Genomic DNA, 55,516 nt, shown 5'->3' with positions numbered 1-55,516 from the left:
TGGATTTATTATCCCACAACAGATTGGCCGTCGGACGTCCACGCCGTTGGCCGCTTTCGTCAACGACATCGTCATGCAGCAATGTCGCGGTGTGAATAAACTCAACCGTCGCGGCCATATGGATGTGATAGGGCCCGTCGTAGCCACAGATTCGCGCCGCCGCGAGAGTTAGCATCGGGCGCAAACGTTTGCCGCCCGCTTCGACCAAATGCGCCGTCACTTCCGGGATGCGAGGCGCGTGTTCGGAGGCCATGCGACGGCGAATCAGGGCGTTTACAGCATCAAGTTCACCCGCGAGCGCATCGCTCAGGCGTTCATGCGGTTTGACCGCAATTTCATCTAATCCCATCACGCTCACGTCATCCCTCTCGACAAATAACCCCTTTAGGGCTTAAGTCCTTGGCTATGAAAGAGCTTTTAAAAACAAACGATCCAACCGTCATCGCGTTCGCGCAAGCCCTTCTTCAAGGAGAGGGTATAGACTGCTTTGAAATGGACGTAAATATTAGCGTGCTCGAAGGTTCCATAGGCATTTTGCCGCGCCGATTGATGGTTCGCGACCGAGATCACTTTATGGCACAGGCGATTTTGCGCGATAATGACGTTCCCCTAGGAAAATGAATGAGTTTTCCGCAAACGACCGATGACTCTTTCTTGGGGGGGCGCGTCACGCTTCGACAACCTGCACAGGGCTACCGCGCGGGGCCGGACGCGGTGTTGCTTGCGGCTGCGATTCCTGCGATCTCGGGCGAGTCGGTGTTGGAGCTTGGCTGCGGTGTTGGCGCGGTGTCGCTCTGCCTAAATGCGCGGGTCTCAGGATTGGATTTGGTGGGAGTCGAAATTCAGCCAGACTATGCCGACTTGGCTCGTGAAAATGCTCAGGGTGCGCTTGAAGTTGTTACGGCTGACCTCTCCGAAATGCCACTATCAATCAGGGATCGTCAGTTTCACCACGTCGTGGCAAACCCGCCGTATTACCTTGAGAAAAGGCGTAAAAAATCCGAAGATGTGGGGCGAGAAACGGCTTTCACGGAGGACACACCGCTTTCCCTTTGGGTGGAAGTCGCGGCGAAAAGATTACGTCCCAGAGGGGTCTTTTCCTTGATCCAAGATATCGAGCGATTGCCCGAAATTATGGCCGCCGCCTTGCCCGTTTTGGGTAGTCTGGAAGTCTTGCCGATCTCTGCGCGCGAAGGTCGTCGGCCAAGACGGTTTTTGCTGCGGGCCCGCAAGGGAGGGCGTGCGGAATTTATTTTACATCCTGCGCTCGTTCTTCATATGGGGGACGCGCACTCGGTGGATCAAGATAGCTACTTGCCGGAAGTTAAATCCGTGTTGCGAGATGGCGTCGCCCTTAATTTTCCAAGCCGTTAAGTGTTTGTTAATGTTTGTGCTCTTTTCTCACAGTAGGCAAGGGTCGGCCAACGGTTGTTTAAGATGCGTGACAAAGAGTCGATCCTGTGTTTTTCTGAAGACCTAGCTAATCTTATTTAGGAGGACGACTATGAACATGAGTTCGCATTTGAATGAGCTCCGTAGAAAACATCAAACTCTTTCCACTAAAGTCGAGACGGCGCAGAAGAGCCCCTCAGCAGATGAGCTTACCATTGCAAATATGAAGAAACAGAAATTGTTGCTAAAAGAGCAGATTAACCGATTGTCCGAAGCTTAGGACGCTTCGTCAGACTCGCGAGCACTGGCGCGTGACGCCAGTGCAGCACCCGCAATGATGAGGCAGGCAGAGAGTGCCAGAGACCAACTGGCCGTTGTTACGCCAACAAATACAAGAATTGCGGTTGAAAACACGGGTGCAGCATATGAGGTGACGCCCAACAATTGGATGTCGCCTTTTTTCATGCCGAAATCCCACGTGTAAAACGCGATTCCGACAGGACCAACGCCTAGCGCAACGATGGATGCCCAAGCTATGGGATCCTGAGGCCAATAGGTCGTTTCAAACACAAGGTGGGCCAGAAGCGAGAGCAAAGACGTAAAGACGCAGAAAATTGCGACCGTCTCAGTCGGGGCCGTGCCTAAGCGTCGAGAAATAACTGAATAGCTTGCCCAAGTGACCGCACACATGAGTGCGAGGGCGTAACCTAGAATGAACTCCGACTTCAACGCCCCTCCATTCCCCATAAGGATGGCTGCCCCAACAAACCCTAGAATCGCACCGATAATGTGGGTGGGCTTAAGGCGTTCCTCTGGAAGGAAGCCACTGAAAAGGACAATGAGAAGGGGCCAGAGATACGCGATCAATCCCGCCTCAGCAGGGGGAGCCAGTCGCAGGGCTGAAAAATACAGAAAATGGTACCCAAATAATCCAAGAGTTCCGAACGCGTAGATTTTCCAATTTACGTGGAGCAGGGCGGAAAAACCGATACCTCGGGCTACCCAAACGAGCCCGATGACACCAGAAATAGCGAAACACATCGCGTTGAGTTGCAGGGGAGGTATTGGCGAGCTGCCAACTGTCAAAACGGCCAAAAAAGACCAGAGTAAAATTGCCGAAGCTCCCACGGCTGTTGCTTTTCGCCTCTTCACTTGAAGCGATCGGCGTCGTCACGGTGGGTTTTGAAAACTTCCATCGTTGCCTCTACCTTTAAAATCCAAGCTTCAATTTTAGTTAAATGCGGTTCTTCTTGGCGGCTAATCGGACGGATATTTCGGTAGAGATTGGGAATGAGGATAGCAAGAAAAAAGGGGCCGGTTTGCGCCGGCCCCAAGCAATAATCTTACGATTGTTTAAACGAAATACTGGCCGCCATTTGCCGTAATCGTTGATCCGGTCACAAAACCCGCATCATCAGATGCGAGGAAAACGACGCAACGCGCGATTTCACTTGCTTCACCCAAACGTCCCACAGGGATTTGCGCGATAATGCTTTCGCGGACTTTCTCGGGAACGGCCATAACCATTTCCGTTCCGATGTAACCGGGGCAAATCGCGTTTACGGTAATGCCTTTGAAGGCGCCTTCTTGAGCAAGAGCTTTGGTGAAGCCGAGATCACCTGCTTTTGCCGCCGAATAATTGGCTTGGCCCATTTGGCCTTTTTGACCGTTGATTGAGCTAATATTGATTACCCGGCCAAATTTCCGGTCTCGCATTCCGTTCCAAATTGGATGGGTCATGTTGAAAACACCAGAGAGATTTGTGTCGATGACTTCTTGCCACTGATCGCGGGTCATTTTGTGGAACATACCGTCGCGCGTGATCCCCGCGTTGTTGACCAACACCTCAACAGGGCCAAGGTCGGCTTCGACTTTTGCTATTCCCGCAACACATGCGTCATAGTCGGCGACAGACCATTTATAAGTAGCGATTCCAGTTTCGGCCGTGAACTTCGCGGCGGCTTCTTCATTGCCCGCAAAGTTTGCTGCGACCGTATAGCCTTCAGCTTTGAGGGCTGTAGCAATGGCTGCGCCGATCCCACGTGTTCCGCCCGTAACGAGTGCTACTCTTGACATGCTGTTCTCCTCCAGAAGTATTAATAGATAAAAATATCATACGTGCGCGCAATTTTGTTGCGCGCACGATTTGAAATTAGTCGCGTTCAACACAAAGTGCAACGCCCATTCCACCGCCAATACAAAGCGTCACCAGACCCTTTTTCGCGTCGCGGCGCTTCATTTCGAACAGAAGAGTGTTTAACACGCGCGCGCCAGAAGCACCGATTGGGTGGCCAATGGCGATCGCACCGCCGTTTACATTCACGATCTCAGGATCCCAGCCCATCTCTTTGTTAACGGCACAGGCTTGTGCAGCGAAAGCTTCATTGGCCTCAATCAAGTCCAAATCGCTTGCTTTCCAGCCAGCTTTCTCGAGGGCCTTCTTGCTGGCGTAAACGGGTCCAACGCCCATAACTGAGGGGTCGAGGCCAGCGGTTGCATAGCTTGCAATGCGGCCTAAAGGTTCGATACCCCGTTTTTCTGCATTCGCGGCGCTCATAAGAAGCGCTCCGGCGGCACCGTCGTTGAGGCCAGAAGCGTTGGCTGCGGTGACTGTGCCTTCACGATCAAATGCGGGGCGCAATTTTTGCATCGCTTCCATTGTTACGCCATGACGAATGTATTCATCCGCGTCGACCACGGTATCACCGCGCCGTGATTTTACGATAAAGGGCATAATTTCGTCGACAAACTTGCCAGCCTTCTGTGCGGCTTCAGCTTTGTTTTGGCTGCCTACGGCAAAGAGGTCCTGCATTTCGCGGGTGATGTCCCACTGTTTTGCAACGTTTTCTGCGGTTGTACCCATGTGGTAATTATTAAATGCATCCCACAGGCCGTCGCGGATCATCGAGTCAATGAACTGCATGTCGCCCATTTTGTGTCCCTGACGTAGGTTTGCGACATGCGGAGACATGGACATATTTTCTTGACCACCAGCGGTGACGATCTCGGCGTCGCCCAGCAAAATATGCTGTGTTCCCAAGGCAACGGCACGCAGGCCAGATCCGCAAACTTGGTTAATTCCCCAAGCGGCCGCTTCTTTTGGAAGGCCCGCGTTGATATGCGCTTGGCGAGCTGGGTTTTGCCCTTGGCCAGCCGTTAAAACTTGCCCAAGGATGGTTTCTGAAACTTCGGCTTTGTCAATTCCGGCGCGCTCAACAAGACATTCGAGCACAGCGGCGCCGAGGTCGTGGGCGGGGGTGTTGGCAAACGAACCATTAAAGCTGCCCACAGCGGTTCGCGCTGCAGATGCGATGACAACATGAGTCATTAGGCTTTTCCTCTCCCGAGACTGAAAAAGGTCCGTGACGCTTCGGGACAGCGGCACATCCCGTCAATTGCGTAAAGTTCAACGTTGAATCTACGTGAAGTACAATTGACAGGGTGTTCCCGCCTTACGCAAGGAAAACCGTGATATTATCCAGCTTTCTCTGCGAGTTCTTTTTGCCATGGGGGACGAATTGTTGGCGCACCAAAGTAATACCCCTGAAGGCAATCGATGCCAATGGATTGAAGGAAAGCAACATCCTCCTTGTTTTCAACACTTTCAGCGACGGTAAACATTTCAAATTGTGAAGCGATAGAGCAGAGCGCTTTGGTCAGGACTTGGTTGTCGGGATCTGTGGCTATTCCACGAATGAATTGTCCGTCAATTTTGATAATGTCGAAGAAAAAGTCCTTGAGATAGCGGAACGCGGTATAGCCCGCCCCGAAATCATCGAGCGCAAACGAAATTCCACGCAGATTTAGATCTTTCATGAATGAAGTCACGAGTTCCGGCATGAGCATAGCGGAGCCTTCGGTGATTTCCAGTATCAAGCGTTCGGCAATAGTAGGGTCTCGATCCAGCCCATATTCCAAAGTGCGCATCCAGCGTTGATACCCGATTGATCGCGCGGACATGTTGATCGAGAGGCGTAAGCTCGGCTGATCGAGAAGGGTTTGTAGACCCATTTCTAATGCCAAACAGTCCACTTTTCGCCCGAGTTCTTTGTTTTCGATAGCATCAATGAATTCGTGGGCGGGTATGACGCGTCCGTTGTCGTCAAGTAGACGCACCAAGCCTTCGTAAAAGGCAACGCGACCAGGGCGCGACGCCTGAACAACGGGTTGAAAAGCCAAAACCGCCCTCTTATTGTCAAGCGCGTGCTGTACTAGGGAAAGCACATTCAACTCCTGTTCCGCTTGAGCAAAAGAAAAGGGGTTTTCCGGGCCCTCAATCGCCTCTGTGACATATCCATTCTTTGTTAAACGCATTTTTTTCTCCCTCACCAACAGGTTTAGAATGCCTCCTGATAGTTTAATAGCTGGTGAAAGTTCGTATTTGGTTCTAATTTACGACGAAATGTAGGGAGTCCGGTTTAGGGGGGAATATGCAGGAAAGATGCGGTTGGGTTGGGCAGGAAGACATATACATTGCTTACCACGACACCGAGTGGGGCGTCCCTGTTTATGACAGCCGCGCTCTCTGGGAAAAACTGGTTCTAGACGGGTTCCAAGCGGGGTTGAGTTGGATCACCATTCTCAAGAAGCGTCAGAACTTTATTGAGGCCTTTCATGGGTTTGACCCAAATGTGATTGCCACATGGGGCGAGCCAGAAATCGAAACGCTTTTGCAAAACCCGGGCATTATTCGCCACCGTGGCAAGATCGCTGCGACCATTTCAAATGCGCGTGTTTGGCAGGCTATTGAGCAAGAGCAGGGATTTGATACCTATCTTTGGAATTTTGTTGATGGAAAACCACTTCAAAATAACTTCAAATTATTAGCAGATGTTCCGCCGTCAACACCGCTCTCAACCGAAATATCCAAGGATCTTAAAAAACGCGGGTTTAAGTTCTGTGGGCCGACGATTGTCTATGCCTTTATGGAGGCGGTGGGCATGGCCAATGACCACATTGTAACCTGTCCTCGGCATAGCCATTTGAGCGAAACCCGTTGAAAGCATCATTTTTGCGCGATTAATTCTGCGAAAATGGCCTTGGCGCTTTCGCTATCCCATTCTGCTTCGCCAACGAGGCGCGCGACTTCTTGGCCTTGTCGGTCTAGGAGTATCGTTGCGGGCAGGCCTTCGACATTCATTTCACGCGCGAGGGCGCTTTTGGGATCCAACAGGATCGGGAGGTTCTGGATGTTTTCGGTGGCAAAGAATTTCTCAATCGCCGCCATTTTGTTGCGCCCTGTGGCGACAGTGACAACGGCGAAGTCCTCGCTCTCCATTTGCGCTGCTAGGCGGTCAAGGGAGGGCATTTCTTTGCGGCAGGGCGCGCACCATGTCGCCCAAAAATTCACCAGCGTAATTTTGCCATCATAGTCGGACAGAGTTCGCTCGTTTCCCTCGGGATCAAAAAAAATAGCCTCTGCACCTGCCACAGGCGCCGAATGTATTTGCAATTTTTCGAGCGAGCCTACGCGTAGATCCGCCAAATCGGCAAAGGCAGCGTTTGCGCTAAGCGCGAGGCCCGCGTATAGGGGGGCTAACCAAAGATTTCGCATTTTTTCTTCCCTCCAAAGGGCATTAACATGACCAAAAACGATACACCCAAGACTTCTTCCAACCAAATGTGGGGCGGACGCTTTGCCGCCGGACCCGATGCGATCATGGAGGCTATCAACGCCTCGATCAGTTTCGATAAACGCATGGCCGCTCAAGACATTGAGGGTTCTCGCGCCCACGCCGCAATGTTAGCAAGCGCAGGCATCATTACAGATACAGACGCGGTTGCCATTCGGGAAGGCCTTCTCACGGTATTGTCAGAAATCGACAACGGAGAGTTTCAGTATTCAGCCGCCTTAGAAGACATCCACATGAACGTGGAAAGCCGTCTCAAGGACCTGATCGGTGAGCCCGCAGGCCGCCTCCACACAGGTCGCAGCCGCAATGACCAAGTCGCAACCGATTTCCGCCTCTGGGTGCGCGATCAAACGGACGCTGTGATTGTCGGCCTTGAGGCCCTCATCCGCGCGCTTTTGGCGCAGGCCGAGGCGGGCGCGGATTGGGTTATGCCCGGATTTACCCACTTGCAAGTTGCCCAACCTGTCACTTGGGGCCACCATATGATGGCCTATGTCGAGATGTTTGGCCGCGACATGTCACGCTTTCGCGACGCGCGGGTTCGGATGAATGAATCTCCCCTCGGTGCGGCGGCCCTTGCCGGAACCAGCTTCCCAATTGACCGTCACATGACAGCCGAAGCGCTGGGCTTTGATCGTCCTGCCGCCAATTCGCTGGATGCCGTAGCCGACCGTGACTTCGCGCTCGAATTCCTCGCGGCCTCTACAATCACCGCGATGCATCTCAGCCGTTTTGCCGAGGAACTCGTGATTTGGTCCTCCGCGCAATTCCGGTTCGTGGCGCTTTCGGATCGGTTTTCCACCGGCTCCTCAATCATGCCACAAAAGAAAAATCCAGATGCCGCCGAGCTTATTCGCGCCAAAATTGGCCGGATAATGGGGGCGATGGTTGGGCTGTTTACGGTGATGAAAGGTCTTCCGCTGACTTATTCCAAGGACATGCAGGAAGACAAAGAGCAAGTCTTTGATGCCGCCGACAACCTAATGCTCGCCCTTGCCGCGATGACGGGTATGGTTGCAGATATGACGGCAAATACCAAAAATCTCGAAATCGCGGCGGCCAGTGGGTTTTCAACCGCGACCGATCTTGCCGACTGGTTGGTGCGCGCTCTCAACATGCCATTCCGCGATGCACATCACGTTACTGGAACCCTTGTGGCATTGGCGGAGAGCAAAGAATGCGATTTGCCGGACCTTACCTTGGCAGACATGCAATCCGTGCACGAACACATCACTCAAGACGTCTTTGATGTGCTCGGTGTCCATAATTCCGTGGCCTCGCGCGTGTCCTATGGCGGCACCGCTCCGAGCCAAGTGCGCAGCCAGATCGCGCGTTGGACCAAAAAAATCAATAAGGACACCTAAATGAAAAAGCTTGTTTTTCTCGGACTTTTTGCCACTCTTGCCGCTTGTGGTGTCGACGGCGCTCCAACCCCGCCCGAAACCACGACCTCCACGGGGATTACGGTCTCTGGCGAGGCCCGCATGGGTGTCGTAACGAAGTTTTAAGACCCAAGAGGTGTGAAGGTGAAGCATGAATAAGGTCATAACTGTCATTTTGGTAACGACGCTGTTGGGGGCCTGTGCTGGCCCGCAACACCCACCCGTCGTGAACGGCACCGTCTATGCGGGGACAGGCGGCACCTATAGTCGTGTAGGCATAAGTACGGGTAATTTTGGCATAAATTTAGGGTTCTGATGTCTCCTCTACGTGCAATATATCTTGGATTGGCAATCGTCGGAGCTTTGCTTCCGATGTATCATATCGGGCTTTGGGTCTGGGGAAATGGACCTGCGCCGAAATTGCTGTTTGCCGCGTGGCAGGCCAATTCAGCGACAACGGGCCTCATGTGGGACCTCGTTATTTCAGCCATCGCTTTGAGCGTTTGGATCTTGGCCGAGACTTATGTCCGACGCAATTGGATGGCGCTTGTGGCCTTGCCCGCGACCTTCTTGGTTGGCGTTTCGTGTGGGTTGCCGCTCTACCTTTACTTCCGTTCCCGCCCGATTGAGTAGTGCTTAAACGTGCTGATCAATTAGAATTGGATTGCCATCCGGATCCACAATCATAAAACTCGCGGGGCCTTGCGAGTCGGGATCAATCGGTTGTCCCGCATCCAACCCGCGCTCCGCGAAAGCCTTTTGAAGCACCCTAACGTCGTCAAAGTCGTCCAACGGCTTTGCTTGCGAGTCCCAGCCTGGATTGAATGTCAGGATATTGCGCGGGAACATGCCTTGGAAAAGGCCAATCGTCGTCGTGCCGAGTTGCAGGATGAGCCAACCCTGCGCCACGTCTCCGTGAAAAATCTCAAAGCCCAGTTTTTCATAAAATGCGAGCGAGACCTGAATGTCTTTCACATTGAGGCTGACTGAAAACGCACCTAGTTCCATAGCTTCCTCCTGTTTGGTTTTAGTTTAACATTTTTTCCCTTTCGTGCCTAACCCGCGTTTTTATAGCGGGTTTCGTTTGAAATACTTGCACGGTCTGGTATGAGCGAAAAAACCCCTTTTGGGGGAGGCATTTGAAAGGCGCGACAATGGACCATTTTCTGTATCGTAACGGCGAACTTTACGCTGAAGATGTGCGCGTTTCTGAGATTGCAAAGGCGGTAGGCACCCCGTTTTATCTCTATTCCTCGGCAACCTTCCGTCGGCATTTCAAACTGTTTGATGATGCGCTTTCGGGTATGGAACACCTCGTTTGTTTCGCCATGAAATCCAATTCCAACCAAGCGATCCTGACCCTCTTGGCCAAAGAAGGTGCGGGTATGGATGTGGTCTCGGGCGGCGAATATGCGCGCGCCAAGGCGGCGGGCGTTCCGGGCGACCGAATTGTTTTTTCTGGTGTCGGCAAAACCCGCGAGGAAATGGACGCGGCTCTAATCGGCGGTATTCGCCAGTTTAATGTCGAATCCGAACCCGAGATGATTGTGCTGAATGAAGCGGCGCTGGCGCTGAATGTTGTCGCGCCGATTGCTATTCGGGTGAACCCCGACGTTGACGCTAAAACCCATGAGAAAATTGCGACCGGAAAAAGCGAGAATAAATTTGGCATTCCGATTTCACGGGCAAGGGAAGTCTATGCGCTAGCCGCAAGCCTTAAAGGGCTGAAAATTATGGGCATTGATGTTCATATTGGTAGCCAGTTGGTTGAACTTGAACCGTTCGAGCAAGCCTACAAAAAGGTTCGCGAATTGACGGAAGTTCTGCGCAAAGACGGCCACGAAATCATCCGCTTGGATCTGGGCGGCGGTTTGGGCATTCCTTACGAACGCTCCAACGAAGCTCCTCCCTTGCCCAAAGAATATGGTGCCCTCATTCAGGACGTTTTGGGCGATTTGGGCTGCGAAATCGAGATTGAACCGGGGCGTCTGATTTCGGGAAATGCAGGCATTTTGGTCAGCGAAGTGATCTATGTGAAGTCGGGGGAAGACCGCGAATTTCTCATTATTGACGGCGCGATGAATGATCTTGTCCGCCCGTCCATGTATGGCGCGCATCACGACATTATTCCTGTGATTGAGGCCGCACCTGGGGTTGAGCAGGCGAAATACGATATCGTTGGGCCCGTTTGTGAAAGTGGCGATACCTTTGCCAAGGGACGCAATATGCCGCCATTGGCTGCGGGCGACCTCGTGGCGTTTCGCTCGGCAGGGGCTTATGGCGCGGTTATGGCAAGTGAATACAATTCGCGGCCCCTTATTCCCGAGGTTTTGGTCGATGGTGATCAATTCGCTGTCATTCGGGCACGTCCGACCTTCCAAGATATGATTGATCGCGATACGGTTCCTTCATGGCTTTAGGTTAGTCCTTGGCCAAAATCACTGCGGAGATGTGCTCTTGAAGTCGGCCGATGCGCAAAATAATCTGTCGAAACGCCTTCGTTGGCCCCTTCGGTTTACGTGGGCCGGACTTGTGGCCGAACGGTTCTTGCGCGCGTTTTGGCCCGTATATAGCCTTGTTTTTACACTCGTAGCGGCGTTTCTTTTCGGTGTGCAGGAGCGCCTGCCGTTTGTCGTGGTCGTGGGGTTGCTTGCGGCTGTCAGTGTTCTTCTCCTCGCGACTCTTGTACGGGCTGTTGCTCGTTTTCGGTTCCCGCATCGCTCCGAATCCTTGGCGCGGTTGGATTCAACCCTTGTGGGCCAACCCCTCGCGGCTTTGACCGATGCGCAAACTGTGGGCCTTGATGACCCTGCCTCTCGTGCGGTTTGGGGCGCGCATTTGCGCAGGATGGAAGCTAAAACGGCAAGCGCGCAGGCCCCTTGGCCCGATTTGCGTCTCGCGGATCGCGATCCAAACGGGCTGCGCTTGATGGCTGTCACTGCGCTATTGGCCGCCGTGATTTTCGGCGCGCCTAAGTATTTTGGTTCCGTGACAATCTTTTCCGACAACCTCCTCGCGGGACAGGGAGAAGCGGGTGCCCAATGGGAAGGCTGGATTCAACCGCCAAGCTATACGGGAAAACCCACGCTTTATTTGAACGATCTGATCGCGCGTTCGGACCTTCAAGTCCCTGAGGGCAGTGTTATTGCCCTTCGGTTCTATGACGAATCCAGTGCAAACTCCCTGAAGCAAAATATTGGAACGCTGCCAACAACCGCGCAAGCCTCTGCCGATTTTGGCGGCACAACCTCGCTTTCCCTTTCGGTTGAGCAGTCGGGTGAGTTATCCATCAAGGGCGCATATGGAGGCGATTGGAGTATTGAAATGCTCGCGGATGCGGCACCAGATGTGCGGCTTTCCGCGCCCCCTGTGGCCACGTTGGACGGCGAGTTGCGCCAAGAATTTCGGGCCAGTGACGACTATGGTGTGGCGGCTGGAACTCTGCACGTCACGCTCGATTTAAACGCAGTTGACCGGCGCTATGGCCTGCATGCCGAACCTGATCCGCAGGAGGATTTGGTGTTGGACCTTCCCCTTGCTTTTTCAGCGGAGTCCGCCGATTTTACCGAAACGGCTGTTGAAGATTTCGCGCCAAATCTTTGGGCGGGGTTGCCGGTAACCTTAGCGCTGCAAGTCGAGGATGATTTAGAGCAAACGAGCGCAATTGAGATTGTGGAAACGACCCTTCCAAAACGCAAGTTTTTTCACCCGCTTGCGGCAAGTGTTGTCGAAGCCCGACGCGACATTTTATGGGCCCGCAGCAATGGGCTCCGTGCCGAGCAGGTTTTGCGGGCCGTGATGCATGTTCCCCAAGATATGAACCTCGACGAGAGTGGCTTCCTTATGCTGCGTGTCGCCCTGCAACGCCTCGCAATGGCGAATATCGACGGGCTTAATACCCAAGAGCAAATGTTGATTGCCGATGCTCTGTGGGAGATTGCGTTACGCATTGAAGAAGGTGGCCTTGAGGATGCAAAGGCGCGTCTGGAGCGCGCGCAAGATCGTCTCGCAGAAGCGATGGAGCGCGGGGCCAGTGATGAAGAAATCGCCGAGTTGATGGACGAATTGCGCGAAGCGATGGACGATTATGTCAAACAACTCGCTCAGACTTCGGAGCCAAATCCAGATCAACAGAATGCCCAAAATCAAGATTCCACGGATGTGACACAAGACGAAATTGATGCGTTGATGGATCAAATCCAAGACTTGATGGAGCAGGGACGGATGGCCGAAGCCCAGCAACTTCTAGAGATGTTGCGCGAGATGATGGAAAATATGCAAGTCACGCAGGGCGGCGAAGGCAACGGCCCGCAAACGCCCGCCGAACGTGCGATGGACGACCTGCAAGAGACCCTTCGCGATCAGCAAGACCTCTCGGATGAAGCTTTTCGCAACCTCCAAGAACGCTACAACCCGTCAACCCCACAGGGCCAAGACCCTTCGGCGCGGCCAAGCGAGGACGGCCAAGAAGGGGAGGGCGCAACGGGCGAACAACAGCTTGGCGAGGGGGGCGGCAACGGCGACGAGGAAACCGATCAAGGCCAACCTGGTGGGAGCGAGTCATTGGCGCAACGGCAGCAAGCCCTTCGGGATGAATTGAGCCGCCAAGAGCAGGCTTTAGGCGAGGGAAGCGATGGCGGGTCCCGCGAAGCGCTTGACCGCGCGGGGCGGGCAATGGAAGAGGCCGAAAATGCGCTGGAAGACGAAGACATTCCGCTCGCTTTGGATCGTCAATCAGAGGCGATAGAAGAATTGCGCGAAGGGATGCGTGCCCTTGGTCAGGCCATGGCGGAAGACTCCAATAGCGCTGAGGGCGAGAATGGCCAAACCGCACAGGGCGAAGGGCGTGACGGTGGCGACCCCCTCGGACGCGCGCCCGGAACAAGCGGGGCGTCCCGCAGTGACAGCCCCTTTGCCGATGGCGAAAACCCCTATGGTCGTGCACGCGAATTGCTAGACGAATTGCGCCGCCGCGAAGGGGACAAAACCCGCCCAGACCAAGAATTGGAATACCTCCGCCGCCTAATCGATCAATTCTAAATGGCCGAAAAGCCCGCCTACTGGCTGGGGGCTTCGTCGGTGTTGATTTTGGCGATGAGCGTTTCCATAAGGGTATCGATCTTTACGCGACCTTGATCCGCACTCCGCACAAACGATTTCAATGCGGGATCAATCGCGGGCACTTTGGCCCCGATTTGCGGAGCAAAAGTGTAAACCAGAAGCAAGGCTGCCACGAGAACAATAATCAGGCTAAAACCTGTGCGAAAACCACTTCGCTTGTTTGGGGCCTCTTCGTCAGTCTCATTTGAAACGCCGGTTTTACGATCGGATGTGGCACGCAATGTGGAATTGATTTCTTCAATGTCTGGCAATAAATCGCGGCGCGAACTCGGAGAGCCATCGGACACATCCTCGGGCTCTATGCCGCGCAACCGCGCTGTACGCTCGCGAACAGCTTCTTCAACATCGGGTTCGTCTGGAAAGCTTTTTGAGCGTTGCTCTGGCGCTTCCAAGCCCATATCGGTTTGGGTTTCAAGGTTTGCACCACCTTCGCTAAGCCGCGCTTGAGTTTCCCGCTCCGCTTCCTCGCGCAAGACCTGCATGAGGGTCGAATCAAGGCTCGCACGTTCCGGTCCCTGTGCCGTCGTCGTCGCGGACTCCGCTTGCGCTGCAGGCTCAGCCTCCACAATCTCTTCTATTTCAGGGGCATCTTGGTCACCCGTTTGATCCGCATTCTCGGCAAAAATGTCGTCTTCGAGGTCGGATTTTATGTCGTCATCTTGCGTTGCGGCGGCTTGAAACCACGTGTCACCACAGCTTGAACATTGCACATCGCGCCCGTTTTCGGGGATGAGACGGCTTTCGACCTCATAATGGGCATCGCAATTAGGGCAAATCAGCCTCATCGCTACTCCTTCCTGTCGTGCGGATTTTCCGCGTTTATTGTTTCCACTCTTGCGAGAAACATTAACAGGCGGAAAAGAAAACACAAAGGTTTTGGCCACAGCCATTGCAACCTTTCGCGCGCTTGGGCAAAACTGTGGCAGATTAACCGATAAGGACTCGCTGGTGATTGAACTTCAAAATGTTTCCTATGGCTATGGCGGAGGAGACTTACTCTCTGGTTTGTCGCTCAAACTTGCACCGGGTTCATTCCACTTTCTGACGGGTCCTTCGGGGGCCGGAAAGACAACGTTTCTGAAACTCTGCTACATGCAATTGCGCGCCACCTCGGGGCAGGTTCAGGTGTTTGGCAAAGATGTCAGCACCATGAGTCGCGATGACATCGCCCATAATCGAAGCCGCATTGGGGTGGTTCATCAGGATTGTAATTTCCTCGACCACCTGTCGTTGACCGAAAATGTGGCGTTGCCTCTGGCGGTGACGGGGCGCCAAGTGAACATGGAAGACATGAATGACCTCTTGCAATGGGTCGGGTTGGATAAGCGTAAAACCTTCCGGCCACCGGAACTTTCTGGCGGCGAACGGCAACGCGCTGCACTCGCGCGGGCGGTCATTCAATCGCCCGATGTGATCCTTGCGGATGAACCCACGGGGAATGTCGATTGGGAAATGTCCCAACGCCTGCTGTCGCTCTTGGTGGAACTTAATCGGATGGGCAAAACGATTATGATTGCAACGCATGATCTCAATCTGATCCGGACGGCCAAAAAGCAAGTAAATGCAAGGGTTTTGCGCATCTCAGACAAAACGCTACACCTTGCAGGAGCCGACCTATGAGGGCCCTTCTTGAGCGCATGACGCGGTTTCTTGACGGTGGCGAAGCTTCACATAACGTCGTTCCACCCGCAGGTTTTACGGCGACGCTGACGTTGTTTACCGCGGGGGCTATGGGGTTTCTCGCGGTGTTTGCGCTGGCGCTTTCGTTGGCGACGGATCGGCTGGCAAACCGCTGGGCCTCTGAATTGGCCCGCACCGCCACCGTCCGTATTTCGGCCCCGTTAGGACAAGTCGAGGCACAGACGCAAGCCGCGCTTCGGGTGTTGGAAACGACGCCAGGCGTTGCTTCTGCGCGGGCCTTTGACCTTGAGGAACAAAAGGCGCTCCTTGCCCCATGGTTTGGGCCTGATTTACCCATCGAAACCCTGCCGATCCCCCAATTGATCGAGGTTTTGGAAGACGAGGAGGGCTACGATGCTGAAGGGTTGAGCCTTCGACTGCGCGCGGAAGCTCCGGGAGCCGTTCTTGACGATCATACGCGCTGGCGGCGACCCCTTGTGAAAGCTGCGGAGCGGCTTCGGATGCTCGGCCTGATTTCGATTGCTCTTATTACGGCGGCAACGGGCGCGATGATTACCCTCGCGGCAAACTCGGCCCTTGCGGCAAACGCACAAATAATAGGCGTCCTTCGCTTGGTCGGGGCGCGTGACATCTTTATCGCACGCGCTTTCGTGCGCCGCTTCACAATTCGGGCCTTTGTTGGCGCGGCTATTGGCACCCTATTCGCAACAACCGCTATCGCCTTCCTCCCCCGCACGGACGCTGCGGGCGGATTTCTCACAGGGCTTGGCTTTCAAGGTTTCCACTGGCTCTATCCCATGCTTGTGCCCGTTTTATCATCGCTCGTCGCTTATAGTGCGACCCGCTATTCCGCTCTGCGCGTTTTGAAAGGGCTCACATGACTTGCGCCATTCAATGGGTTCGATCCCTTCTGTTTAGCATTCAGATGTATGTGATGATGTTTGTGCTCGCGTTGTATTACACGCCGCGCGCCGTGTTTAATCGTGACTATGCGTTCCACGGCGTGCATGCTTATTGCCGCTATGTACGCTGGAGCGCGGCGTGGATGATTGGATTGAAAACCGAAGTGCGTGGAGAAATTCCGACGGACGAAGTGTTGATTGCTTCCAAGCACCAGAGCTTTCTAGATATCATTATGATTGTCTCCGAAGTGCCGCGTCCGAAGTTCATTATGAAAGCGATCCTAAGGTTTGCCCCGATTTTGGGGTGGTACGGAATGCGCATTGGCTGTGTTCCTGTGGATCGTGGCAAGCGCGGCGCGGCGATCAAAAAGATGATTGCGGATGTTAAGTCTGGCGCACAACTCCCCGGCCAATTGATTATTTATCCACAAGGAACGCGTGTCGCACCGGGCGTGGAGCGCCAGTACAAAGCGGGTGTAGGCATTCTATATACCCAAACGGGTCAAGCCTGCGTCCCTGCCGCCACCAACGTTGGAGTGTTTTGGCCGCGCCACGGGATTTATCGCAAACCGGGTACGGCAGTCGTTGAGTTTTTCCCACCAATTGCCCCAGGATTGGCGACCAAGGAATTCATGGAGAGACTCGAAAACATCATTGAACCTGCGTCGGATCGCTTGGCAATTGAGGCTGGTTTTTTGGGCAGTCACACAACATAGGATTCTGGGCAATGGATTTCATCACCGACATTGAAGCGCTGGAAGGGCTCTATGGAAAACCGGGGGGCGCATCGCTTGAGAAGGTGGCAGCCTGTATCACACCAGCCTATCGCGCATGGATAGAGCGCTCTAAGTTATGCATCCTCTCGACTGTTGGACCCGAAGGAACGGATGCAAGCCCGCGCGGAGATGACGGCCCCGTTGTGCGCGAGTTGGACCCTGTTACCTTGGCGTTGCCAGATTGGCGCGGCAACAACCGGATGGATTCGCTACGTAATATTGTGCGCGATCCGCGTGTGTCGTTGATGTTTTTCGTGAACGGCAGTCACAACGTTATTCGCGTGAATGGCCTCGCAAAAGTAACGGTTGATGCGCCTTTGCTCGAAACCTTTGTGACAAAAGGCAGTGCGCCGCGCAGTGCGATCATCCATCAGATTTCAGAGATTTACTCGCAATGTGCCCGCGCGTTGATGCGTGCGAACCTTTGGAGCGGTGAAGATGAGACACAAGGGTTGCCCAGCATGGGGGATATTCTGCGCGAGCAAACGGGTGGGGACTTTGACGGCGCAAGCTATGACCGTGATTGGTCTGCTCGCGCCGCAAATACAATGTGGTAGATTGGCTAGGCGGAAAGGCCTTTTGCACCCAAGTCGAGGAACTTTTTGCGGCGTTCCTTGATGAGGACTTCTGGTTTCTTTTTAACCAGCACCTTTAGGTGTTTCTCGATCGCTTTGCCCACCGCCGCGATTGTCGCATGCGGAGCGCGATGTGCGCCGCCGATGGGTTCTGGAATAACTTCGTCCGCCACGCCAAGTGTTAACAAATCCTGTGCTGTAATCCGGAGCGCCTCGGCCGCTTCTCGCATCCGCGCGGCATCTTTCCAAAGGATCGACGCACAGCCTTCCGGGGAAATCACGGAATAAACCGAGTGCTCTAGCATCACGAGCGTATTGCCCGCCGCCAAAGCAACGGCCCCGCCCGATCCGCCTTCCCCGATCACAACCGTGATCATGGGTACGCCGAGTTTGAGGCATTTTTCTGTGCAACGTGCGATGGCTTCGGATTGGCCGCGCTCTTCGGCCCCTTTGCCCGGAAACGCACCGGTTGTATCAACGAGTGTGATGACGGGAAGGTTGAAACGGTCGGCGAGGTCCATCAAACGGATCGCTTTGCGATAGCCTTCGGGCCGCGCCATGCCAAAATTCCGCTCGACGCGGGATTTTGTGTCGGAACCTTTTTCTTGGCCGATAACCACAACGGCTTGGCCGCCCAAACGCGCAAGGCCGCCAATAACCGCGAGATCGTCTGCGAAGTTCCGATCGCCTGCTAGGAGCGTGAAATCGGTGAAAAGTTGCTCAATATAGTCGAGGCAATGTGGGCGATCAGGGTGCCGCGCGACTTGGCATTTGCGCCACGCCGTTAGATTTTTATACAAATCCTTCATAAGAGTCTGCGCCTTGGCATCAAGCGCCTTGGCCTCTGCCTCTACGTCCATCTCTTCATTCTTCCGCGCCATCGCGCGTAGCTCTTCGGCTTTGCCTTCGATTTCCGCCAAGGGTTTTTCAAATTCGAGATAATTGTTCATAGCCGTCTCCACGTCGCTTTGCACAGATATATGACAATCTACAGCGGTATTTGCAATGTCTGTAGTTGGGTTAGGCACAGCTAAATGTCTGTGGATTGGCCAGATTCGATTTAGCTCCACCTTTCTCACAGAAACGGGGGGGCGTATCGGGCCAAGTAATTTGGCAATAGGCTTTAGGTTCCCAGTATCAACTCGGATTGCCGTACAATGACCTGCGCCTGTTTGATGCTGGCAATATCGACCAAACGTCCCTTAAAAACCGTGGCCCCTTCGCCCTTGGCGGTGGCGGCGTCCATCGCAGCGAGGATTTCACGTGCTTCGGCAACTTGGGCGTCTGAAGGGGTGAAAACCTCATTTGCAATGCCGATTTGTTTGGGATGGATGGCCCATTTCCCAACCATGCCGAGGGTCGCCGAGCGCCGCGCCTGTGCGCGATAGCCCTCATCATCCGAAAAGTCTCCAAACGGGCCATCGACAGGCAAAATCCCATGCGTACGGCACGCTGCAACAATCGCCGCTTGCGCCCAATGCCACGGATCAGACCAATGTTGGACCCCATCGCGCAGCATGTAATAATTTTCCTGCGTGCCACCAATTCCCGTTGTTTGCATCCCCATCGACGCGGCAAAATCGGCGGCGCCAAGGCTCATCGCTTGCAACCGTGGGCTGGAGGCAGCGATTTCTTCGACATGAGAAAGGCCCGCCGCGCTTTCGATGATAACCTCAAAGGAGATCCGTTTGCTGCGGCCTTTCGCGGTTTCAATGGCACTCACGAGGGCGTCGACGGCATAGACATCGGCGGCGCATCCAACCTTGGGGATCATGATTTGATCCAGCCGATTGCCCGCTTGCTCAAGCAAGTCAACTACATCGCGATACCAATAAGGGGTATCAAGGCTGTTGATTCTAACGGATAGTAGCTTATCGCCCCAATCAATGTCCCCAATCGCGGCGATGATATTGGCGCGCGCTACGGCTTTGTCCGCAGGGGCGACGCTGTCTTCAAGATCAAGATTGATCACATCCGCCGCGCTGGCGGCCATTTTTTCAAAGAGCGCGGGCCGCGAGCCGGGGCCGAAAAGCTGACAGCGGTTGGGACGGGCAGGGGCGGTAGGTTGTATGCGAAAACTCATGGGGGCCTCAATGGGTGCGTAAGTTTATTTCAATTGTTTCTTTTGGTTTGGTATATTCTTGCGCGATGGATCGCAAGTCCTTTGTGCAACTGCAGCAATCGCCCGCACATGAAAGGAATCTCCGTATTTCAGATAAGTGTTCGTCATTTCTTTCATACTATTATCATTTGTCGGTGTAATCTTCTAAAATTACGTCGAAATGAGCGAAGCTTGAGAGGAAGTTCCAACCAAAATGAGGGATGCTCCCCCCAACATAGGAGCGCAACATGATTCCCACACCATATCTTCTCTTTCTCGGCGATGCGCCGGACCAACTCGCCACAAAAGTTGCCCAAGGCATAAAAGATTGGCGTCCCGATCACGCCATCGGCCAACTGCGCCTACCAACCTGTAAAGCAGACTTGGGTCTGACGGATATGACATTGGCCGAGGCAAAAGCCGCTGGCGCCAAAACTTTGGTTATTGGTGTGGCCAATCGTGGCGGGGTTATTTCCCCCGCATGGAAAGAAATTCTAATTGCCGCTATTGAGGCGGGCTTTGATATTGCGAGTGGTTTGCACAACTTGTTGCGCCATGAGGCCGATTTGGTGGCCTGCTCTATGGCGCATGGAACAAGTCTGCACGACGTGCGCGTTCCAGGAATCGACTACCCGATTGCAAACGGGGTCAAACGGACGGGCAAACGCGTGCTCGCCGTGGGGACCGATTGCTCGGTTGGTAAAATGTACACAGGTCTTGCGATTGATGCAGAAATGCAAAAGCGCGGGATGAAATCGACATTTCGCGCCACGGGCCAAACCGGTATCTTGATCACAGGACAAGGTATTCCGCTGGACGCCGTTATTGCCGATTTCATGGCGGGGGCGGTTGAATATGTTTCCCCTGACAATGATCCAGACCATTGGGATGTGATTGAGGGGCAGGGCAGTCTGTTCCACGCCTCCTATTCCGGTGTCACAATGGCGCTTATTCATGGCGGCCAGCCCGATGCGATTATCCTTGCACATGAGCCCACCCGTAAACACATGCGCGGCCTTCCAAGCTATACTTTGCCGACGTTGGAAGCCTTGCGCGATATGTGTCTGCCGATTGCACAAGTGGTCAACCCTGCTTGCAAAATTGTGGGTATTTCGGTGAACACGGCCAGCATGAGTGAAGACGAAGCGCGGGCTTATCTGTCTGAACTTGAGGCACGTATGGGCATGCCCGCGGTCGACCCGTTCCGCGACAATGCAGAACGGCTGGTCGATGCGCTTGAAGCTCTATAGGTTGCAAATATGAAAATTACCGTTTCCCCCGATACCTTTGCCTTGGCCGAAGTTTTTACCATTTCGCGCGGCAGTCGCACTCATGCGCATGTTTTGACCGTGCGCATTCAAGATGGCGAGCACGAAGGTTGGGGGGAATGTGTGCCCTATGCGCGGTATGGGGAAACGTTGGAAAACGTCACGGCCCTGATTGAAGGGTTGAAGACTCCCGTTGATCGCAACAGCCTGCAAGAGATGTTGCCCGCAGGCGCGGCGCGAAATGCAGTTGATTGCGCGCTCTGGGACTTGGACGCAAAACGCTCGGGGAAACGGGCATGGGAACTGGCTGGTCTGGACGCACCAAAACCCGAAATTACGGCCTTCACCCTGTCGCTTGCCAGCCCAGAAGAGATGAAATTGTCGGCGGCTAAACACGCGTTTCGCCCGCTTTTGAAAATCAAACTGGGAACGCCAGATGATATGGTGCGCCTTGAAGCCGTTCGGGCGGGTGCCCCGAAATCACGAATTATCGTTGACGCAAACGAAGGGTGGAGCGCAGAAGTTTACAGCGAGCTTGCGCCTCATTTGATCCGTTTGGGTGTTGAGTTGGTCGAACAGCCAATGCCCGCGGGAGAAGACGATATGTTGGCCGAAATTGCACGCCCTTTACCCGTCTGTGCCGACGAAAGTGCGCATGATTGTGCGAGCCTTGCTAGCCTTAAGGGCAAGTACGATGTGGTGAATATCAAACTCGATAAAACCGGTGGTCTGACCGAAGCCCTAAAGCTTAAGAAACAAGCGATTACAGAGGGTTACCGCGTTATGGTGGGCTGTATGGTCGGGAGTAGTTTGGCAATGGCCCCTGCAGTTCTTGTGGCTCAAGGCGCGATGATAACAGACCTTGACGGGCCGCTTTTGTTATCGCAAGACCGTGAGAATGCATTATTTTATGACGACTCAGGCGTGCATCCGTCAACGGCGGCACTCTGGGGATAAGGAGAGAACCATGAGTCGCACTGTCTATGTAAATGGCGAGTATTTGCCAGAAGCTGACGCCAAAATCTCAATTTTCGACCGTGGTTTTTTGATGGCCGATGGCGTTTACGAAGTGACAAGTGTTTTGGACGGCAAATTGCTTGACTTCGCGGGCCATTCCAAACGTCTTGCGCGCTCCCTTGGGGAACTCGATATGGCCCTGCCGATCGAGATGGAGGACCTCCTTGAGGTGCACCGCGAATTGGTGCGCCTGAATGATATCAACGAGGGGATGATCTATTTGCAGGTCACACGCGGCGCACCGAGCGACCGTGATTTTGCCTTCCCAGATCCAGACGAGACCCCTTCAACCATCGTGTTGTTTACCCAGAACAAGCCCGGCCTTGCCGACACACCTGTGGCGAAAAAAGGCATCAAGGTTATCTCGATTGAGGATATCCGCTGGGGGCGTCGTGACATCAAAACGATCCAGCTTCTCTATCCCTCTATGGGCAAGATGATGGCCAAAAAAGCGGGCGTTGATGATGCGTGGATGGTTGAGGATGGCATGGTTACCGAGGGCACCTCCAACAACGCCTATATCGTAAAAAACGGCAAGATCATTACGCGCCACCTCGGCACGGAAATCCTCGCAGGGATTACCCGCAACGCCGTTTTGCGGTTTGCCGAAGAGGCGCAAATGACCGTTGAAGAACGCAGCTTTACCATTGCTGAAGCCCAAGATGCCGACGAAGCCTTCGTGACTTCGGCGAGCACTTTCGTGATGCCTGTGGTCGAGATTGACGGCGCTCAAGTCGGTGCAGGTGTGCCGGGTCCGGTTGCTGTGCGGCTGCGCGAAATCTATCTTGAAGAAAGTCGTAAAGCCGCGATTTAAATCAATAGAAGCCAGCCTGAACCCTCACGCTGGCTTTCTATTTCTTCGCTACATTCTCATCAAATGCTTGTTTGAACGCGGCCTGTTTCTGTGGGGTCGCGTCGGTTTGATGATTGGCTTTCCATTCATCCATCGTCATTCCGTAATATGCCTCGCGGGCCTCGTCTTTGCTCATCTCAATGCCGCGTTCATTGGCGGCTTCTTGCACCCAGCGCGACAGGCAGTTGCGGCAAAAACCCGCCAAATTCATCATGTCGATATTTTGCGCGTCGGTTCTTTGTTCCATAAGATGTGTGCGCAGAGTTCGAAAGGCGGCGGCTTCTAGCTCGAGTTGCGTTTGCGCGTCGATGTCTGGGCGATTGAAATTCATAGGGCACCTATAGTGAAAAATACGGGAACGAAGCCAAATATTAACCGCCTCGAAAGAAAGCGCAACGACACTCACTGTCACAGATGGGTTACAAAAGGCATTTAAAGTGGTCGTGCAGATGGATGTATGGCCCGTTGTGTTTTGAAAAAAAATGGGGCATATAGCGGGCGGCCCACCGAAATTATTTTTTAACACGAGGAATCGACGCCGAATGACACGCGCTCGCAATGTAAAAATCGTGGCCACTTTGGGCCCCGCATCGAATGACTATAAAATGATACGTGCTTTGTTTGAAGCCGGGGCTGACGTATTCCGCTTGAACATGAGCCATGGCGACCACGAAGAAATTCGTAAGCGCCACGAGATCATTCGTCAAATCGAAGAAGATACTGGCAAACCGATTGCGATTTTGGCTGACCTTCAGGGGCCGAAACTGCGCTGTGGCGTTTTTGCCAACGATGGTGGCGAAGAATTGGCCGTAGGCGCTAAGTTCCGCTTCGATCTTTCAGACGCCCCCGGAACCATTGAGCGCGTTCAACTGCCGCACAAAGAGATTTTCCAAGCGCTTGAAGTGGGCTCGACCCTTCTGGTGAACGACGGCAAAATCCGCGTGCGAGTTGAAGCGCGCGGCGAAGATTTCGCCGATTGTGTGGTCGAAGTTGGTGGTACTATCAGCAACCGCAAGGGTGTGAACGTCCCCGACGTGCTTCTCCCATTGGCGGCCTTGTCTGAAAAAGACCGCCGCGATCTGGAATTTGTCTGTGAATTGGGCGTGGATTGGTTGGCCTTGTCGTTCGTACAGCGCCCCGAAGACGTCTTTGAAGCGCGTGAACTGGCCAAGGGCCGTGCGGCTATTCTGTCAAAAATCGAGAAGCCAGCAGCGGTTACCGCGTTTGACAGCATTCTTGCAGTGTCTGACGGGATTATGGTCGCCCGTGGCGATCTGGGCGTTGAATTGCCCGTTCAAAACGTTCCACCAATTCAGAAACGCCTGATTCGTAAGTGCCGCAATGCCGCGAAACCCGTGATCGTTGCCACCCAGATGCTCGAAAGCATGATCGAGAGCCCCGTGCCAACGCGCGCCGAGGTTTCCGATGTTGCGACCGCGATTTACGAAGGTGCCGACGCCATCATGTTGTCCGCCGAATCCGCGGCTGGGGATTTCCCAATCGAAGCGGTGACAACCATGAACAACGTGGCCGTTGAGGTCGAAAGCGACGCGACATACCGCGAAGTGATTGAAGCAAGCCGCAAGTTCAAAGGCGTCTCTATTGCTGACGGTATCGTTGCTGCAGCCCGCGAGATTGCGGAAACGGCCGACATCAAAGCGATTTGTTGCTTCACGCAATCTGGGAATACGGCCCTGTTGGTGGCGCGTGAACGTCCACGTGTTCCAATCATTGCTTTGTCACCCGTTAAGGAGACCTTGCGTCGCCTTTGCTTGAGCTGGGGCATGAATTGCTTCAACTCTGACAACGTGGATCGCTTCAAAATGGCCGTGATCGCAGCGGCTCGGGCTGCGCGTGCTTCTGGTCTCGCAACTGAGAACGATTCGATCGTCGTGACAGCGGGTGTTCCGTTCAATGTGCGTGGTTCAACCAATATTCTACGCGTCGCACCTTGTGATGAACGGTTGATTTTGAACATCGATCCTGAATAGACTACTCTAAAGAGTAGTCTTTGGAGGGGTCTATGGATCCAGATCTTTTTCTAGTCATCGGTCTTTTGATCGGCGGATTTACCATTCCGCCGATCATAGGTGCCATATTTGATGGGCGCCCCCCTCGGACACCCGCAGTTTTGGTCGTGATCGCGGGCGGCATGATTGCCTTCGCGGTCATTCAAAAGCCCGGAGGGTATGTCATCCAAGACATCCCTGGAGTCTTCTCCCACGTCATCGGAAAATACCTGTAACACATGTTTTGGGCTTGCCCCTCTGGAGAATGCGTCCTATACGACGCGCTCTTACTGCGTGACCGGCCGAAAGTGGCATGCCGAGTCGCGTTTACACCGAATTCAAATAGGAGACGGAAATGCCCAAGATGAAGACAAAGTCGAGCTGCAAAAAGCGGTTCAAAGTTACGGCCAATGGCCTTGTAGTTGGAGGTCAAGCTGGCAAACGCCACGGCATGATCAAACGTTCCAACAAATTCCTGCGCAATGCGCGCGGTACCACAGTTTTGTCGGCTCCTGATGCGAAAATCATCAAGACGATGATGCCGTACGCTCGTTAAGGAGAATCTGATATGCCCCGCGTAACATCTGGTAAGGTAACTCACCGTCGCCACAAAAAAGTCGTCGACGCCGCTAAAGGTTTTTACGGCCGTCGTAAAAATCTTTTCAAAACAGCCACACAGGCCGTCGACAAAGCAAACCAGTACGCCACACGTGACCGTAAAGTCCGTAAGCGTAACTTCCGTGCGCTTTGGATCCAACGGATCAACGCTGCCGTGCGTGCTCACGACGAAACACTAACATATTCGCGCTTCATCAATGGCCTTTCGTTGGCTGGCATCGAAGTGGACCGTAAGGTTCTCGCCGATCTCGCCGTACACGAGCCAGAAGCGTTTACAGCGATCGTTGAAAAAGCCCAAGCCGCTCTGGCTTAAGGCGTAACGCTCGCGAAGACTTCTCGAACCGAGAAGAAAATTTGAAGCCGCGGGCCTGTGATGGGTCGGCGGCTTCTTGCGTTTAACCCCCGATGTGATAGCACGGCGGGGGACAGAATAGGGGTCAGGCATGGACGATCTTCGGCAGAAATTTCTTGAGGCAATCTCCTCGGCAACCAATGAGGCAACCCTCGAAGACTTGCGGGTCTCTGCGGTGGGCAAGAAGGGCGAAATCAGCCTGAAAATGCGCGAATTGGGTAAAATGACACCCGAGGAACGCCAAACAGCTGGCCCCGCGCTCAATGCTCTCAAGGACGAGGTAAATTCGGCACTGGCCGCTAAAAAAGAAGCCTTGGGCGACGCTGCACTTGATGCGCGCTTGAAGGGCGAGTGGCTCGACGTGACTTTGCCCGCGCGTGGTCGCCCAGCAGGCACAATCCATCCTGTCTCGCAGGTCACAGAAGAAGTGATCGCGATTTTCGCGGATATGGGGTTTGCCGTTGCCGAAGGCCCGCAGATCGAGAATGATTTTTATAATTTCGATGCCCTCAACATTCCGCCGCACCACCCCGCGCGGCAGGAATTTGATACGTTTTATATGCACCGCGATGCCGATGACGAGCGCGCGCCTCACGTGCTGCGCACGCATACGAGCCCCGTTCAAATCCGCGAGATGGAAAAAACCGGTGCGCCGATCCGCGTGATTGCGCCAGGTCGCGTGTATCGTTCGGATTACGACCAGACCCACACGCCGATGTTCCACCAGATCGAAGGCATGGCCATTGGCAAAGATATTTCTATGGCCAATCTGAAATGGGTGCTTGAGGAATTTTTCGCGGCCTTCTTTGAAATCGACGGTATTAAAACCCGTTTCCGCGCCAGCCATTTTCCTTTCACGGAACCCTCCGCAGAAGTCGATATCCAATGTAGCTGGGTCGATGGGCAATTGCGCATCGGTGAAGGCGACGGCTGGATGGAAGTGCTGGGTTCTGGCATGATGCACCCTAAAGTTTTGGCCGCGGGCGGCGTTGATCCCGACAAGTATCAAGGCTTTGCCTTTGGTATGGGGATCGACCGCATTGCGATGCTGAAATACGGCATCCCAGATTTGCGCGCCTTCTTTGACAGCGACCTGCGCTGGTTGCGGCACTATGGTTTCAGCGCGCTAGACATGCCGTCACTGGCGGGAGGTTTGAGCAAATGAACGATCACACTGAGAACCTAAACGACACATACCCCGGGGCTGGAACCTATTGTTTTGGCGAGAGTAAAGCCGACAGCGAGGCGCAACTAACGCTGGTGCGTGCGGGGACCAAACGTCTGGATTGCGCGGCTTTGGCGGAATTTGGCGGCGACAAAGACGCGCTCCCTAAAGTGGGCCGTTGCGATATCGCGACCGAATGGAATGGCGCACCAGCCCTCGTCACCAAGACCACAAAAGTCGAGCAGCACCGCTTTTGCGATGTGACGTGGGAGTTGGCGATGGACGAGGGCATGGGCAACAGCCTTGCCGATTGGAAAGCCTATCGTTCCGCATATTTTGGCCGCAACGGCGGTTTTGACCCTGAAATGATGTTGGTGTTCGAACGCTTTGACGTCGTTGAAGATTTGGCAGGGCGTGGGATCACGCCAACAAAGGATTAATCATGAAATTCACGCTTTCTTGGCTTAAAACGCATCTCGAAACCGACGCGCCGCTCGATGACATCCTTTATGCTCTGACCGATCTTGGACTTGAAGTTGAAGAGGTGACGGACCCCGCAGCAAAGCTTGCCGACTTTAGATTGGGCAAGGTCGTCAAGGCCGAGAAACACCCCGATGCGGATAAATTGCGCATCTGTACGGTGGCCACCGCCGATGGCGAAACCCAGATCATTTGCGGCGCGCCAAACGCCCGCGAAGGCATCACTGTGGTCGTTGCCAAGCCGGGCACCTATATTCCGGGGTTGGATATTACAATTCAAGTTGGAAAAATTCGCGGCATCGAGAGCTTTGGCATGATGTGTTCTGAGCGTGAGATGGAACTCTCCGAGGAGCACGACGGCATTATCGAGCTTCCCGAAGGGGAAGTTGGCGACCGTTTCATCGACTATTTGGCCAAGGTTGATCCCGCCAAAGTGGACCCGATGATCGAAATTGCCATTACGCCAAACCGCCCTGATGCGCTTGGTATTCGGGGGATCGCCCGCGACCTCGCCGCGCGTGGCCTTGGCGTCTTGAAACCCGCACCTGTAGCAAAGGTTGAGGGTACATTCGACAGTCCGATCACCGTGTCGATTGATGAGGATACGCGGGCCGAGGGCTGTGAAGTTTTCATGGGTCGCATGATCCGCGGTGTGAAAAATGGCCCGAGTCCGAAGTGGCTGCAGGATCAACTTCTTGCCATCGGCCTGCGGCCTATTTCGATTCTTGTCGATGTGACGAACTTCTTTACCTATGATCAAAACCGTCCGCTTCATGTTTTCGATGCCGATAAGGTACACGGAAATTTACGGGTGCATCGCGCCAAGGGCGGCGAAACCATCGTGGCCTTGGACGACAAAACTTATGAATTGCAAGCTGGTATGGTTGTGATTTCCGACGACAATCAGATCGAGAGCATCGCCGGAATTATGGGCGGACTTGAGAGTGGTTGCACCGAGGAAACCGTAAATGTTTTCCTAGAGGCAGCTGTCTGGGAAACCATTCAGATCGCCAAAACTGGACGGGCGCTTAAGATTAATTCCGATGCCCGCTATCGTAATGAACGGGGCATTGATCCAGCCTTCAACGCGCCCGCCATTGAGCTAGCGACCCAGATGATTTTGGACCTATGCGGTGGTGAAGCGAGCCATGTTGTGACTGCGGGGGAAGTTCCAGATGTAAGCCGCGCTTACAAATTGGATACGGATCGCGTGCAAAGTTTGGTCGGCATGGAGATTGCGCCCGAAGTTCAACGTGCGAGCCTTGAGGCTTTAGGGTTTGTGCTGCAAGGCGACATGGCTTGGGTGCCCAGCTGGCGGCCCGACGTCCTTGGGAGCGCGGATCTGGTCGAAGAAGTCGCGCGTATTGCGTCGCTTACCAAGCTTGAAGGGCGCCCGATGGCGCGTGCAACCGTTGGTGTTCCTGGCCCGATTCTGACACCGATGCACCGCCGCGAAAGCATGGCGCGTCGCACGGCGGCGGCGCTTGGGTACAACGAATGTGTGACCTATAGTTTTATCGACAAAGCAAGCGCCGAACTCTTTGGCGGCGGGTCGAATGCAACGATGTTGGCCAATCCGATCTCCTCTGAAATGAGCCACATGCGGCCTGACCTTTTAGCGGGCTTGATGCAAGCTGCCGCCCGCAATCAAGCGCGTGGCGTTGCCGATTTGGCCTTGTTTGAGGTCGGTCCGGCGTTCCACGGCGGCGAACCCGAAGAGCAACACATTCAGGTCGCAGGCCTTTTGGTCGGAGCGACAGGGCCCAAAGACGTGCACGGCGAACGCCGCATGGTCGATGTGTTCGACGCAAAAGCCGATGCCGAAGCTATCTTGGCCAGTATTGGCGCTCCAACGCGTGTTCAGATTTTACGCGGAAAAAATAGCTGGTGGCATCCGGGGCGCAACGGAAGCATTTGCCTTGGCCCCAAGAAAATTATGGCCAGCTTTGGTCAGGTTCACCCAAAAACGCTTGAGAAAATGGGGATCAACGGCACGGCCGTAGCATTCACAGTCTACCTTGAACAGCCGCCGTTCCCGCGCAAAACCAAGGCCACACGTGCGGCGCTTGTTGCCAGTGACCTGCAAGCGGTTGAGCGCGATTTTGCTTTCGTTGTGGACACATCGGTTGAGGCCCTGACATTGGTCAATGCTGCGGCCAGCGCGGATAAGGTGCTGATCTCGGACGTCATATTGTTTGATGAATTCACCGGCGAAAAAGCTGAATCCCAAATGGGCGCGGGTAAAAAATCGCTTGCGATTACGGTGCGCTTGCAACCGACCGACGCGACATTGAAGGTGAAGGAAATCGAAGAAATTTCGGCCAAAATATTGGAAAAGGTCGAAAAAGCGACGGGCGGCGTTCTGCGCAGCTAGCTTAAGGGAGCGTTGACATGAGTTTTAAAGTCTATCTTTCGGGGGAAATCCATTCGGATTGGCGCGCGGAAATCATTGCGGGGGCTGAGGGTTTGAACATTGAGTTCTCCTCCCCTGTGACGGACCACGGCGCCAGCGACGATTGCGGCGTGGCAATTATGGGCGCGGAAACTGACAAGTTTTGGCACGACCATAAGGGCGCAAAACTCAACGCTATTCGGACCCGCAAGGCCATCTCAGAAGCCGACGTTGTTGTGGTGCGGTTTGGTGAGAATTATCGCCAGTGGAATGCTGCCTTTGATGCGGGTTTTGCCGCGGCCCTCGGAAAATCCTTGGTCGTGATGCATGGCGCGGACCACCAACATGCGCTCAAAGAAGTGGATGCTGCGGCTCTTGCTGTGATCGAAACGCCTCAGCAAGTGATCGAAATTCTGCGCTATGTTCTGACCGGCAGCTTGCCGAAGTAAACTGTCGTTGCTGATCTAGAACGGAACCGAAAAATCTTAGTGCTCGAGCTGAGGCACAAATGTTTAAACTTAGGGGAAATAAAATGTTTAAAGAATTTAAAGATTTCATCGCCAAGGGCAACGTCATGGACATGGCGGTCGGGATTATAATTGGGGCGGCGTTCACGGCGATTGTAAAATCACTTGTGACCGATTTGATCAATCCAATCATCGGATTGTTCACTGGCGGGGTGGATTTCACCAACAAATTTTTCGTGCTTTCGGGCGGCGCTGAGGGCGCGAGTTATGCGACGCTCGAAGCCGCGCGTGAAGCGGGCGCGGGTACATTTGCATACGGGGCCTTCGTCATGGCCGTGATCAATTTCCTGATTATTGCCTATGTTGTCTTTTTACTGGTGCGCAGCGTTAACAAGATCAAGGATGCTAGCGTGAAGGCGGAGGCGGCGGCGGAAGAAGCGCCCGCAGGCCCAACAGATATCGAACTCTTGGTAGAAATTCGCGACGCACTCGTCAAAAAATAGGTTCGTCGAAATTAAAAAATGGCCCGCATAAATTTAGCGGGCCATTTCTGTCTATTTGATCGCCAAAGCTGGCGACAAAACATCAATCCCAAGCGCTTTGCCGACCGCGTAATAGGTCAATTGTCCGGCGTGGACGTTCAGGCCATTCAGCAAGTGCGGATCATCGGTACAGGCCTGTTTCCAGCCTTTGTCAGCCAAGGCGAGAAGGAACGGTAACGTCGCATTCCCAAGGGCGATAGTGGACGTGCGCGCCACAGCTCCTGGCATGTTGGCAACGCAGTAGTGCATGATGCCATCGACTTCATAAATCGGGTCTTGGTGGGTCGTTGCGTGACTTGTTTCAAAACAACCGCCTTGGTCAATCGCAACATCCACGATAGCAGCGCCGGGTTTCATCGTCGAAAGCTGAGCGCGGCTGATAAGTTTTGGTGCTGCGGCACCGGGAACGAGGACGGCACCGATGACCATGTCAGCATGGGTCACCAAGTCAGCAGTATTCCCAGCTGTCGCGTAGGCGTTTTTGAAGGTGCCACCAAAGACGTCATCAAGATAGCGCAGGCGTGGCAGGGAGCGGTCCAGAACCGTCACATCCGCGCCCATTCCAGCAGCAATCCGCGCCGCGTGGGTGCCAACGACACCGCCGCCAATGACCACAACGCGGGCGGGCGAAACTCCCGGAACACCACCCATCAACACGCCGCGCCCGCCATTTGCTTTTTGCAGAGTCCATGCGCCGACTTGCGGGGCCAAGCGACCCGCGACTTCGGACATTGGCGCAAGCAGGGGCAACCCGCCCGCGGCGTCAGTTACGGTCTCATAGGCGATGGCTGTGCAGCCACTGGCCAAGAGGTCACGCGTTTGTTCGGGGTCGGGGGCAAGGTGAAGGTATGTAAAGAGAACTTGGCCTTCGCGCAGCATTTTACGCTCAACGGATTGGGGCTCTTTGACCTTTACGATCATATCAGAAAGGGCGAAAATTTCGGCGGCGGTGTCTTTTATTTCGACACCAGCATCGACATAATCTGTATCGGTGAAACCGGACCCAATGCCAGCGTCGGTTTCCACCAAAACACGATGGCCGTGTTGGATCGCTTCGCGCGCGGCGTTTGGGGTTATTCCAACCCTAAATTCTTGGGGTTTGATCTCTTTTGGGCATCCGATTAGCATGGGTTCTCCTCCGTTTGAAGTTAGAGTTTGCGCCTTTCTCAACGCAATTGTTTTGAATTCTCTTCGTTGATCGGATAAGCTTTGGGATAATTCTACGGAAATGGCCGATAAAATTCGAAGGAATCTGCGGAATAATGAAATTAGACAGTATAGATCGTCGAATTTTGGAGGTGCTCCAAAAGCAAGGTCGTATAACGAATGCTGAGTTGTCAGAGCGGATCAATCTCTCCCCCTCGGCATGCCATCGGCGGGTTCAGCACCTCGAGGCGGAGGGGTACATTCGGGATTACGTCGCGCTTCTTGATCCGCGTAAAGTTGGGCGGCAGACTACCGTTTTTGTGGAAATTACTCTCTCTGGGCAGACCGACGAAGTTTTGGATGCATTTGAGAAAGCCGTGACGCGGATTCCCGATGTTTTGGAATGCCATTTGATGGCAGGGACGGCGGATTACATGCTGAAGGTTGTTGCCCACGACACCGAAGATTTTGCGCAAATCCATCGTCGTCATTTGGCGCGCTTGCCGGGTGTGGCGCAAATGCAGAGTAACTTTGCGCTTCGAACGGTATTTAAAACCACGGCGCTTCCGGTTTAACTCCAATCGGTTACGTGCACTGGGGAGGAAACGGGGTGTCCGCCTCTTCGCTTTCGTTGAATCAGGTGGTATCGTTTTAACCAGCTATCTGGTTTTGGGTTTGCATAAAGGCCCAAGACTTTGCCTAATTGTATGGCGGGAGCAAAGGGCAAGACTGCAAGGAGTGTGTGATGTCGGAACAGTTATTGAAAACCAAAGAGGCTCTGCTGGAAGCAGCTTTGCCGCATGTTGTCTTCGACGGTTGGAGCACGGCGACGCTGGCTGAAGCGGCGTTGGACGCGGGCATTTCGCCCGAAGACGCACAGGCCGCCTATCCGCGTGGCGGGGTTGATTTGGCGATTGCGTTTCACAAAGCGGGCGACGCGATGATGTTGGAGCGGCTGGCCGCTGCGGATATGTCGAACCTACGTTTTCGCGACAAAATTTCCGCCGCCGTTCGCTATCGCATTGAAGCCGTCACGGACAAGGAGGCGGTACGCAAAGGTAGCGCGCTTTTTGCACTTCCCCAGAATGCAGCCGATGGGTCGAAACTTGTTTGGGGCACGTGTGATGCAATTTGGAACGCCCTTGGCGACACGTCGGACGATGTGAATTGGTACACAAAACGCGCAACACTATCAGGTGTTTATGCGTCGACCGTGCTGTATTGGTTGGGTGATGACGGCGAGGGAAATACCGCGACATGGGAGTTCTTGGATCGTCGGATCGACAATGTGATGCAGATCGAAAAGTTTAAAGCTTCGGTGCGAAAAAACCCGATTTTTAGCAAGCTTATGGCCGGGCCTGCGAAAGTTCTCTCGGGTATTCGCGCGCCGCATGCTGCGGTGAAGCGCGATGATTTGCCGGGGCACTGGTCACCCAAAGACGTAACCTAAGTGAGACAGAATGAATGAAGTAAACACGATGCGGGCGATGGAAATATCTACGCCTGGCGGTCCGGAAGTTCTGCGCGAAACACGTCGGCCAATGCCGATTGCGCGCGCGGGAGAGGTTGTCATTCGGCTGGCCTATGCGGGGGTCAATCGCCCCGATGCGCTGCAACGGGCAGGGCTCTATAATCCTCCAGCGACCGCCAGCGATTTACCCGGGCTTGAGGGGGCAGGCGAGGTCGTCGCACTTGGGGCTGGAGTGACTTCAGTTGCGCTGGATGATTCTGTTTGTGCGCTTTTACCGGGGGGAGGGTATGCGGAATACGCCACTTGCCCTGCGGCGCATTGCCTCCCTGTTCCGGCGGGTTTGACCCTTAAACAGGCGGCCTGTTTGCCCGAAACGTTTTTTACGGTTTGGAGCAATGTGTTTTTACGTGGAGGCCTCAAGGCGGGCGAGCGGTTTTTGGTCCACGGCGGCAGCTCGGGTATCGGGACGGTCGCAATCCAACTTGCCAAGGCGCGGGGCGCGCGGGTGTTTACGACTGCTGGATCCGCCGAGAAATGCGCTGCCTGTACTGCCTTAGGGGCTGAGCGTGCGATGAATTATCGCGAGGTCGATTTTGCCAAAGAGATACGGGAGATTGGCGGCGCGGATGTCATTTTGGACATGGTCGGAGGCGACTACCTTCAACGCAACATCAACGCGCTGGCGGATGATGGGCGCTTGGTTCAGATCGCGTTCCTGCAAGGCTTCAAGCAGGAGGTGAACTTCATGCAAATCATGACGCGCCGCCTGACGTTGACGGGCAGCACGTTGCGACCCCAAAGTGACCGCGCAAAGGCGCGGATAGCAGAAGATTTAAAGGCCGAAGTTTGGCCGCTTTTGGCGGCAGAAGCGATTTTCCCCGTTATGGACCAAGAATTCGATCTGGTGGACGCCGCCAAGGCGCATATGCGAATGGAGTCTTCCCAACATATTGGAAAGATTGTTTTAAAAGTAACCGGTTAACATCACATTCCATTCCTGAATATCTCTAGCGGATTGGTGCAATTCCTGCGTCTTCATGGCGGCAGTCAAGGATAACATCCGCTCCACAGAGACGTGGGCTAAGAGCTTTATCAAGGCAAACCCGCGCCTCTTGAAGGTGGTTTTTTTTGCAAGTGATCGTAATTTGATCGGCGGTAAGCTGAGGATTGGACTGTAAAAACGCACCCTCAATTTCCCGCGCAGGCAGGCTTACGGTTTCCTTGATTTCTCGAAAGACCGGCGGCTTTAAAACGGCCTCGAAAGCCTCCCTGGAAGCCAAGAAATAGTCTTCAGGGGAGAGGTTGGAGCAGGTGCCGTGCTTTTCCCATTCATGCTTGGCAAGTCCTGACGATCCCATAATATCAATCATCGATGTGGCGAGGGCATTGGACGGGCGTTTGTAAGATGTTGGGCAGTCTCTAGGCCATCCATTCTCAAATTGCGGCCAGAGCCCGTGCAGGGTCCAGCCATAGTCATGGCTGGAGTCGCATTGTTCACTTCCTTTGGCGTCCCCTTCAAGTTTGCACCAATTGGGTGACCAGCTTAGCGCTAGCACATAGTAATCAAAATCAACAGAAGACTCGTTTTTTGTGACGATTTGAGCCCATAAATAGGCACTGATAGCAGCCACAATCAGCGCAAAACCAATCTTTCGCATTTTCTCTTTCCTCTTTTGGTTGCGCACAGTATATACAGCTTAAGTTCCCCTTCAATGAGAGCCCGCCCGAATGAGGGTCGCCCCTTCCAGGGCTTAGGGAAGATATGTTCTGGGGATGTTGTATAGGAGAAGATCATGGCCAAACCAATTATGGCACGCGCAACCGCAGTATGGTTGGTAGACAACACAACGCTGACCTTTAAACAGGTTGCAGATTTTTGCGAATTCCACGAGTTGGAAGTTCAGGGCATTGCCGATGGCGATGTTGCGACCGGCGTAAAAGGGTTCGACCCGATTGCCAATAATCAGCTGACCGCCGAAGAAATCCAACGCGGCGAGGGCAACCCTCTCTATAAGCTAAAATTGAAATTCCTTGCCTCCGCTGTTGGCGAAGAAAAGCGTCGCGGTCCGCGTTATACGCCTTTGTCCAAACGCCAAGATCGTCCGGCGTCAATCCTTTGGCTGGTGAAGTTCCACCCCGAATTGACCGACGGTCAGGTGAGCAAGCTTGTTGGTACAACCAAGCCAACAATTCAGGCAATCCGCGAGCGCACACACTGGAACATCGGGAATATTCAACCAATCGATCCCGTTGCTCTTGGCTTGTGTAAACAAGTTGAACTCGACTTCGAAGTTCAGAAAGCTGCCGCAAAACGCGCCAAAGAAGGCGATGTCATGAGTGACGATGAGCGCCGCAAATTGGTGTCCACCGAACAGAGCCTCGGCGTCGCGAACGCCCCGCGCGTTTCCTCTGCAATCGAAGAGCTGTCAACATTCAGCTTCTCTACCGATCCACGTGATGAGGAAGAAGCTGAGGCGGTTCCGGATAAGGATACTTTCTTTAATCTTCCCGAAAGCGGTACGGACGACGAGCAGCCATAAGCCTAGATATCATTACAGAAAAAGGCCCCTGCACCGATGGTGTGGGGGCCTTTTTTGTATTCAGGTCATAAATTTAAAACTGTTTGCGCGCTTTGAACGCGGCCTGAATCGTACCATCGTCGAGATAGTCCAATTCACCACCAATCGGAACGCCCTGTGCCAGCGATGTGACCGATACGTGCGTTAAATGCTCCGCGATATAATGCGCCGTGGTTTGCCCGTCGACCGTCACATTGAGCGCCAGCACGACTTCTGTAATACCCTCGGCTCGAATGCGTTCCAAAAGCTTGGGAATCCGAAGCTCTTCCGGCCCAACGGCATCAAGGGCCGAAAGCGTTCCGCCCAAAACATGATAGCGCCCACCAAAGGCCTGCCCGCGTTCCATTGCCCAAAGATCAGCGACGTCTTCGACGATACAAAGTTGACCTGTGGCCCGCTTTTCGTTCGCGCAAATGTCACAGCGGTCCTGCGTGCCGATATTGCCGCAATTCACGCATTCCCGCGCTGTTGCCGCCACATTCTGGAGGGCGTTCGCGAGGGGCGTCATAACCAGTGCGCGTTTTTTAATGAGATGTAAAACCGCACGTCGCGCCGAACGCGGGCCAAGCCCTGGGAGCTTGGCCATAAGGTTAATTAAATGTTCTATTTCGCGCGTGCTGTCGTCCATTTCGGATTAAAACGGCAGTTTCATGCCCTCGGGCAGCCCAAGGCCCTCGGTCAATTTTGCCATCTCGCTTTGGCTGCGTTCGCTGGCTTTTGCTTGTGCGTCTTTGATGGCTGCAAGGATCAAATCTTCAACAACCTCTTTCTCGCTCGGATCGAAAATCTTGGGGTCAATATCGAGTCCTGTAAGTTCGCCCTTAGCCGTTGCCGTTGCCTTCACAAGCCCCGCGCCGCTTTCGCCAACCACAGTGATGCTCGCTAAACCGTCTTGCATTTCGGCCATTTTCGACTGCATTTCTTGTGCGGCCTTCATCATTTTAGCCATGTCGCCCATTTGGCCTAAACCTTTGAACATTTTGATATCTCCTTGGTGTGTTCTCTGTAGATGGGGCTCTTTAGAGCTGTGTACAACCTAGCTGTCCTCAAAGGGATCCCATTCGTCCTCAACCTCTGGGAGTGCGCTAGAGGCAGCCTCCGCTGCGAGTTCTTTCAAGGTGCGAATGCTGGTAATTTTTGCGCCCGGAAATTGGGTGACCACGGCTTGCACCAACGGGTGCGCTTGCGCCTCCGTGCGAACGGCAAGCATCTCGGCGTCGCGAATTTCAGCAATCGTCGCCGCGCCGCCTTCGTTAACTAATGTCACCGTCCAGCGCGCACCCGTCCAAAGTTGCAATTGTTGTCCAAGCCGTTGCGCGAGGTCACGCGGCGAGTTTTCGGTGGGTTGGAACTCGATCCGACCCGGCGCGTAGTTTGCCAAGCGCATGGTGGTTTCGATTTCGATCAGGAGCTTTACATCGCGGTGGCTTCGGATGAGTTCAAGGATGGTTTCGAATTGGCCAAAACGGGCGAGAACCGCATCAGGCGCTCCAAGCGCAGTTGCGCCGCCGCCTGCCACCATTTGCGTGGTGTTGCCGCCATGAGTGGCGGTGGGCTGGCTGGCATTTGTGGTCGTCGAGGATGCTTGACGGCCACCGCCTGACGGGCCGCCATTGGGCTGCATTGGGGGCGGCGTCGCATCTTGCAGACGTTTGACAAGGTCACCGGGGCTGGGAAGGTCTGCGACGTGCGTGAGGCGAATGACGGCCATTTCGGCGGCCATCATCGCGTTGGGCGCGGCGGCAACTTCTTCGAGCGCTTTCAGCAGCATTTGCCACATACGTGTCATTACCCGCATCGGCAGTTTTTCCGCCATTGCTTGACCGCGCATCCGCTCGTCGGGGGAAACTGTGGGGTCTTCGGCGGCCTCGGGGGTGATTTTTATCACCGAAACCCAATGGGTAATCTCTGCCAGATCGCGCAAAACGGCCATCGGATCGGCCCCGTCGCCATATTGCCCAGAAAGCTCAGTCATCGCTGCGGCGGCATCGCCCCGCACGATCATGTCAAACAGATCAAGGACGCGTCCACGATCGGCAAGGCCCAACATCGCACGGACTTGGTCGGCGGTGGTTTCGCCCGCACCGTGGGCAATCGCCTGATCAAGGAGTGAGGTAGCGTCGCGCGCCGACCCTTCGGATGCCCGTGTGATCAAAGCTAGCGCGTCATCGGAAATCTCGGCATTCTCGGCCTTGGCGATTTTGCGCATCAAGGCGATCATCACCTCAGGCTCAATTCGGCGCAGGTCAAACCGTTGGCAGCGCGAAAGAACCGTGACGGGAACCTTGCGAATTTCGGTGGTGGCGAAGATGAATTTGACGTGTGCGGGCGGCTCTTCGAGGGTTTTAAGCAACGCGTTAAACGCGCTGGTCGAGAGCATGTGCACCTCATCGATGATATAGATTTTGTAACGGGCAGAGGCGGCGCGATAGGCAACACTTTCGATGATTTCGCGGATGTCGTTTACGCCCGTCCGACTCGCCGCATCCATTTCCATGACGTCCACGTGACGCCCTTCCATGATCGCGATGCAGTTTTCGCAAACGCCACAGGGCTCGGTGGTTGGGCCGCCATCGCCATTGGGGCCGATGCAATTCATGCCCTTGGCTATAATCCGCGCCGTGGTGGTTTTACCCGTGCCGCGAATACCTGTCATCACAAAGGCTTGCGCGATGCGGTTGGCTTCGAAGGCGTTTTTGAGGGTACGCACCATGGGCTCTTGGCCCACGAGATCGGCAAAAACTTCGGGGCGGTATTTGCGCGCCAAGACTTGATAGCCGCTGTCTTTTGCAGAACCGGATTCTGTTTCGCTCATGTCACCCTCATTTCGTTATGCGTAGGTTAATGGCAGGCTTGCCCGACGTCCAGCGCCGCGCCGTCATTTGTTTGAAATGGCGGGCGAGGTTGCGTTGTCGGGCAAGCCTTAAAAGCTAGTCGCCGTCAACCTTCCGATTGCGCAATTGCTTGGCGGTTTTGTGCATCTTCACCATTGTGCGTGAGCGTTTGCGGGTTTGGGCCACGGTTTCCACCTGCAACGAGTCTTCGCGTTGTAGCTTTTGCCAGCGTTTCAAACGATCTGGGTCCAATTCGCCTGACTTGACTGCCTTTTGAACCGCACAACCCGGCTCGCCCTCGTGGGCACAATCGCGGAATTTACAGGAGTCAGCATACTGCATAACGTCCTGAAATACGGTGTTAATCCCCTCGGAGGCGTCAAACAGCCCGAATTCCCGCATGCCGGGTGTATCCAGCAACCATCCGCCACCTTGAATGCGATGCAATGCGCGCGAGGTCGTGGTGTGACGGCCACGCGCATCGTCTTCGCGGATTTCTGCGGTCGCTTGGGTTGTGCCCGCGATGCCGTTGGTAATTGTGGTTTTCCCAACGCCTGAGGACCCCAGAAGCGCGATCGTTTGCCGCGGTCCGCACCATAGCGCGAGGCGTTTCAGGTCTTCTGGATCATGGGCGTTGATCGCGAGTGCGACTTGTCCCAACGACAGTTTTTCCGCCCGCGCCACATAATCCGCCGCGTCTTCGGCGTTATCGGCCTTGGTCGCGATGATGACGGGCGTGGTTCCTGCCTCGAACGCCATGGAAATAAAGCGTTCAATGCGCGCCTCATTAAAGTCGGCGTTGCAGGAGGTGACGATAAAAAGCGTGTCCACATTTGCGGCCACAAGCTGTTTGCGTAGGTCTGGCCCCGCCGCACGCCGCGTAAGGCAGGAGCGACGATCCAGCACACGCACGATCCGCGCAATATCACCATCCACCAATATCCAGTCACCTACCGCCACGTCGCCGGACGTAATGTGGGAGGGAAACACAAGCAGGTGCGCATCCGTTGTCGAAAGCGCACGTATTTTGCTGCGGTGGACTTCGGAAATGCGCATCGGCGTCAAGCCTGCGTCTTCATCGGTAAGTTGAGATTGAAAATCCTCGGCCCAGCCGAGATCTTCGAGAGTAGTTTCAAGGGTCATTGTTTTGCTCTTTGCAAAGAATTGGGGCGTCCGCAGCCGCGTTGGCTGGGACGTATGCAAGGGCAAATCTGGATCACAGAGGGAACTGCGTCAGAGCAGGCTTGCCCGAAGGATAGCAACGACAATCATAAAATCCTCCTCAGCAAGTGCGTCATGCGCGTTAAATTAGGTGAGAGATTGGACATCGACCCAAACAATTCTCGTTACGGCTGCTTCCTTCCGGATCTGACCGAGTTGGCGAGGCGCTCGCCCGCGCCAACCTCTCAATTCAGTAAATAGGCCGAGTCGGCGACGGTTTCAAGTCTAGTTTAGGGTATCGGGGGCGGCTTTATACGCCCCCGACGGGATTTTGGATGATTAGAGCTGGATTCGAAAGCGGGCAAAGCCGTCTGGCCCGTCGCCAGCTTCCTCAATTTTGAGGTTTTTCAAATCGCCCATATAATCCTTGGCCTTGGGACCCGTATCAAACAGAACCGATGTGTCGGGCAGGGATGTGAACGCCCAATTGCCATCGGCGGAGGGGTTGATTGTGCCTTGCTCAACGATATAGCGCACGATGACATCGCGGTTTGTATCTGGCCCCTCAAAGACGATGGTGTCGCCCATCGCTCCCGGAAAATCCCCGCCGCCAGAGGCGCGATAGTTGTTCGTGGCAACGATGAATTCCTGATCGGGCGTGACGGGCGCGCCGTTATAGGTAAGGTTCACGATGCGATTTGCTGTTTTGTCTGCCATTTCGCCTTTTGCAGTGAAACGAGAGGGTTGGGAGAGGTCAATCTCATAACTCACGCCATCAATAACGTCGAAATTATAGCTTGGGAAATCTGGGTTGAGCAGGACCTGATCGGCTTTGCCCGCTTCAACCTGATTGAACATACCCGCTGAGCGTTCCAACCAGCCTTTAAGTTGTTCGCCGGTAACTTTTACCGCGCGCGCCGTGTTGGGATAGAGATACAGGTCGGCCACGTTTTTGATCGCCACGTCGCCTGCGGGAACATCGGTGTAATATTCCGCGCCGCCGCGCCCACCCGCTTTGAACGGAGCCGCCGCCGAGAGGATCGGAAGGTCTGCGTATTCCGTGCCTGCAAGCATTTCGCCGATGTACCATTTCTGAGCGATGGAAACGATTTGCACCGAGGGGTCGTCGGCCACGAGGGCAAAATAGCTGTGCAACGGGGCCGAAGTTTTCCCAACGGCGCGGCGCACATAGGCCAAGGTTTCGTCGTGTTCTTTTTGCGCGGCGGCGAGGACAAAGTCTTGGCTTTCCACCAGCGCCGAGATGGAGCGATCTTCGTTGCGTTGGGAAATCGGGCGTGCCTCGGACGTGTGGGCCGAGACTTTCCACGTTCCACCGTCATTTTCTAGCATGAGGTCAATCACCCCCAAATGGCTACCCCAGAACCCGCCCATCGCGGCGGGTTTACCGTGAATGGTGCCTTTTTCGGCATCCACTCCGGCGAAATCGGCGTATTGTGTTCCGGGGAAAACGAGGTGGCTGTGGCCTGTCATGATGGCGTCAATGCCGTCAACCGTGGCCAAGGGCACGGAGGCATTTTCCATGAACTCGGTTTCATTGGCCGATCCGATTCCCGAGTGGGACAGTGCGATGATGATGTCCGCGCCAGCTTCCTTCATTTCGGGAACATAGGCGCGGGCAGTCTCGACAATATCGCGTGTTGTCACGTTGCCTTCGAGGTGGCGGCGATCCCAATTCATCACTTGCGGCGGCACAAACCCAATCAGGCCGATTTTGATCGGATGTTCGGTGCCTGTGCCGTCTGTGATCATGCGGTCGAGAATGACATAGGGCTTGAGGAGGGTTTTATCGTCGCGTGGATTGGCTCCACGTTCAACGACAACATTGGCGGACACCACGGGGAAATTCGCGCCCGCGATGGATTTCATCAGGAAATCGAGGCCATAGTTGAATTCGTGGTTGCCCAACGTCGACGCGTCAAAACCAACGGCGTTCATTGCGGCAATCACGGGGTGCATATCGCCGTCCTTCATGCCGCGTTCATAGGCGATATAATCGCCCATCGGGTTGCCTTGAAGAAAGTCGCCGTTGTCGAGCAAGATCGAGTTTGTGGCTTCGGCGCGCACATCAACGATGTGGCTCGCGGTGCGGGCGAGGCCGACGGTGTCGATGGGTTTGTCGGAATAATAGTCATACGGGAAGACATGCACGTGCAGGTCCGTTGTTTCCATAATACGCAAATGCGCTTGGTTGGCGGCGGCACGCGCCGAGAACGGATGCATGGCAAGCAATGTCGTTCCAAAAGCTGCTCCAGCGACGAATTCGCGGCGGCTGATCAATGTTGAATTCCTAAGTCCCATGACGTTCTCCGATTCTGTTTTGTGCAGCTTTAGAAATCTACGGTGACACAGTTATGACAAAAAACGAAATTCTCTGTGCTGTAGGTTTGCTCTGGCCCTTGCGGTAGAACGCCAAAAAGTTGAAGTTGTGCAAAAAGAAAATGAGGGTGTGCAGTGAAGATAGCTGAAACGGTAACATTTGGTGGTTCGGGCTTGGACCGTGCGGCGCAACTTCGTGGCGATGCCACCCTCATGCAAAAGCACCTGACCACGGGTGATATTCTACCGCTTTGGCGAGGCAAGGTTTTGGTGCAGGGCGAGGCCCGCGAAAATTTGGCGCGTTTGCCGCAGGGACATCCCGCGCTAAAAGACTCAACGGGGGAGTATATCTTCCTCGGCCTTGATGATGGGCAGGCAGTTTTCGCTTGTGACATCTCATCTTGGGAGCCGCCCGATCAGGATTTGGAACTCGTTGGCCAGTTTTTTGACCCCTCAGAGCAAATCCACCCCGAACTCGCACAAGGCGTTGTTTTTGCCGAACTTCGCTCCGTGATGGCGCAATTGTCGCCACGAGATGCGGAGTTAGTCGCGACCGCGAAGGCGTTGTTCAATTGGCATGATAGCCATGGCTTCTGTGCCAAATGTGGTGGCAAAAGTGCGATGACCATGGCGGGGTGGCAGCGCAATTGCACGCTTTGTGACAGTTCGCATTTCCCACGCACCGACCCTGTCGTGATCATGCTCATCACACATGGCAATCAGTTGCTTTTGGGGCGCAGTCCGGGGTGGCCGGAGGGGATGTACTCGACCCTCGCAGGATTTGTGGAGCCCGGCGAAACCTTGGAAGCGGCGGTACGGCGCGAAGTTTTTGAGGAATCCGGCATTGAGGTCGGTGCCGTGACCTATTTGGCCAGCCAGCCGTGGGCTTTCCCGTCGTCCCTGATGTTTGGGTGCCATGGCGAAGCCTTGAACACAGATATTACGATTGATCCCGTTGAAATCGAAGATGCGTTTTGGATAAGTCGCGAGGATCTTATGCAGGTGATGGCCGGTGAGCATCCGAAAATTAGGGCCGCAAGACGTGGCTCGATCGCACAATTTTTAATGACAAACTGGCTTGCAGATCGACTCAATTGAGGCAAGAAGGTACCATCCAAGGAAAGCGGACCCATGATATTTGTATCCACCGAAGACATCGAAGCGCCTATCGAGGTCGTGTATCGTGCGGTTTCCGACTTCGATAGCTTTGAGCGATCCGCTTTGCGCCGTGGGCTAGAAGTGAAACCTTTAGACGAAAACGCTCTCGACGGCGCAGTCCAAGGGTGGAACGTTGTCTTTCAATATCGTGGTAAAAAGCGCGAGTCTGTCGCCCGCTTGATTGATGTTGTTCCGGACCAAGGTTTTACCATCAACGGTGGAACGGGCGGACTTCACGGGGCGATGGTTGTCGACTTGGTTGCGCTCTCAAAAATGCACACCCGTCTAAAAGTGACGGTGGAATTGAGTGCGAAAACATTGTCGAGTCGCCTGCTCCTGCAATCGATGAAATTGGCAAAAACGAAACTTAGGCAGCGATTCGAAAAGCGTGTGAGCACTATGGCCCAAGACATTGAAGACAGATTTAAGCCGGGGACCAAAACCTAAATTCGGCAATAGCTGTTCGTATTAAGGTTTGTGACGCCGTGGATCGGCCGGATAAACACCCAAAATATCGAGGTGATCCGTGAAGTATTCGAGCTCTTCCAGCGCGAGTTGTACGCTTCTATCGTCGGGATGGCCTTCAATTTCGGCATAGAATTGTGTCGCCGTGAAGTGGCCGCCTACCATATAACTCTCAAGTTTCGTCATGTTGACGCCATTGGTCGCAAATCCGCCCATTGCTTTGTACAGCGCCGCGGGGATATTGCGAACTCGGAAAACCAAACTTGTAATCATTCCGTCTTCGCCACGGCGCGAGAGATCAGGGGTGCCCGACATCACAAGAAACCGCGTGGTGTTGTTGCCTTGGTCTTCGATATGACGCGCGACAACTTCAAGGCCATAGATTTCGCCGGCCAATTCGCTGGCAAGGGCCGCTTCGCTTGGGTCGCCAAGGGCCGCCACGTCGCGGGCGGCCGCGGCATTGTCCGACCAGTTCAGGGTGTCGAGGTTGTTGGCTTGCAAGAACTCGCGGCATTGTCCCAGTAGAATAGACATGCTTCGGGCTCGCTTGATGTCCGCAAGTTTGGTGCCGGGAATCGCCAAAAGATTGATGTGCACCCGCACAAATGCTTCGCCAACGATATGCAAACCACTTGTCGGCAAAAGCGAGTGAACGGGCGCAACGCGGCCATATGTTGAATTCTCAACACCAATCATTCCCAGTTGCGCATCACCGCGCCGTACCGCGGCCACCGCCGATTCAAAGGTTTCGCAGGGCAATGGTTCGAAGTCTGGATGCGCTTCACGGCAGGCTTGGTGTGAATACGAGCCTGCTTCACCTTGATATGAGATCATTTTTGGCATTTTTCGGCTCTCCGAGAGTTTTTTTCGCAAAAGGGCGTTTCGTCGCGGTAACTACATCTTGCTCTTTGGTTATGGAAGAGGCTACACATCCTCAACCTTCTACCAAGATGGAACGAGACATGTTCGACACAATGACAATGACTAAAATAGTTGGTGCCTTTTGCGGGGCACTCCTGGTATTTCTTTTTGGCACTTGGGCTGCTGATGTCCTGTATCATACAGGCGGCGGCTCTCATGGTGATGAAGCCGCTGAGCAAGGCTACCTGATCGAGACGGTATCAGCTGAAACCACCGAAGTTGATGAAGAAGAAATTTCCTTCGAAGAACTTTTAGCCGGTGCAGACATCGACAAGGGCTCGAAAGTCTTTGGCAAGTGTAAAGCTTGTCACAAAGTTGAACCTGGGGCGAACGGAGTTGGTCCCACATTGTTCAACGTTGTCGACCGCGATATCGGGTCTGAAGCGGAGTTTAGCTATTCTGATGTGATCGCAGCTATGGACGGAAACTGGGATGGCGAGAACCTCGACGGTTTCCTTGAAAACCCAAAATCTTTCGCTCCAGGTACAAAAATGGGCTTCGCTGGATTGAAAAAACCAGAAGATCGCGCCAACGTGATTGCGTATCTTGCAACCATCGGCGGCTAACAGCCTAACAATAATACTGTTTTACAGGCCGCACTGCAAAGGTGCGGCCTTTTTTGTGGATTTTTGCCAAAATTCACAGGTGTTCACGGAATCTCAACTTGTATGTTTAACCCTTGGGTAATTAGGCTGGTTTTAATAAAAATGTCTCAATCGCAGAACGCGTCCGGAGGATAACAATGTCTCAGAGTTTTGGTTCCGCCCAAGCTATCGATCAGGCCCATGTCAATTTAAGAAACTCACGGGTCCGCTTCCCGAACCTCGCCATGCTTGGATTGGCGGTTTCAGTTCTATTTTGCAGCACCCTCGCGGGGCGTGCTGAACAAGAAGTGATACAGTCCCATGGGATTTCAACGTTTGGAAATCTGAACTACGACGCGGATTTTGAGAATCTTTCCTATGTGAATCCGGAAGCCCCCAAAGGCGGGGAAATGTCTCTCGCGATCGTCGGATCATTTGATTCGATGAATCCGTTTTCGCGCAAGGGTGATCCTGGTGCTTTAGCAACGATCATGTATGAATCTCTCCTTTCTGGTGTTTCTGATCAAATCGGCTCAAGCTATGGCTTGCTCGCTGAAACTATTGAGTATCCGGTGGATAAATCGTGGGTGATTTTCCACATGCGTCCCGAGGCCACGTTTTCTGACGGTTCGCCTGTAACAGCCAAAGACGTTGAATTCACCTACGAGTTGTTTCTGAAAGAGGGGCTGACATCGTATCGCGCGGTACTCTCTCAGCAGGTTGAGAGCGCGGAAATCATTGACAACCACACAATTAAATTCAATTTCAAGCCGGACGCCGTGAAGCGCGAAATCATTCAGGCCGTCGGTGGTTTGCCGATTTTTCAGAGCAGCTGGTTTGCAGAAACGGGCGCTATACTGGATGAAACGCGCCTCGCCACAGCGCTTGGATCGGGGCCTTACATGCGTGGTGAGACCGAAGTCGGCCGCCGCTTGACCTTCGTCCGCAACCCAGAATATTGGGGTCGCGATTTGCCGATCAACATCGGGCGCTCCAACTTTGATTCAATCCGCATAGAGTATTTTGGCGATGATACTGCGGCCTTTGAAGCCCTCAAATCTGGCGTTGTCCATTTTCGGGTTGAAAACTCGTCCAAAACTTGGGCGACGGGATACAACTTTCCAGCCATTGAAGATGGGACCGTCATTCTGGAAACCGTGTTTGACGGCACGATTGCTTCTGGGCAAGCGTTTGTTTTCAATCAACGCGGTGAGCACGCCGAGCGTTTTGGCGACATTCGTGTTCGCGAGGCCTTGGCTCTAATGTTCAATTTTGAATGGTCAAATGAAACCCTGTTTTATGGCCTGTATGAACGGGTGGATTCGTTGTGGGAAAACTCCGATTTAGAAGCGACAGGATTGCCCGAAGGCGAAGAATTGGTCTTGCTGGAAAGTATCCGAGACAAATTGCGGCCCGAAATCTTTACAGAGCCTGCTGTCATGGCGCCGGTGTCGGGGCAGCGTCGTTTGGATCGCAAAAACCTGCGCAAGGCCTCCGGACTTTTGGATGATGCTGGCTGGATTGTTGGCGATGATGGTTTGCGGCGCAACGCCGCGGGTGACACGCTTGATGTCGAATTCCTTGAACGTTCGCCAGCTTTTGATCGCGTGATTTCACCCTATGTCGAGAATTTGCTTGCCCTTGGGGTGAAAGCCAAACTGAACCGCGTTGATCCTGCGCAATTTAGTGAGCGTCGTCAAAGTTTCGACTATGACGTGATTACGGCGCACGAAGGGGGCGGGAATGAACCGGGTGATGAGTTGCTACAGCAATTTGGTAGCGAAACAGCGCTAGAAAGCATTTTCAACCCCGCAGGGATCAGCAGCCCTGCCATCGACGCCCTTATTGACGTCATTCGCAACGCCGAAACCCTTGAAGAGCTGCACGTGGCGACACGCGCATTGGATCGCGTATTGCGGGCCGAAAAATACTTGGTTCCACAATGGTATAAGGATGTTCACACGTTTGCGTATTTCGATTTTTACCGCCATCCAGAGGAAATCGCCCCGTTTGATTCGGGGTATCTAGATTACTGGTGGGTGGACGCAGAAAGATATGACGCGCTCAAAGCATCTGGCGCAATTAAGTAGAGCTAGGAGCAAGTCATGGGTGCGTATATTCTTCGTCGGCTATTGCTGATCATTCCAACATTGTTCGGCATTATGGTCGTGAATTTCACGCTGACGCAATTCGTACCCGGCGGGCCGATTGAACAAATCCTTGCGGAGCTTGAGGGCGAAGGGGATGTGTTTAAGTCTATCTCCGGCTCTGGTGGTGATGCTGGAATATCGGATTCCTCGCTTGATGTTGGTAGCAAATATATCGGCGCCCGTGGCCTTCCCCCCGAAGCGATTGCGGAGTTGGAGCGCCAGTTTGGGTTTGATAAACCACCGCTTGAGCGTTTCTTCACCATGATGTGGAATTATATCCGGCTTGATTTTGGCGAAAGCTATAACCACGATCAAAAAGTGCTGGATTTAGTGTGGGAAAAACTACCGGTTTCGATTTCACTTGGGCTTTGGTCGACGCTCATTGCCTATGCAATCTCGATTCCGCTGGGCATCAAAAAGGCCGTTTCCGACGGAAGCCGTTTTGATACCTTCACCAGCGGCATTATCATTGTTGCCTATGCATTGCCCGGTTTCTTGATCGCCATCCTGCTGATCGTGCTTTTTGCGGGGGGCTCTTATTGGCAGATTTTCCCGCTTCGCGGTCTGACTTCGGACAATTTCGACAGTTTAAGTCTGGGCGGCAAAGTCCTTGATTATTTCTGGCACATCGCGTTACCAACGATTGCCATGTCTATTGCATCCTTTGCTGGCCTGACGCTTCTGACAAAAAACAGTTTTCTTGACGAGGTGCGCAAACAATACGTCGTGACTGCGCGCGCAAAAGGCTTGTCGGAGTCGCGCGTTTTGTATGGGCATATTTTCCGCAATGCGATGCTCATCGTGATCTCCGGATTTCCCGCGCTTTTCCTCTCGGTTTTTCTAACGGGGTCGGTGATTATCGAAACGATTTTCTCGCTCGACGGATTAGGCCGTTTAGGGTTTGAAGCCGCCGTAAAACGCGACTTTGCCCTCGTGTTCGGAACGTTGTTTTTCTTTGGATTGATCGGGCTAATCATCGGAATTATTTCGGATTTGATGTATGTGTACGTGGACCCAAGGATCGATTTTGAAAGTAGGGGAGACTAAAGATGAAGCTCTCACCGCTGAACCAACGCCGCTGGTCAAACTTCCGCAAAAATCGCCGCGCGTTCTATTCGTTGATTATTTTCGCCGTGCTTTTTGGACTGTCCTTGTTCGCAGAATTTATCGCGAATGATAAGCCAATTTTGGTCAAGTATCGGGGTGAGTTTTACGTCCCAATATTCAACGTTTACTCGGAAGAGACATTCGGAGGGGACTTACCCGTCGCCGCCGATTACGCTTGGGTTAGTCAGGAATGTCTAATCAAGACAGGCGGCAATCTCGACTGTTATGATACGCCTGAAGAAACAATGTTAGACGCGGAAGACGGCGAAATTGCGGGTGAAAAGATCGACAGGGGCTGGATGATTTGGCCTCTCATTCCAAACAATTACCGCAACCAAGTGAATCGCCCCGGTGCCGCTCCTTCGCCGCCTGATCGCTACAATTGGCTCGGTACCGATGACACGAAACGCGATGTTTTGGCGCGGGTGATTTACGGGTTCCGCCTGTCGATCCTCTTTACCCTTGTCGTTACGGGCATTTCTTCGGTTCTTGGGATCGTCGCGGGTGCAGTACAGGGGTATTTTGGCGGACGCGTTGACCTCATTTTTCAAAGGCTCCTTGAGATTTGGGGCTCAACCCCAAGCCTCTACGTCATCATCATCCTGTTCGCCGTTTTAGGGCGAAGTTTTTGGCTCTTGGTCTTTGTGATGATCCTCTTTGGCTGGCCGGCCCTTGTGGGCGTTGTTCGAGCCGAATTCTTGCGGGCACGCAACTTTGAATACGTGCGCGCGGCGCGGGCTTTGGGCGTTTCCAATCGCGTGATTATGTTCCGCCATATGCTGCCGAACGCTATGGTTGCAACCCTGACGTTAATGCCTTTCATCATTACCGGCACAATCGGAAGCCTCGCGGGCCTCGATTTCCTCGGATATGGATTGCCGTCTTCGTCGCCGTCCCTCGGCGAGTTGACTCAGCAAGCCAAGCAAAACCTTCAAGCTCCGTGGCTGGCCTTCTCGGCGTTTTTCACCTTCACTATCATGCTGTCACTCCTCGTGTTTATTTTCGAGGGTATCCGCGACGCATTTGACCCCCGAAAGGTGTTCCAATGAAGACCGCACTTCAAGTCCGCAACCTCCACATCGGCTTCATGCAGGACGGCGTTTTAAATGAGGCCGTCAAAGGGGTTTCCTTTGAGGTCGGTGAAGGCGAAACCGTCGCGTTGGTTGGGGAATCTGGATCGGGAAAGTCGATCACTGCGTTGTCTACTGTGTCGCTTCTGCCAGAAAGTGCTCGGATTTCAGGCTCCGTTATCTATCAAGGGACGGAAATGATCGGCGCCCCCGATAAAGATCTGCGACGTGTGCGGGGAAATGATATTAGCTTTATTTTCCAAGAGCCTATGACTTCGCTTAATCCTTTACATACCATCGAAAAACAGTTGGTTGAGGGCATCGCCTTGCATCAGGGACTGACGGGAAAGGCTGCGCGGGATCGCGTTGTTGAACTGTTGGAAAAGGTTGGAATCCCAGACCCGCGCGGTCGACTTGATGCGTACCCCCACCAACTTTCTGGTGGCCAACGGCAGCGTGTGATGATCGCAATGGCCCTCGCGAACGGACCGGAGCTTCTGATTGCAGATGAGCCAACAACGGCTTTGGATGTGACCATTCAAGCACAAATCCTTGAGCTTTTATCGGAGCTTAAAAAGAGCGAGAACATGAGCCTTTTGTTCATCACCCACGATCTGGGGATTGTGCGCAAAATCGCGGATCGGGTAGTGGTGATGCGCAATGGCGAGGTCGTAGAGACGGGCCCAACAGCCGAGATATTTGACACGCCCAAGCATCCCTATACAAAACAATTGCTCGATGCGGAGCCCGCGGGGCGGCCAGAACCTGTACCTTCGGATGCAAAGCCATTGATTAAAACCACGGACTTGCGAATTTGGTTTCCGGTTCACAAAGGCTTCCTCAAGCGTACTGTTGGGCACATCAAAGCTGTCAATCAAGCGAGCCTTTCGGTGCGTTCGGGGGAAACCCTCGGGATCGTTGGCGAGTCGGGGTCGGGTAAAACGACCCTCGCGCTCGCTATCATGCGCCTCATTCAATCACAGGGTCAAATTGAGTTTGATGGGCGGGCGATTGACTCCCTTAAAAATCGCGACATGACACCTTTGCGCCGCGATATGCAGATTGTGTTTCAGGACCCGTTCGGATCCCTATCGCCACGGATGACCGCAGGTCAGATTATTGCCGAAGGCTTGGCTATTCACGACGTGGCGCAAGGCCGCGCGCCCTTGGATTTGGTCAAAGAAATGATGCTGGAAACGGGACTCGATCCGGCAACAATTGATCGCTATCCGCACGAGTTCTCGGGGGGGCAACGCCAACGTATTGCCATCGCGCGTGCGATGATTTTGCGACCAAAACTTGTGGTGCTCGATGAGCCAACTTCGGCCTTAGACCGGACTGTTCAGCAGCAAATCATTGCGCTTCTGCGAGATCTTCAGAAGAAATATCAACTGGGATATTTGTTTATCAGCCATGACCTTAAAGTTGTTCGCACCCTCAGTCATAAAGTGATTGTTATGAAAGATGGCGATGTGGTCGAAGCAGGGACGAGCGAACAGATATTCGAAAACCCGACAACGGAATACACCCGCGCTCTTATTGCTGCTGCTCTAGATCTGAACGTAACCTCGGCCTAAACGGCCGAGCTATGGCCTGTTTTAGAGAGGGCGTAGGCGTCAAAGGCGCGTGCGATGACTCGTGTGAGAGGCCGGAATGCAGGCGGTATTTTAAGCACGCCATTCGATAGAGAGACCACGTCGGAAAACTGTGAGGCCACGGGTTCTATTAGGAGCAATATTTCCGCTTTTGGCAGCCCAAATTCCTTGGCAATCTGACCCGTATCTATTTTAAAGTCGCACATCAGAACTTCAATCAACCGACCGCGCAGCTTATCGTTGGCAGAAAAACTGTGCCCCTTTTTCGTTGAAAAATTCCCACCACGGATGGCCGCGATATGTTGCGAAGTCGCCGCAGCGTTCTGAGTATATCCCTGAGGAAAGCGGGAGATCGATGATGCCCCAAGCCCGATCAGCACATCCGACGTGTCCTCGGTATACCCTTGAAAATTCCGCCGCAGTCTACCCGCTTTTTGGGCGATACTGAGACCGTCGGAGGGCAGGGCGAAATGGTCGATCCCTACGGCGGTATACCCGTCCCATTCAAACAATTTCCGAGCAACTTCAAATAAGGCCAAACGTTCTTGAGGGGAAGGGAGGGCCTCCTCGGGGATCATATTTTGACGACGCGCCATCCAGGGAACATGGGCGTAGCCATAGAGCGCTACTCGGTCCGGTGAAAGCGAGAGTAACTTTTGCACGCTTTGGGTGATTTTTTCGGGTGTTTGGTGCGGCAAACCATAGAGAATATCGGCATTGAGCGATGCGATGCCGCGTGCGCGGATTGCAGTGATGGCGGATTCTGTGAGCTCGTAGCTTTGCTCACGGCCAATTGTTTTTTGGATTTCGGGGTCGAAGTCCTGAACGCCAATTGAGGCCCGATTCATACCCGCTTTTGCAAGGGCATCTAAACGCGCGTCGTCAATTTCGTTGGGGTCGATTTCAACTGAAAACTCCCCATCCGGCGCGAGGGGGGCGACGCTGTAAATTGCCTCCGCCAGTTCCGTCATCATGTCGGGAGCGAGGAGAGTGGGCGTACCACCGCCCCAGTGAAGCCGCTCGAGGGTAACGCCTTTTGGCAACGTCGCCCGCAGCAATTCGATCTCGGCTTTCAGGACCTCAAGGTAGGCGCGGACCGGCGCATCCGATGTTGTTCCTTGGGTGCGACAGGCGCAAAACCAACACAGGCGTCGGCAAAACGGCACATGCACATAAAGCGAAATCTGCCGCCCTTCCGGGATCGCGGAAATCCAGTTCACGAAAGTCTCGGGCCCAACGTCAGCGGAAAAATGTGGCGAGGTCGGATAACTGGTGTAACGCGGCACGCGCGCGTCGAAAAGTCCGTGACGGGCAAGTTGTATATTTTGTTCCATCCGGATACCCTAATTGTAGTCTCGGCGGCATGGCTTTGACACAAATCAAATCGAGAGACCATAATGAGACCAGCGGACATAAATTTAGGCTTTAGTTCCTGCGGTGACTGCCCAATTCGCGAACGTGCTGTCTGTGCGCGGTGCGAGCCAGACGAGTTGGATGTGCTTGAGAAAATTAAATATTACCGGAGCTATGAGGCGGGTCAGACGGTTGTTTGGGCAGGGGATCGCATGGATTTTGTGGCGTCTGTTGTGTCTGGAATCGCCTGTTTAAGCCAGACAATGGAAGATGGCCGCACGCAGATGGTTGGCCTTTTGCTTCCCTCAGATTTTGTCGGACGTCCCGGGCGCGCGATTGCCGCCTATGAGGTAACAGCGACCACGGATCTTGTAATGTGCTGTTTTCGCAAGAAACCATTTGAGGACTTGGTGGCGTCCACCCCTGCGATTTCCCGCCGTTTGCTGGAAATGACGCTGGATGAATTGGACGCTGCGCGGGAATGGATGCTGCTTTTGGGGCGCAAAACGGCCCGCGAGAAAATCTCCAGTCTCTTTGCCATCATTGGCCAGCGCAGCACGCCGCTTTCGGGCGAGGGCATGCGGACAACCTTGGAATTTGATTTGCCGCTCACCCGTGAAGCGATGGGTGATTATCTTGGTTTGACGATTGAAACCGTGAGCCGCCAAATTACAGCGCTCAAGAAAAGCGGTGTCATCGAACTCGACGGTAAGCGCCACGTTCGGATTCCGGATTTTCAACGATTGCTAGCGGAAGCCGGAGATGATTCGGATGGAGGAATGCCCTCGTAGGCAAATTGGGCGGAAAAAAACTCCCGCCCAAAGCGTTCCTAGTGCGCCATAAATACTGGTACTTCAGTTCGTTCAAGCATGTGACGTGTGGCGCCGCCTAAGATGGCTTCGCGGAAACGTGAATGCCCATAGGCCCCCATGACCAACATATCCGCATCGGTGTCCACGATATGGCGGGTTAAAACATCCGCGACGCGCGGTAGGGATTTTGCGAGCACGGAAATCTCGGCCTTCACGCCATGACGAGCCAGCATTTGCGACAACGGACCACCGGGGTCTGAGCGATTGGCCCCATGGGCTGGTGGGTCAATTATCGTGATATTTACTAAATCCGCAGAGATCATAAGGGGCAGAGCGGCACGAATTGCGTTCAGAGCTTCTAGGCTCTCATTCCACGCAACCACGATCCGCTTGGGCTTAACAGCCGATTTGGCTTTGTCCGGCACAATGATGGTCGGCGCGTGCCCCTCAAACAAGGCCGCCTCTAGGAGAGCTTCGTCTTGACCGCCGCGGCCTTCACCATAGGGTTTTGGAAGAACAACAATGTCAGAGAAGCGCGCGTGAATTGAGACGAGACGGGCAAGGCTGGGCAAAGCGACGGTGGCTTTGTCGACTGCCCAAGTAAATGGCGACCCTTCTAGAGTTTTGCGCGTCCATGCTTCGCTTTTTTCTGCGTCCTCATGGGCGTGCGCAAAGGCTTCTTGCTGGATCAGTGCATTGGCGCCTGCGTAATAATACCCGACCTGAGTGCGGTCGATCCCAAGGCAAAACGCATCCAAGTGACCGTTTTGCTCGGTTGTCATATTTGCCGCATAGCTAAGAGCGGCAGCGCTGGTTATTGAATCCGTCATAAACGTAAGAATTGACTTATAGGCCATGGAGGGTCTCCCTTTATGTTGTATGTGGATACTAGGAGGATGTGCATTGTTGTTCTTTGACCTCGATCAACCTTTTGATGGCATGAATTGACATGGATCAAAGCGCGGTATTAGTCTGAAAAGATACCTAAAAAATTATAAGAACGCACTCGCGTGATTAGAATCACGACGGGAATGGACGAAGGGACAAAAAATGTGGGATTATTTTAAGCTGCTCTTGCTTGCATTGGTGGCGGTTTTCGCCGCCATTGCTGCAAATTACGCAAGAGATTTAGCTTATCAGGTGCACGCCTTATTGGTTATGGCTGTGTCTGCTGGGCTTTTTGTTTGGACATTGCGCCAAACAGGGGAGCCCAAAAAGGCAGCTCCAACTGGATATATGGACGATGTCATTCGCGCGGGGGCGGTTGCCACTGTGGCGTGGGGCATTGTTGGGTTTTTAGTAGGGACGTTTATCGCGTTCCAGCTGGCTTTCCCTGTCCTGAACTTTGAGTGGGCCGAAGGGTATGCCAATTTTGGGCGACTTCGTCCTTTGCATACCTCGGCGGTTATTTTTGCCTTTGGTGGTAACGCACTGATCTGTACCAGCTTTTATGTTGTTCAACGTACCTCTGCGGTGCGCCTTTGGGGCGGCAATCTCGCGTGGTTTGTATTCTGGGGTTACAACCTCTTTATCGTTCTTGCTGCGACGGGGTATCTGCTCGGGTCAACACAGTCCAAAGAATACGCCGAACCTGAATGGTACGTCGATATATGGCTAACGATTGTTTGGGTCGCCTATTTACTGGTTTTCATGGGCACCATTATGAAGCGCAAAGAAAAGCACATCTATGTGGCCAACTGGTTCTACCTTTCGTTCATTGTTACCGTTGCGATGCTACATATCGTCAACAACCTCAGCCTTCCGGTGTCGATCTTTGGGTCACGCTCGGTGCAGCTCTTCTCTGGGGTTCAGGATGCGATGACGCAGTGGTGGTACGGTCATAACGCGGTGGGCTTCTTCCTTACGGCGGGTTTCTTGGGGATGATGTACTATTTCGTACCTAAGCAAGCCGAACGCCCTGTGTATTCGTATAAACTGTCGATCATCCACTTTTGGGCGCTGATCTTCCTTTATATCTGGGCGGGGCCACACCACCTTCACTATACCGCTCTGCCTGACTGGGCGACAACGCTTGGTATGGTGTTCTCGATTATCCTCTGGATGCCAAGCTGGGGTGGTATGATCAA

60 protein-coding genes and 1 other RNA gene (2 of these 61 cut by a window edge) are annotated in these 55,516 nt (G+C 53.8%); 39 read left to right on the top strand and 22 right to left on the bottom strand.

Going from position 1 to position 55,516, the window contains the following annotated elements; all coding sequences use genetic code 11:
• On the bottom strand, positions 1-349 hold the 5' end (the start) of the coding sequence (locus AB9F29_RS04945) for a polyprenyl synthetase family protein (protein WP_335583763.1). The gene continues 650 nt to the left of window position 1, outside the view; the window shows 349 of its 999 coding nt (coding positions 1-349); its start codon is at positions 347-349; the stop codon falls past the left edge of the window.
• 56 nt (positions 350-405) lie between these two features.
• Here AB9F29_RS04945 and AB9F29_RS04940 point away from each other — a divergent pair, with 56 nt between their 5' ends.
• The 3 genes from AB9F29_RS04940 (at position 406) to AB9F29_RS04930 (ending at position 1,672) form a co-directional block, all read left to right on the top strand.
• Entirely contained in the window at positions 406-621 is a 216-nt protein-coding gene (locus AB9F29_RS04940) for a DUF2007 domain-containing protein (protein WP_039001840.1), read from the top strand.
• The gene (locus tag AB9F29_RS04935; protein ID WP_369754803.1) at positions 622-1,374 is read left to right on the top strand and encodes a tRNA1(Val) (adenine(37)-N6)-methyltransferase; all 753 of its coding nucleotides are present in this window, start codon (positions 622-624) and stop codon (positions 1,372-1,374) included. It abuts the gene before it with no gap.
• A gap of 130 nt (positions 1,375-1,504) precedes the next feature.
• Positions 1,505-1,672 (top strand): YdcH family protein, encoded by a 168-nt coding sequence (locus AB9F29_RS04930; RefSeq protein WP_082802223.1) that lies wholly within the window; start codon positions 1,505-1,507, stop codon positions 1,670-1,672.
• On the opposite strand, the gene AB9F29_RS04925 is transcribed toward AB9F29_RS04930, so the two are convergent.
• The 4 genes from AB9F29_RS04925 to AB9F29_RS04910 all read right to left on the bottom strand — a co-directional run bounded on the left by AB9F29_RS04925 (position 1,669) and on the right by AB9F29_RS04910 (position 5,706).
• Entirely contained in the window at positions 1,669-2,520 is an 852-nt protein-coding gene (locus AB9F29_RS04925) for a DMT family transporter (protein ID WP_369754802.1), read from the bottom strand. The genes AB9F29_RS04930 and AB9F29_RS04925 overlap by 4 nt on opposite strands.
• 225 nt (positions 2,521-2,745) lie before the next feature.
• The gene (locus AB9F29_RS04920; protein ID WP_335583760.1) at positions 2,746-3,468 is read right to left on the bottom strand and encodes a beta-ketoacyl-ACP reductase; all 723 of its coding nucleotides are present in this window, start codon (positions 3,466-3,468) and stop codon (positions 2,746-2,748) included.
• A gap of 76 nt (positions 3,469-3,544) precedes the next feature.
• Entirely contained in the window at positions 3,545-4,720 is a 1,176-nt protein-coding gene (locus AB9F29_RS04915; protein WP_369754801.1) for an acetyl-CoA C-acetyltransferase, read from the bottom strand.
• A gap of 146 nt (positions 4,721-4,866) precedes the next feature.
• Positions 4,867-5,706 (bottom strand): EAL domain-containing protein, encoded by an 840-nt coding sequence (locus AB9F29_RS04910; protein WP_369754800.1) that lies wholly within the window; start codon positions 5,704-5,706, stop codon positions 4,867-4,869.
• Positions 5,707-5,822: 116 nt separating this feature from the next.
• Between AB9F29_RS04910 and AB9F29_RS04905 the strand changes: the two genes are divergently transcribed.
• Positions 5,823-6,392 (top strand): DNA-3-methyladenine glycosylase I, encoded by a 570-nt coding sequence (locus AB9F29_RS04905; protein ID WP_369754798.1) that lies wholly within the window; start codon positions 5,823-5,825, stop codon positions 6,390-6,392.
• A 5-nt stretch (positions 6,393-6,397) separates the two neighbouring features.
• Here AB9F29_RS04905 and AB9F29_RS04900 read toward each other — a convergent pair whose 3' ends face one another.
• The gene (locus tag AB9F29_RS04900; RefSeq protein ID WP_335583756.1) at positions 6,398-6,946 is read right to left on the bottom strand and encodes a TlpA disulfide reductase family protein; all 549 of its coding nucleotides are present in this window, start codon (positions 6,944-6,946) and stop codon (positions 6,398-6,400) included.
• A 27-nt stretch (positions 6,947-6,973) separates the two neighbouring features.
• On the opposite strand from AB9F29_RS04900, the gene argH reads away from it, so the two are divergent.
• The 4 genes from argH to AB9F29_RS04880 are packed head-to-tail and all read left to right on the top strand — an operon-like array spanning position 6,974 to position 9,040.
• Positions 6,974-8,389, top strand: a complete 1,416-nt coding sequence (gene argH, locus AB9F29_RS04895) for an argininosuccinate lyase (RefSeq protein ID WP_369754797.1) — start codon at positions 6,974-6,976, stop codon at positions 8,387-8,389.
• Positions 8,390-8,533, top strand: coding sequence for an argininosuccinate lyase (locus AB9F29_RS04890; protein ID WP_369754796.1), 144 nt, complete (start codon positions 8,390-8,392; stop codon positions 8,531-8,533).
• 25 nt (positions 8,534-8,558) lie between these two features.
• On the top strand, positions 8,559-8,723 hold the full coding sequence (locus tag AB9F29_RS04885) for a hypothetical protein (RefSeq protein WP_335583753.1): 165 nt from the start codon (positions 8,559-8,561) through the stop codon (positions 8,721-8,723).
• Complete coding sequence (locus tag AB9F29_RS04880; RefSeq protein WP_369754795.1) at positions 8,723-9,040, top strand: DUF2834 domain-containing protein; 318 nt, start codon at positions 8,723-8,725, stop codon at positions 9,038-9,040. The genes AB9F29_RS04885 and AB9F29_RS04880 overlap by 1 nt, the downstream gene beginning before the upstream one ends.
• Positions 9,041-9,043: 3 nt before the next feature.
• Here the strand turns inward: AB9F29_RS04880 and AB9F29_RS04875 are convergent, their stop codons facing one another.
• Positions 9,044-9,415 carry a VOC family protein gene (locus AB9F29_RS04875; RefSeq protein ID WP_369754794.1) on the bottom strand — a complete coding sequence of 124 codons (372 nt, stop codon included), beginning with the start codon at positions 9,413-9,415 and terminating at the stop codon, positions 9,044-9,046.
• 146 nt (positions 9,416-9,561) lie between these two features.
• On the opposite strand from AB9F29_RS04875, the gene lysA reads away from it, so the two are divergent.
• Together lysA and AB9F29_RS04865 are read left to right on the top strand one after the other, a co-directional pair.
• A complete protein-coding gene (gene lysA / locus AB9F29_RS04870) occupies positions 9,562-10,827 on the top strand; it encodes a diaminopimelate decarboxylase (protein ID WP_369754793.1) in 1,266 nt (421 codons plus the stop codon).
• 37 nt (positions 10,828-10,864) lie between these two features.
• Positions 10,865-13,447, top strand: coding sequence for a TIGR02302 family protein (locus tag AB9F29_RS04865; protein ID WP_369754792.1), 2,583 nt, complete (start codon positions 10,865-10,867; stop codon positions 13,445-13,447).
• A 17-nt stretch (positions 13,448-13,464) separates the two neighbouring features.
• Here AB9F29_RS04865 and AB9F29_RS04860 read toward each other — a convergent pair whose 3' ends face one another.
• The gene (locus AB9F29_RS04860) at positions 13,465-14,313 is read right to left on the bottom strand and encodes a zinc-ribbon domain-containing protein (RefSeq protein WP_369754791.1); all 849 of its coding nucleotides are present in this window, start codon (positions 14,311-14,313) and stop codon (positions 13,465-13,467) included.
• Positions 14,314-14,476: 163 nt separating this feature from the next.
• Here AB9F29_RS04860 and AB9F29_RS04855 point away from each other — a divergent pair, with 163 nt between their 5' ends.
• The 4 genes from AB9F29_RS04855 to AB9F29_RS04840 are packed head-to-tail and all read left to right on the top strand — an operon-like array spanning position 14,477 to position 17,404.
• Entirely contained in the window at positions 14,477-15,148 is a 672-nt protein-coding gene (locus tag AB9F29_RS04855) for an ATP-binding cassette domain-containing protein (protein WP_335583747.1), read from the top strand.
• A complete protein-coding gene (locus AB9F29_RS04850) occupies positions 15,145-16,050 on the top strand; it encodes a cell division protein FtsX (protein WP_369754790.1) in 906 nt (301 codons plus the stop codon). The genes AB9F29_RS04855 and AB9F29_RS04850 overlap by 4 nt, the downstream gene beginning before the upstream one ends.
• Positions 16,047-16,787, top strand: coding sequence for a lysophospholipid acyltransferase family protein (locus AB9F29_RS04845; RefSeq protein WP_335583746.1), 741 nt, complete (start codon positions 16,047-16,049; stop codon positions 16,785-16,787). Before AB9F29_RS04850 ends, AB9F29_RS04845 begins: the two co-directional genes overlap by 4 nt.
• Before the next feature lie 11 nt (positions 16,788-16,798).
• Positions 16,799-17,404 (top strand): pyridoxamine 5'-phosphate oxidase family protein, encoded by a 606-nt coding sequence (locus tag AB9F29_RS04840; RefSeq protein ID WP_335583745.1) that lies wholly within the window; start codon positions 16,799-16,801, stop codon positions 17,402-17,404.
• 5 nt (positions 17,405-17,409) lie between these two features.
• Here the strand turns inward: AB9F29_RS04840 and AB9F29_RS04835 are convergent, their stop codons facing one another.
• Positions 17,410-18,372, bottom strand: coding sequence for an acetyl-CoA carboxylase carboxyltransferase subunit alpha (locus AB9F29_RS04835; RefSeq protein ID WP_335583744.1), 963 nt, complete (start codon positions 18,370-18,372; stop codon positions 17,410-17,412).
• Positions 18,373-18,545: 173 nt separating this feature from the next.
• Entirely contained in the window at positions 18,546-19,505 is a 960-nt protein-coding gene (locus AB9F29_RS04830; RefSeq protein WP_369754789.1) for an L-malyl-CoA/beta-methylmalyl-CoA lyase, read from the bottom strand.
• Between the two features lie 266 nt (positions 19,506-19,771).
• Here AB9F29_RS04830 and dgcN point away from each other — a divergent pair, with 266 nt between their 5' ends.
• Genes dgcN through AB9F29_RS04815 form a run of 3 tightly spaced genes read left to right on the top strand, consistent with a single transcriptional unit; the run spans position 19,772 to position 22,622 of the window.
• The gene (gene dgcN, locus AB9F29_RS04825; protein ID WP_039001858.1) at positions 19,772-20,773 is read left to right on the top strand and encodes an N-acetyltransferase DgcN; all 1,002 of its coding nucleotides are present in this window, start codon (positions 19,772-19,774) and stop codon (positions 20,771-20,773) included.
• Between the two features lie 9 nt (positions 20,774-20,782).
• Positions 20,783-21,748 carry an N-acetyl-D-Glu racemase DgcA gene (gene dgcA / locus AB9F29_RS04820; protein WP_369754788.1) on the top strand — a complete coding sequence of 322 codons (966 nt, stop codon included), beginning with the start codon at positions 20,783-20,785 and terminating at the stop codon, positions 21,746-21,748.
• A gap of 10 nt (positions 21,749-21,758) precedes the next feature.
• On the top strand, positions 21,759-22,622 hold the full coding sequence (locus AB9F29_RS04815) for a D-amino-acid transaminase (RefSeq protein ID WP_369754787.1): 864 nt from the start codon (positions 21,759-21,761) through the stop codon (positions 22,620-22,622).
• A 37-nt stretch (positions 22,623-22,659) separates the two neighbouring features.
• Here AB9F29_RS04815 and AB9F29_RS04810 read toward each other — a convergent pair whose 3' ends face one another.
• The gene (locus AB9F29_RS04810) at positions 22,660-22,992 is read right to left on the bottom strand and encodes a DUF1244 domain-containing protein (protein WP_369754786.1); all 333 of its coding nucleotides are present in this window, start codon (positions 22,990-22,992) and stop codon (positions 22,660-22,662) included.
• Between the two features lie 211 nt (positions 22,993-23,203).
• Between AB9F29_RS04810 and pyk the strand changes: the two genes are divergently transcribed.
• The 9 genes from pyk to mscL all read left to right on the top strand — a co-directional run bounded on the left by pyk (position 23,204) and on the right by mscL (position 30,647).
• Positions 23,204-24,652, top strand: coding sequence for a pyruvate kinase (gene pyk, locus AB9F29_RS04805; RefSeq protein ID WP_335583738.1), 1,449 nt, complete (start codon positions 23,204-23,206; stop codon positions 24,650-24,652).
• A 32-nt stretch (positions 24,653-24,684) separates the two neighbouring features.
• Complete coding sequence (locus AB9F29_RS04800; RefSeq protein WP_369754785.1) at positions 24,685-24,906, top strand: hypothetical protein; 222 nt, start codon at positions 24,685-24,687, stop codon at positions 24,904-24,906.
• A 119-nt stretch (positions 24,907-25,025) separates the two neighbouring features.
• Positions 25,026-25,226 (top strand): 50S ribosomal protein L35, encoded by a 201-nt coding sequence (gene rpmI / locus AB9F29_RS04795; protein ID WP_039001863.1) that lies wholly within the window; start codon positions 25,026-25,028, stop codon positions 25,224-25,226.
• Positions 25,227-25,238: 12 nt separating this feature from the next.
• The gene (gene rplT, locus AB9F29_RS04790; RefSeq protein WP_039001864.1) at positions 25,239-25,601 is read left to right on the top strand and encodes a 50S ribosomal protein L20; all 363 of its coding nucleotides are present in this window, start codon (positions 25,239-25,241) and stop codon (positions 25,599-25,601) included.
• A gap of 130 nt (positions 25,602-25,731) precedes the next feature.
• A complete protein-coding gene (pheS, locus tag AB9F29_RS04785; protein ID WP_369754784.1) occupies positions 25,732-26,805 on the top strand; it encodes a phenylalanine--tRNA ligase subunit alpha in 1,074 nt (357 codons plus the stop codon).
• Positions 26,802-27,245: an ASCH domain-containing protein gene (locus tag AB9F29_RS04780; RefSeq protein ID WP_039001866.1), complete on the top strand. Its 444-nt coding sequence runs from the start codon at positions 26,802-26,804 to the stop codon at positions 27,243-27,245. The genes pheS and AB9F29_RS04780 overlap by 4 nt, the downstream gene beginning before the upstream one ends.
• A gap of 2 nt (positions 27,246-27,247) precedes the next feature.
• Entirely contained in the window at positions 27,248-29,659 is a 2,412-nt protein-coding gene (gene pheT / locus AB9F29_RS04775) for a phenylalanine--tRNA ligase subunit beta (RefSeq protein WP_369754783.1), read from the top strand.
• A gap of 17 nt (positions 29,660-29,676) precedes the next feature.
• The gene (locus tag AB9F29_RS04770) at positions 29,677-30,126 is read left to right on the top strand and encodes a YtoQ family protein (RefSeq protein WP_335583735.1); all 450 of its coding nucleotides are present in this window, start codon (positions 29,677-29,679) and stop codon (positions 30,124-30,126) included.
• 83 nt (positions 30,127-30,209) lie between these two features.
• Complete coding sequence (gene mscL / locus AB9F29_RS04765; RefSeq protein ID WP_335583734.1) at positions 30,210-30,647, top strand: large conductance mechanosensitive channel protein MscL; 438 nt, start codon at positions 30,210-30,212, stop codon at positions 30,645-30,647.
• Positions 30,648-30,698: 51 nt separating this feature from the next.
• Here the strand turns inward: mscL and ald are convergent, their stop codons facing one another.
• Entirely contained in the window at positions 30,699-31,814 is a 1,116-nt protein-coding gene (gene ald, locus AB9F29_RS04760) for an alanine dehydrogenase (RefSeq protein ID WP_335583733.1), read from the bottom strand.
• A 134-nt stretch (positions 31,815-31,948) separates the two neighbouring features.
• Between ald and AB9F29_RS04755 the strand changes: the two genes are divergently transcribed.
• The 3 genes from AB9F29_RS04755 to AB9F29_RS04745 all read left to right on the top strand — a co-directional run bounded on the left by AB9F29_RS04755 (position 31,949) and on the right by AB9F29_RS04745 (position 34,285).
• Positions 31,949-32,407, top strand: coding sequence for an Lrp/AsnC family transcriptional regulator (locus AB9F29_RS04755; RefSeq protein WP_039001871.1), 459 nt, complete (start codon positions 31,949-31,951; stop codon positions 32,405-32,407).
• A 170-nt stretch (positions 32,408-32,577) separates the two neighbouring features.
• Positions 32,578-33,282, top strand: coding sequence for a COQ9 family protein (locus AB9F29_RS04750; RefSeq protein WP_369754782.1), 705 nt, complete (start codon positions 32,578-32,580; stop codon positions 33,280-33,282).
• Positions 33,283-33,292: 10 nt separating this feature from the next.
• Positions 33,293-34,285: an NAD(P)H-quinone oxidoreductase gene (locus AB9F29_RS04745; RefSeq protein ID WP_369754781.1), complete on the top strand. Its 993-nt coding sequence runs from the start codon at positions 33,293-33,295 to the stop codon at positions 34,283-34,285.
• 25 nt (positions 34,286-34,310) lie between these two features.
• Here AB9F29_RS04745 and AB9F29_RS04740 read toward each other — a convergent pair whose 3' ends face one another.
• On the bottom strand, positions 34,311-34,961 hold the full coding sequence (locus AB9F29_RS04740) for a ribonuclease T (RefSeq protein WP_369754780.1): 651 nt from the start codon (positions 34,959-34,961) through the stop codon (positions 34,311-34,313).
• Between the two features lie 135 nt (positions 34,962-35,096).
• On the opposite strand from AB9F29_RS04740, the gene AB9F29_RS04735 reads away from it, so the two are divergent.
• Entirely contained in the window at positions 35,097-35,843 is a 747-nt protein-coding gene (locus AB9F29_RS04735) for a cell cycle transcriptional regulator TrcR (protein WP_335583729.1), read from the top strand.
• Positions 35,844-35,916: 73 nt separating this feature from the next.
• On the opposite strand, the gene recR is transcribed toward AB9F29_RS04735, so the two are convergent.
• From recR to AB9F29_RS04705, 6 genes are all read right to left on the bottom strand, one after another.
• Positions 35,917-36,510, bottom strand: a complete 594-nt coding sequence (gene recR / locus AB9F29_RS04730; protein ID WP_335583728.1) for a recombination mediator RecR — start codon at positions 36,508-36,510, stop codon at positions 35,917-35,919.
• Positions 36,511-36,516: 6 nt separating this feature from the next.
• Entirely contained in the window at positions 36,517-36,861 is a 345-nt protein-coding gene (locus AB9F29_RS04725) for a YbaB/EbfC family nucleoid-associated protein (protein WP_039001877.1), read from the bottom strand.
• A 57-nt stretch (positions 36,862-36,918) separates the two neighbouring features.
• The gene (locus AB9F29_RS04720) at positions 36,919-38,697 is read right to left on the bottom strand and encodes a DNA polymerase III subunit gamma/tau (protein WP_369754779.1); all 1,779 of its coding nucleotides are present in this window, start codon (positions 38,695-38,697) and stop codon (positions 36,919-36,921) included.
• A gap of 115 nt (positions 38,698-38,812) precedes the next feature.
• Positions 38,813-39,859: a ribosome small subunit-dependent GTPase A gene (gene rsgA / locus AB9F29_RS04715; protein WP_369754778.1), complete on the bottom strand. Its 1,047-nt coding sequence runs from the start codon at positions 39,857-39,859 to the stop codon at positions 38,813-38,815.
• Between the two features lie 167 nt (positions 39,860-40,026).
• Positions 40,027-40,125, bottom strand: an RNA gene (gene ffs / locus AB9F29_RS04710) — signal recognition particle sRNA small type.
• 91 nt (positions 40,126-40,216) lie between these two features.
• Complete coding sequence (locus AB9F29_RS04705) at positions 40,217-42,196, bottom strand: bifunctional 2',3'-cyclic-nucleotide 2'-phosphodiesterase/3'-nucleotidase (protein ID WP_369754777.1); 1,980 nt, start codon at positions 42,194-42,196, stop codon at positions 40,217-40,219.
• A 153-nt stretch (positions 42,197-42,349) separates the two neighbouring features.
• Between AB9F29_RS04705 and nudC the strand changes: the two genes are divergently transcribed.
• Positions 42,350-43,312, top strand: a complete 963-nt coding sequence (gene nudC / locus AB9F29_RS04700) for an NAD(+) diphosphatase (protein WP_369754776.1) — start codon at positions 42,350-42,352, stop codon at positions 43,310-43,312.
• Positions 43,313-43,345: 33 nt separating this feature from the next.
• The gene (locus tag AB9F29_RS04695; RefSeq protein WP_335583722.1) at positions 43,346-43,819 is read left to right on the top strand and encodes an SRPBCC family protein; all 474 of its coding nucleotides are present in this window, start codon (positions 43,346-43,348) and stop codon (positions 43,817-43,819) included.
• A gap of 21 nt (positions 43,820-43,840) precedes the next feature.
• Here AB9F29_RS04695 and AB9F29_RS04690 read toward each other — a convergent pair whose 3' ends face one another.
• Positions 43,841-44,680, bottom strand: a complete 840-nt coding sequence (locus AB9F29_RS04690) for a prephenate dehydratase (protein WP_335583721.1) — start codon at positions 44,678-44,680, stop codon at positions 43,841-43,843.
• On the opposite strand from AB9F29_RS04690, the gene AB9F29_RS04685 reads away from it, so the two are divergent.
• From AB9F29_RS04685 to AB9F29_RS04665, 5 genes are all read left to right on the top strand, one after another.
• A complete protein-coding gene (locus AB9F29_RS04685) occupies positions 44,674-45,324 on the top strand; it encodes a cytochrome c family protein (protein WP_369754775.1) in 651 nt (216 codons plus the stop codon). The genes AB9F29_RS04690 and AB9F29_RS04685 overlap by 7 nt on opposite strands.
• 176 nt (positions 45,325-45,500) lie before the next feature.
• Positions 45,501-47,432: an extracellular solute-binding protein gene (locus AB9F29_RS04680; protein ID WP_369754774.1), complete on the top strand. Its 1,932-nt coding sequence runs from the start codon at positions 45,501-45,503 to the stop codon at positions 47,430-47,432.
• Positions 47,433-47,447: 15 nt separating this feature from the next.
• Positions 47,448-48,539, top strand: coding sequence for a microcin C ABC transporter permease YejB (locus AB9F29_RS04675; protein WP_039001886.1), 1,092 nt, complete (start codon positions 47,448-47,450; stop codon positions 48,537-48,539).
• Between the two features lie 2 nt (positions 48,540-48,541).
• Positions 48,542-49,648: an ABC transporter permease gene (locus AB9F29_RS04670; protein WP_335583718.1), complete on the top strand. Its 1,107-nt coding sequence runs from the start codon at positions 48,542-48,544 to the stop codon at positions 49,646-49,648.
• Positions 49,645-51,246, top strand: a complete 1,602-nt coding sequence (locus AB9F29_RS04665; protein ID WP_369754773.1) for an ABC transporter ATP-binding protein — start codon at positions 49,645-49,647, stop codon at positions 51,244-51,246. Before AB9F29_RS04670 ends, AB9F29_RS04665 begins: the two co-directional genes overlap by 4 nt.
• On the opposite strand, the gene hemN is transcribed toward AB9F29_RS04665, so the two are convergent.
• Positions 51,243-52,598 (bottom strand): oxygen-independent coproporphyrinogen III oxidase, encoded by a 1,356-nt coding sequence (gene hemN / locus AB9F29_RS04660; RefSeq protein WP_369754772.1) that lies wholly within the window; start codon positions 52,596-52,598, stop codon positions 51,243-51,245. The genes AB9F29_RS04665 and hemN overlap by 4 nt on opposite strands.
• 63 nt (positions 52,599-52,661) lie before the next feature.
• Here hemN and fnrL point away from each other — a divergent pair, with 63 nt between their 5' ends.
• Positions 52,662-53,408: a transcriptional regulator FnrL gene (fnrL, locus tag AB9F29_RS04655; RefSeq protein ID WP_369754771.1), complete on the top strand. Its 747-nt coding sequence runs from the start codon at positions 52,662-52,664 to the stop codon at positions 53,406-53,408.
• A 38-nt stretch (positions 53,409-53,446) separates the two neighbouring features.
• Here the strand turns inward: fnrL and AB9F29_RS04650 are convergent, their stop codons facing one another.
• A complete protein-coding gene (locus AB9F29_RS04650) occupies positions 53,447-54,286 on the bottom strand; it encodes a universal stress protein (RefSeq protein ID WP_335583714.1) in 840 nt (279 codons plus the stop codon).
• 193 nt (positions 54,287-54,479) lie between these two features.
• On the opposite strand from AB9F29_RS04650, the gene ccoN reads away from it, so the two are divergent.
• Positions 54,480-55,516, top strand: the 5' portion of a protein-coding gene (ccoN, locus tag AB9F29_RS04645; protein WP_335583713.1) for a cytochrome-c oxidase, cbb3-type subunit I. Its footprint extends 556 nt past the window's final position; only the first 1,037 of its 1,593 coding nucleotides appear in the window; its start codon is at positions 54,480-54,482; the stop codon falls past the right edge of the window.

It is taken from the genome of Falsihalocynthiibacter sp. S25ZX9, assembly GCF_041205405.1.
Classification (GTDB): Bacteria; Pseudomonadota; Alphaproteobacteria; order Rhodobacterales; family Rhodobacteraceae; genus Falsihalocynthiibacter; species Falsihalocynthiibacter arcticus.
The sequence above is the reverse complement of the archived record's forward strand: the minus strand, read 5'-3'. Positions and strand labels throughout refer to the sequence as shown.

Coding starts and splice junctions, on each gene's coding strand:
- AB9F29_RS04940 (WP_039001840.1), top strand. CDS start 406: ATGAAAGAGCTTTTAAAAACAAACGATCCAACCGTCATCGCGTTCGCG.
- AB9F29_RS04935 (WP_369754803.1), top strand. CDS start 622: ATGAGTTTTCCGCAAACGACCGATGACTCTTTCTTGGGGGGGCGCGTC.
- AB9F29_RS04930 (WP_082802223.1), top strand. CDS start 1,505: ATGAACATGAGTTCGCATTTGAATGAGCTCCGTAGAAAACATCAAACT.
- AB9F29_RS04920 (WP_335583760.1), bottom strand. CDS start 3,468: ATGTCAAGAGTAGCACTCGTTACGGGCGGAACACGTGGGATCGGCGCA.
- AB9F29_RS04915 (WP_369754801.1), bottom strand. CDS start 4,720: ATGACTCATGTTGTCATCGCATCTGCAGCGCGAACCGCTGTGGGCAGC.
- AB9F29_RS04910 (WP_369754800.1), bottom strand. CDS start 5,706: ATGCGTTTAACAAAGAATGGATATGTCACAGAGGCGATTGAGGGCCCG.
- AB9F29_RS04905 (WP_369754798.1), top strand. CDS start 5,823: ATGCAGGAAAGATGCGGTTGGGTTGGGCAGGAAGACATATACATTGCT.
- AB9F29_RS04900 (WP_335583756.1), bottom strand. CDS start 6,946: ATGCGAAATCTTTGGTTAGCCCCCCTATACGCGGGCCTCGCGCTTAGC.
- argH (WP_369754797.1), top strand. CDS start 6,974: ATGACCAAAAACGATACACCCAAGACTTCTTCCAACCAAATGTGGGGC.
- AB9F29_RS04890 (WP_369754796.1), top strand. CDS start 8,390: ATGAAAAAGCTTGTTTTTCTCGGACTTTTTGCCACTCTTGCCGCTTGT.
- AB9F29_RS04885 (WP_335583753.1), top strand. CDS start 8,559: ATGAATAAGGTCATAACTGTCATTTTGGTAACGACGCTGTTGGGGGCC.
- AB9F29_RS04880 (WP_369754795.1), top strand. CDS start 8,723: ATGTCTCCTCTACGTGCAATATATCTTGGATTGGCAATCGTCGGAGCT.
- AB9F29_RS04875 (WP_369754794.1), bottom strand. CDS start 9,415: ATGGAACTAGGTGCGTTTTCAGTCAGCCTCAATGTGAAAGACATTCAG.
- lysA (WP_369754793.1), top strand. CDS start 9,562: ATGGACCATTTTCTGTATCGTAACGGCGAACTTTACGCTGAAGATGTG.
- AB9F29_RS04860 (WP_369754791.1), bottom strand. CDS start 14,313: ATGAGGCTGATTTGCCCTAATTGCGATGCCCATTATGAGGTCGAAAGC.
- AB9F29_RS04850 (WP_369754790.1), top strand. CDS start 15,145: ATGAGGGCCCTTCTTGAGCGCATGACGCGGTTTCTTGACGGTGGCGAA.
- AB9F29_RS04845 (WP_335583746.1), top strand. CDS start 16,047: ATGACTTGCGCCATTCAATGGGTTCGATCCCTTCTGTTTAGCATTCAG.
- AB9F29_RS04840 (WP_335583745.1), top strand. CDS start 16,799: ATGGATTTCATCACCGACATTGAAGCGCTGGAAGGGCTCTATGGAAAA.
- AB9F29_RS04835 (WP_335583744.1), bottom strand. CDS start 18,372: ATGAACAATTATCTCGAATTTGAAAAACCCTTGGCGGAAATCGAAGGC.
- AB9F29_RS04830 (WP_369754789.1), bottom strand. CDS start 19,505: ATGAGTTTTCGCATACAACCTACCGCCCCTGCCCGTCCCAACCGCTGT.
- dgcN (WP_039001858.1), top strand. CDS start 19,772: ATGATTCCCACACCATATCTTCTCTTTCTCGGCGATGCGCCGGACCAA.
- dgcA (WP_369754788.1), top strand. CDS start 20,783: ATGAAAATTACCGTTTCCCCCGATACCTTTGCCTTGGCCGAAGTTTTT.
- AB9F29_RS04815 (WP_369754787.1), top strand. CDS start 21,759: ATGAGTCGCACTGTCTATGTAAATGGCGAGTATTTGCCAGAAGCTGAC.
- AB9F29_RS04810 (WP_369754786.1), bottom strand. CDS start 22,992: ATGAATTTCAATCGCCCAGACATCGACGCGCAAACGCAACTCGAGCTA.
- pyk (WP_335583738.1), top strand. CDS start 23,204: ATGACACGCGCTCGCAATGTAAAAATCGTGGCCACTTTGGGCCCCGCA.
- AB9F29_RS04800 (WP_369754785.1), top strand. CDS start 24,685: ATGGATCCAGATCTTTTTCTAGTCATCGGTCTTTTGATCGGCGGATTT.
- rpmI (WP_039001863.1), top strand. CDS start 25,026: ATGCCCAAGATGAAGACAAAGTCGAGCTGCAAAAAGCGGTTCAAAGTT.
- rplT (WP_039001864.1), top strand. CDS start 25,239: ATGCCCCGCGTAACATCTGGTAAGGTAACTCACCGTCGCCACAAAAAA.
- pheS (WP_369754784.1), top strand. CDS start 25,732: ATGGACGATCTTCGGCAGAAATTTCTTGAGGCAATCTCCTCGGCAACC.
- AB9F29_RS04780 (WP_039001866.1), top strand. CDS start 26,802: ATGAACGATCACACTGAGAACCTAAACGACACATACCCCGGGGCTGGA.
- pheT (WP_369754783.1), top strand. CDS start 27,248: ATGAAATTCACGCTTTCTTGGCTTAAAACGCATCTCGAAACCGACGCG.
- AB9F29_RS04770 (WP_335583735.1), top strand. CDS start 29,677: ATGAGTTTTAAAGTCTATCTTTCGGGGGAAATCCATTCGGATTGGCGC.
- mscL (WP_335583734.1), top strand. CDS start 30,210: ATGTTTAAAGAATTTAAAGATTTCATCGCCAAGGGCAACGTCATGGAC.
- ald (WP_335583733.1), bottom strand. CDS start 31,814: ATGCTAATCGGATGCCCAAAAGAGATCAAACCCCAAGAATTTAGGGTT.
- AB9F29_RS04755 (WP_039001871.1), top strand. CDS start 31,949: ATGAAATTAGACAGTATAGATCGTCGAATTTTGGAGGTGCTCCAAAAG.
- AB9F29_RS04750 (WP_369754782.1), top strand. CDS start 32,578: ATGTCGGAACAGTTATTGAAAACCAAAGAGGCTCTGCTGGAAGCAGCT.
- AB9F29_RS04745 (WP_369754781.1), top strand. CDS start 33,293: ATGAATGAAGTAAACACGATGCGGGCGATGGAAATATCTACGCCTGGC.
- AB9F29_RS04740 (WP_369754780.1), bottom strand. CDS start 34,961: ATGCGAAAGATTGGTTTTGCGCTGATTGTGGCTGCTATCAGTGCCTAT.
- AB9F29_RS04735 (WP_335583729.1), top strand. CDS start 35,097: ATGGCCAAACCAATTATGGCACGCGCAACCGCAGTATGGTTGGTAGAC.
- recR (WP_335583728.1), bottom strand. CDS start 36,510: ATGGACGACAGCACGCGCGAAATAGAACATTTAATTAACCTTATGGCC.
- AB9F29_RS04725 (WP_039001877.1), bottom strand. CDS start 36,861: ATGTTCAAAGGTTTAGGCCAAATGGGCGACATGGCTAAAATGATGAAG.
- AB9F29_RS04720 (WP_369754779.1), bottom strand. CDS start 38,697: ATGAGCGAAACAGAATCCGGTTCTGCAAAAGACAGCGGCTATCAAGTC.
- rsgA (WP_369754778.1), bottom strand. CDS start 39,859: ATGACCCTTGAAACTACTCTCGAAGATCTCGGCTGGGCCGAGGATTTT.
- AB9F29_RS04705 (WP_369754777.1), bottom strand. CDS start 42,196: ATGGGACTTAGGAATTCAACATTGATCAGCCGCCGCGAATTCGTCGCT.
- AB9F29_RS04695 (WP_335583722.1), top strand. CDS start 43,346: ATGATATTTGTATCCACCGAAGACATCGAAGCGCCTATCGAGGTCGTG.
- AB9F29_RS04690 (WP_335583721.1), bottom strand. CDS start 44,680: ATGCCAAAAATGATCTCATATCAAGGTGAAGCAGGCTCGTATTCACAC.
- AB9F29_RS04680 (WP_369754774.1), top strand. CDS start 45,501: ATGTCTCAGAGTTTTGGTTCCGCCCAAGCTATCGATCAGGCCCATGTC.
- AB9F29_RS04675 (WP_039001886.1), top strand. CDS start 47,448: ATGGGTGCGTATATTCTTCGTCGGCTATTGCTGATCATTCCAACATTG.
- AB9F29_RS04670 (WP_335583718.1), top strand. CDS start 48,542: ATGAAGCTCTCACCGCTGAACCAACGCCGCTGGTCAAACTTCCGCAAA.
- AB9F29_RS04665 (WP_369754773.1), top strand. CDS start 49,645: ATGAAGACCGCACTTCAAGTCCGCAACCTCCACATCGGCTTCATGCAG.
- hemN (WP_369754772.1), bottom strand. CDS start 52,598: ATGGAACAAAATATACAACTTGCCCGTCACGGACTTTTCGACGCGCGC.
- fnrL (WP_369754771.1), top strand. CDS start 52,662: ATGAGACCAGCGGACATAAATTTAGGCTTTAGTTCCTGCGGTGACTGC.
- AB9F29_RS04650 (WP_335583714.1), bottom strand. CDS start 54,286: ATGGCCTATAAGTCAATTCTTACGTTTATGACGGATTCAATAACCAGC.